55 protein-coding genes and 2 tRNA genes (1 of these 57 running past the window's edge) are annotated in these 57,671 nt (G+C 50.5%); 32 read left to right on the top strand and 25 right to left on the bottom strand.

The window, feature by feature from the left end; translation table 11 throughout:
• A protein-coding gene (locus tag M0R33_RS07610; protein WP_292567406.1) for a TraR/DksA C4-type zinc finger protein crosses the window boundary here: on the bottom strand, positions 1-118 show its beginning. 248 nt of this gene lie to the left of the window's left edge; the window shows 118 of its 366 coding nt (coding positions 1-118); it begins with the start codon at positions 116-118; its stop codon lies off the left edge, out of view.
• Between the two features lie 1,179 nt (positions 119-1,297).
• Between M0R33_RS07610 and M0R33_RS07605 the strand changes: the two genes are divergently transcribed.
• From M0R33_RS07605 to M0R33_RS07550, 12 genes are all read left to right on the top strand, one after another.
• Positions 1,298-1,996, top strand: a complete 699-nt coding sequence (locus M0R33_RS07605) for an MBL fold metallo-hydrolase (protein ID WP_292567403.1) — start codon at positions 1,298-1,300, stop codon at positions 1,994-1,996.
• Positions 1,997-2,005: 9 nt separating this feature from the next.
• Complete coding sequence (locus tag M0R33_RS07600; RefSeq protein ID WP_292567401.1) at positions 2,006-2,935, top strand: sulfite exporter TauE/SafE family protein; 930 nt, start codon at positions 2,006-2,008, stop codon at positions 2,933-2,935.
• Between the two features lie 4 nt (positions 2,936-2,939).
• A complete protein-coding gene (locus tag M0R33_RS07595; RefSeq protein ID WP_292567398.1) occupies positions 2,940-3,362 on the top strand; it encodes a phosphate-starvation-inducible PsiE family protein in 423 nt (140 codons plus the stop codon).
• A gap of 72 nt (positions 3,363-3,434) precedes the next feature.
• The gene (locus M0R33_RS07590) at positions 3,435-5,159 is read left to right on the top strand and encodes a multicopper oxidase domain-containing protein (protein WP_292567396.1); all 1,725 of its coding nucleotides are present in this window, start codon (positions 3,435-3,437) and stop codon (positions 5,157-5,159) included.
• Positions 5,160-5,191: 32 nt separating this feature from the next.
• Positions 5,192-6,217, top strand: coding sequence for a sulfite exporter TauE/SafE family protein (locus M0R33_RS07585; protein WP_292567393.1), 1,026 nt, complete (start codon positions 5,192-5,194; stop codon positions 6,215-6,217).
• A gap of 68 nt (positions 6,218-6,285) precedes the next feature.
• Positions 6,286-6,534, top strand: a complete 249-nt coding sequence (gene cydP, locus M0R33_RS07580) for a cytochrome oxidase putative small subunit CydP (RefSeq protein ID WP_292567390.1) — start codon at positions 6,286-6,288, stop codon at positions 6,532-6,534.
• Entirely contained in the window at positions 6,524-8,086 is a 1,563-nt protein-coding gene (locus tag M0R33_RS07575) for a cytochrome ubiquinol oxidase subunit I (protein WP_292567388.1), read from the top strand. The genes cydP and M0R33_RS07575 overlap by 11 nt, the downstream gene beginning before the upstream one ends.
• Before the next feature lie 15 nt (positions 8,087-8,101).
• Entirely contained in the window at positions 8,102-8,647 is a 546-nt protein-coding gene (locus M0R33_RS07570) for an aspartate carbamoyltransferase (RefSeq protein WP_292567385.1), read from the top strand.
• Positions 8,648-8,650: 3 nt separating this feature from the next.
• Positions 8,651-9,790, top strand: coding sequence for a cytochrome d ubiquinol oxidase subunit II (gene cydB, locus M0R33_RS07565; protein ID WP_292567383.1), 1,140 nt, complete (start codon positions 8,651-8,653; stop codon positions 9,788-9,790).
• 10 nt (positions 9,791-9,800) lie between these two features.
• Positions 9,801-9,944 carry a cytochrome bd-I oxidase subunit CydX gene (gene cydX / locus M0R33_RS07560; RefSeq protein WP_292567380.1) on the top strand — a complete coding sequence of 48 codons (144 nt, stop codon included), beginning with the start codon at positions 9,801-9,803 and terminating at the stop codon, positions 9,942-9,944.
• Between the two features lie 648 nt (positions 9,945-10,592).
• Positions 10,593-11,720 carry a fatty acid desaturase gene (locus tag M0R33_RS07555; RefSeq protein ID WP_292567377.1) on the top strand — a complete coding sequence of 376 codons (1,128 nt, stop codon included), beginning with the start codon at positions 10,593-10,595 and terminating at the stop codon, positions 11,718-11,720.
• A 154-nt stretch (positions 11,721-11,874) separates the two neighbouring features.
• Positions 11,875-12,369 carry a hypothetical protein gene (locus M0R33_RS07550; RefSeq protein ID WP_292567374.1) on the top strand — a complete coding sequence of 165 codons (495 nt, stop codon included), beginning with the start codon at positions 11,875-11,877 and terminating at the stop codon, positions 12,367-12,369.
• A 505-nt stretch (positions 12,370-12,874) separates the two neighbouring features.
• On the opposite strand, the gene M0R33_RS07545 is transcribed toward M0R33_RS07550, so the two are convergent.
• Positions 12,875-13,843, bottom strand: coding sequence for an endonuclease/exonuclease/phosphatase family protein (locus tag M0R33_RS07545; RefSeq protein ID WP_292567371.1), 969 nt, complete (start codon positions 13,841-13,843; stop codon positions 12,875-12,877).
• 189 nt (positions 13,844-14,032) lie between these two features.
• Entirely contained in the window at positions 14,033-14,269 is a 237-nt protein-coding gene (locus tag M0R33_RS07540) for a hypothetical protein (RefSeq protein ID WP_292567368.1), read from the bottom strand.
• 326 nt (positions 14,270-14,595) lie between these two features.
• Between M0R33_RS07540 and M0R33_RS07535 the strand changes: the two genes are divergently transcribed.
• Positions 14,596-14,808: a DUF6447 family protein gene (locus M0R33_RS07535; RefSeq protein ID WP_292567365.1), complete on the top strand. Its 213-nt coding sequence runs from the start codon at positions 14,596-14,598 to the stop codon at positions 14,806-14,808.
• 86 nt (positions 14,809-14,894) lie between these two features.
• Here M0R33_RS07535 and rpsI read toward each other — a convergent pair whose 3' ends face one another.
• The 8 genes from rpsI to def all read right to left on the bottom strand — a co-directional run bounded on the left by rpsI (position 14,895) and on the right by def (position 22,574).
• Entirely contained in the window at positions 14,895-15,284 is a 390-nt protein-coding gene (rpsI, locus tag M0R33_RS07530; protein WP_292567362.1) for a 30S ribosomal protein S9, read from the bottom strand.
• Positions 15,285-15,299: 15 nt separating this feature from the next.
• Positions 15,300-15,728 carry a 50S ribosomal protein L13 gene (gene rplM, locus M0R33_RS07525; protein WP_013820102.1) on the bottom strand — a complete coding sequence of 143 codons (429 nt, stop codon included), beginning with the start codon at positions 15,726-15,728 and terminating at the stop codon, positions 15,300-15,302.
• A 78-nt stretch (positions 15,729-15,806) separates the two neighbouring features.
• The gene (locus M0R33_RS07520) at positions 15,807-17,168 is read right to left on the bottom strand and encodes a sigma-54 dependent transcriptional regulator (RefSeq protein WP_292567359.1); all 1,362 of its coding nucleotides are present in this window, start codon (positions 17,166-17,168) and stop codon (positions 15,807-15,809) included.
• Entirely contained in the window at positions 17,165-19,321 is a 2,157-nt protein-coding gene (locus tag M0R33_RS07515; protein ID WP_292567356.1) for an ATP-binding protein, read from the bottom strand. Before M0R33_RS07515 ends, M0R33_RS07520 begins: the two co-directional genes overlap by 4 nt.
• Positions 19,303-19,866 carry a DUF4390 domain-containing protein gene (locus M0R33_RS07510; protein ID WP_292567354.1) on the bottom strand — a complete coding sequence of 188 codons (564 nt, stop codon included), beginning with the start codon at positions 19,864-19,866 and terminating at the stop codon, positions 19,303-19,305. Before M0R33_RS07510 ends, M0R33_RS07515 begins: the two co-directional genes overlap by 19 nt.
• Positions 19,841-21,136, bottom strand: a complete 1,296-nt coding sequence (rsmB, locus tag M0R33_RS07505; protein WP_292567351.1) for a 16S rRNA (cytosine(967)-C(5))-methyltransferase RsmB — start codon at positions 21,134-21,136, stop codon at positions 19,841-19,843. The genes M0R33_RS07510 and rsmB overlap by 26 nt, the downstream gene beginning before the upstream one ends.
• Positions 21,133-22,059: a methionyl-tRNA formyltransferase gene (fmt, locus tag M0R33_RS07500; protein WP_292567349.1), complete on the bottom strand. Its 927-nt coding sequence runs from the start codon at positions 22,057-22,059 to the stop codon at positions 21,133-21,135. Before fmt ends, rsmB begins: the two co-directional genes overlap by 4 nt.
• An 8-nt stretch (positions 22,060-22,067) precedes the next feature.
• On the bottom strand, positions 22,068-22,574 hold the full coding sequence (gene def, locus M0R33_RS07495; protein WP_292567346.1) for a peptide deformylase: 507 nt from the start codon (positions 22,572-22,574) through the stop codon (positions 22,068-22,070).
• A 396-nt stretch (positions 22,575-22,970) separates the two neighbouring features.
• On the opposite strand from def, the gene M0R33_RS07490 reads away from it, so the two are divergent.
• From M0R33_RS07490 to M0R33_RS07480, 3 genes are all read left to right on the top strand, one after another.
• On the top strand, positions 22,971-24,518 hold the full coding sequence (locus M0R33_RS07490; RefSeq protein WP_292567344.1) for an alkaline phosphatase PhoX: 1,548 nt from the start codon (positions 22,971-22,973) through the stop codon (positions 24,516-24,518).
• Between the two features lie 481 nt (positions 24,519-24,999).
• The gene (locus M0R33_RS07485) at positions 25,000-26,088 is read left to right on the top strand and encodes a hypothetical protein (RefSeq protein ID WP_292567342.1); all 1,089 of its coding nucleotides are present in this window, start codon (positions 25,000-25,002) and stop codon (positions 26,086-26,088) included.
• A gap of 141 nt (positions 26,089-26,229) precedes the next feature.
• Positions 26,230-27,072, top strand: a complete 843-nt coding sequence (locus M0R33_RS07480) for an endonuclease/exonuclease/phosphatase family protein (RefSeq protein WP_292567340.1) — start codon at positions 26,230-26,232, stop codon at positions 27,070-27,072.
• Between the two features lie 24 nt (positions 27,073-27,096).
• Here M0R33_RS07480 and M0R33_RS07475 read toward each other — a convergent pair whose 3' ends face one another.
• The 4 genes from M0R33_RS07475 to M0R33_RS07460 all read right to left on the bottom strand — a co-directional run bounded on the left by M0R33_RS07475 (position 27,097) and on the right by M0R33_RS07460 (position 29,017).
• Positions 27,097-27,771 carry a TVP38/TMEM64 family protein gene (locus tag M0R33_RS07475; protein WP_292567338.1) on the bottom strand — a complete coding sequence of 225 codons (675 nt, stop codon included), beginning with the start codon at positions 27,769-27,771 and terminating at the stop codon, positions 27,097-27,099.
• A 452-nt stretch (positions 27,772-28,223) separates the two neighbouring features.
• Positions 28,224-28,297, bottom strand: a tRNA-Cys gene (locus M0R33_RS07470).
• A gap of 47 nt (positions 28,298-28,344) precedes the next feature.
• Positions 28,345-28,420: transfer RNA gene (locus tag M0R33_RS07465), tRNA-Gly, on the bottom strand.
• 60 nt (positions 28,421-28,480) lie between these two features.
• Positions 28,481-29,017 carry a hypothetical protein gene (locus tag M0R33_RS07460; protein WP_292567335.1) on the bottom strand — a complete coding sequence of 179 codons (537 nt, stop codon included), beginning with the start codon at positions 29,015-29,017 and terminating at the stop codon, positions 28,481-28,483.
• Positions 29,018-29,224: 207 nt separating this feature from the next.
• Here M0R33_RS07460 and M0R33_RS07455 point away from each other — a divergent pair, with 207 nt between their 5' ends.
• The 13 genes from M0R33_RS07455 (at position 29,225) to M0R33_RS07395 (ending at position 43,584) form a co-directional block, all read left to right on the top strand.
• Positions 29,225-30,568 (top strand): TolC family protein, encoded by a 1,344-nt coding sequence (locus tag M0R33_RS07455; protein ID WP_292567294.1) that lies wholly within the window; start codon positions 29,225-29,227, stop codon positions 30,566-30,568.
• Positions 30,569-30,588: 20 nt separating this feature from the next.
• Complete coding sequence (locus tag M0R33_RS07450) at positions 30,589-31,686, top strand: efflux RND transporter periplasmic adaptor subunit (protein ID WP_292567291.1); 1,098 nt, start codon at positions 30,589-30,591, stop codon at positions 31,684-31,686.
• Positions 31,683-34,949, top strand: coding sequence for an efflux RND transporter permease subunit (locus M0R33_RS07445; RefSeq protein ID WP_292567290.1), 3,267 nt, complete (start codon positions 31,683-31,685; stop codon positions 34,947-34,949). Before M0R33_RS07450 ends, M0R33_RS07445 begins: the two co-directional genes overlap by 4 nt.
• Positions 34,950-34,956: 7 nt before the next feature.
• The gene (locus tag M0R33_RS07440) at positions 34,957-35,895 is read left to right on the top strand and encodes a hypothetical protein (protein WP_292567288.1); all 939 of its coding nucleotides are present in this window, start codon (positions 34,957-34,959) and stop codon (positions 35,893-35,895) included.
• Positions 35,896-36,067: 172 nt separating this feature from the next.
• Entirely contained in the window at positions 36,068-36,301 is a 234-nt protein-coding gene (acpP, locus tag M0R33_RS07435; protein ID WP_013820083.1) for an acyl carrier protein, read from the top strand.
• 85 nt (positions 36,302-36,386) lie between these two features.
• Positions 36,387-37,631, top strand: coding sequence for a beta-ketoacyl-ACP synthase II (gene fabF, locus M0R33_RS07430; RefSeq protein WP_292567257.1), 1,245 nt, complete (start codon positions 36,387-36,389; stop codon positions 37,629-37,631).
• 26 nt (positions 37,632-37,657) lie between these two features.
• Complete coding sequence (gene pabC, locus M0R33_RS07425) at positions 37,658-38,485, top strand: aminodeoxychorismate lyase (RefSeq protein WP_292567254.1); 828 nt, start codon at positions 37,658-37,660, stop codon at positions 38,483-38,485.
• Complete coding sequence (mltG, locus tag M0R33_RS07420; RefSeq protein ID WP_292567251.1) at positions 38,482-39,471, top strand: endolytic transglycosylase MltG; 990 nt, start codon at positions 38,482-38,484, stop codon at positions 39,469-39,471. The genes pabC and mltG overlap by 4 nt, the downstream gene beginning before the upstream one ends.
• Positions 39,468-40,091 (top strand): dTMP kinase, encoded by a 624-nt coding sequence (tmk, locus tag M0R33_RS07415; RefSeq protein ID WP_292567248.1) that lies wholly within the window; start codon positions 39,468-39,470, stop codon positions 40,089-40,091. Before mltG ends, tmk begins: the two co-directional genes overlap by 4 nt.
• Complete coding sequence (locus M0R33_RS07410; RefSeq protein WP_292567246.1) at positions 40,091-41,083, top strand: DNA polymerase III subunit delta'; 993 nt, start codon at positions 40,091-40,093, stop codon at positions 41,081-41,083. Before tmk ends, M0R33_RS07410 begins: the two co-directional genes overlap by 1 nt.
• A 4-nt stretch (positions 41,084-41,087) precedes the next feature.
• Entirely contained in the window at positions 41,088-41,438 is a 351-nt protein-coding gene (locus tag M0R33_RS07405; protein WP_013820077.1) for a PilZ domain-containing protein, read from the top strand.
• A 50-nt stretch (positions 41,439-41,488) separates the two neighbouring features.
• The gene (locus M0R33_RS07400) at positions 41,489-42,262 is read left to right on the top strand and encodes a TatD family hydrolase (protein WP_292567239.1); all 774 of its coding nucleotides are present in this window, start codon (positions 41,489-41,491) and stop codon (positions 42,260-42,262) included.
• Between the two features lie 185 nt (positions 42,263-42,447).
• Positions 42,448-43,584 (top strand): methyltransferase, encoded by a 1,137-nt coding sequence (locus tag M0R33_RS07395; RefSeq protein ID WP_292567237.1) that lies wholly within the window; start codon positions 42,448-42,450, stop codon positions 43,582-43,584.
• Here the strand turns inward: M0R33_RS07395 and gloB are convergent, their stop codons facing one another.
• The 8 genes from gloB to M0R33_RS07355 all read right to left on the bottom strand — a co-directional run bounded on the left by gloB (position 43,585) and on the right by M0R33_RS07355 (position 53,526).
• Complete coding sequence (gloB, locus tag M0R33_RS07390; RefSeq protein ID WP_292567234.1) at positions 43,585-44,355, bottom strand: hydroxyacylglutathione hydrolase; 771 nt, start codon at positions 44,353-44,355, stop codon at positions 43,585-43,587. It lies immediately after the preceding gene.
• A 6-nt stretch (positions 44,356-44,361) separates the two neighbouring features.
• The gene (gene dxs, locus M0R33_RS07385) at positions 44,362-46,224 is read right to left on the bottom strand and encodes a 1-deoxy-D-xylulose-5-phosphate synthase (RefSeq protein WP_292567232.1); all 1,863 of its coding nucleotides are present in this window, start codon (positions 46,222-46,224) and stop codon (positions 44,362-44,364) included.
• Between the two features lie 2 nt (positions 46,225-46,226).
• The gene (locus M0R33_RS07380) at positions 46,227-47,858 is read right to left on the bottom strand and encodes a CopD family protein (protein WP_292567230.1); all 1,632 of its coding nucleotides are present in this window, start codon (positions 47,856-47,858) and stop codon (positions 46,227-46,229) included.
• A 5-nt stretch (positions 47,859-47,863) separates the two neighbouring features.
• Positions 47,864-48,223: a copper resistance CopC family protein gene (locus tag M0R33_RS07375; protein WP_292567227.1), complete on the bottom strand. Its 360-nt coding sequence runs from the start codon at positions 48,221-48,223 to the stop codon at positions 47,864-47,866.
• A gap of 12 nt (positions 48,224-48,235) precedes the next feature.
• Positions 48,236-49,621 carry an aspartate aminotransferase family protein gene (locus M0R33_RS07370; RefSeq protein ID WP_292567225.1) on the bottom strand — a complete coding sequence of 462 codons (1,386 nt, stop codon included), beginning with the start codon at positions 49,619-49,621 and terminating at the stop codon, positions 48,236-48,238.
• Between the two features lie 84 nt (positions 49,622-49,705).
• A complete protein-coding gene (locus M0R33_RS07365) occupies positions 49,706-50,467 on the bottom strand; it encodes a phosphorylase (RefSeq protein ID WP_292567222.1) in 762 nt (253 codons plus the stop codon).
• A complete protein-coding gene (gene shc / locus M0R33_RS07360; RefSeq protein WP_292567219.1) occupies positions 50,464-52,425 on the bottom strand; it encodes a squalene--hopene cyclase in 1,962 nt (653 codons plus the stop codon). The genes M0R33_RS07365 and shc overlap by 4 nt, the downstream gene beginning before the upstream one ends.
• A 9-nt stretch (positions 52,426-52,434) precedes the next feature.
• Entirely contained in the window at positions 52,435-53,526 is a 1,092-nt protein-coding gene (locus M0R33_RS07355; RefSeq protein WP_292567217.1) for a phytoene/squalene synthase family protein, read from the bottom strand.
• Between the two features lie 454 nt (positions 53,527-53,980).
• Here M0R33_RS07355 and hpnH point away from each other — a divergent pair, with 454 nt between their 5' ends.
• Genes hpnH through M0R33_RS07340 form a run of 3 tightly spaced genes read left to right on the top strand, consistent with a single transcriptional unit; the run spans position 53,981 to position 56,761 of the window.
• On the top strand, positions 53,981-55,081 hold the full coding sequence (hpnH, locus tag M0R33_RS07350) for an adenosyl-hopene transferase HpnH (RefSeq protein ID WP_292567214.1): 1,101 nt from the start codon (positions 53,981-53,983) through the stop codon (positions 55,079-55,081).
• Positions 55,082-55,131: 50 nt separating this feature from the next.
• Positions 55,132-55,737 carry an ABC transporter substrate-binding protein gene (locus M0R33_RS07345; protein WP_292567211.1) on the top strand — a complete coding sequence of 202 codons (606 nt, stop codon included), beginning with the start codon at positions 55,132-55,134 and terminating at the stop codon, positions 55,735-55,737.
• Between the two features lie 22 nt (positions 55,738-55,759).
• On the top strand, positions 55,760-56,761 hold the full coding sequence (locus tag M0R33_RS07340) for a VacJ family lipoprotein (protein WP_292567208.1): 1,002 nt from the start codon (positions 55,760-55,762) through the stop codon (positions 56,759-56,761).
• 89 nt (positions 56,762-56,850) lie between these two features.
• Here the strand turns inward: M0R33_RS07340 and M0R33_RS07335 are convergent, their stop codons facing one another.
• On the bottom strand, positions 56,851-57,366 hold the full coding sequence (locus tag M0R33_RS07335; protein ID WP_292567205.1) for an adenine phosphoribosyltransferase: 516 nt from the start codon (positions 57,364-57,366) through the stop codon (positions 56,851-56,853).
• Positions 57,367-57,444: 78 nt separating this feature from the next.
• Positions 57,445-57,671: transketolase C-terminal domain-containing protein (locus M0R33_RS07330; protein ID WP_292567203.1), on the bottom strand; the 227-nt coding region annotated here is incomplete at its 5' end.

Raw genomic sequence — 57,671 nt, 5'->3', positions numbered from 1 at the left:
GATCGAGTTGCACGGTACCGGAATTTGTCTGGTCGGCTAGTTCCAACGCGGTTATTGCTTCATCCAATTGCTGCTGCATCAGTGCGCGATAATGCTCTATTTGATCGGGTAATAACATGATGTCCTCGATATACCGGTAACACACGGTGAGCGTGGCAAATGCGTATCGAGACGTGGTTGTGGCAGGATGGTTAAGGATGGCGGAGATATCCCGCATTCGAAACAAGCACCCAACAACCACAATCGGGCAGGGGCAAATCACCGGCGTGTTATCTAAAAATAAAAACCGTTACTTGATCTGAATGCGCTATTACACTGGCCTGAACGCTGTTTTCGATTGGAGGAGAGTTGATTCTATCCCAGAACGCTGAAGGTTCGAGGTTTTTTTTGCATTGCCGGTTAACATGCCTGCAATACCGGCAGGCTTCCCAATACTATGATTAGCCGGGATATTTCAGCAAAAATATGACCCGGCATCAGCCGATGCCGTCTGTTCGGATGGCGGTTTTATTCTGTTACAACAGTGGATCGAAGATTGGATTTATCAAAGCCATCGCCCAAGCCTTACACGATCCTCGCGATCCGGATCGGATATCCATACCATACGGGATTTAGCGGCGCAACGCTGCTATGGGCGGTGTTTGCGGCCTTGAAGGCTGCAACGGTCATGATCGCTTGCGGCACGATCCATTGCTGTAACCAGCGGTGGGCAGTCGCCGGCAGCCCGACATTCTGGCGTTGAACCAAATACCGGTTGATTAATTCATCGTTTCCGGTCCGCCAAGGTCAGCCGGCTTCCATTCGTTTGATTTTCCGATCATACAGAGGCACTAACGACGAGTTGAATTTGAACCCGCCGCCGGATCGATCCCAAACGTTGGGGATTCCGACCGCCACGTTAACTACGCCTGAAGCTTATTGCAGCAGCGGGCGCCATCTTTCTTCAAGTCCGGCCGTACGTCAGATTTGCTAATAACGCAGGCTACTTTCAGGTGCCTGCAAACGGAGTCAATTCTACGTCGGCGGCAATACGCTCGGGGCCGGGCTTAGCTGGATTGTAACCTGGCCGATATTTTCAACGCGGCCGGCAGTTGTCAAGAGCTGCTTGTTTCACTGATGTCTTATATTTGTTGCATCTGTTTCAATGTTTCATGATTAAGACGGTGATCATTCGGCAATGGTCGATCAAGGTCTAATATAAACAATAACTTATAAAAAATGCTGAGCAAAAATGTTGGCACGCGAATTGATATAAGGTTATTAATAGTTTCTAATTCAACCTTAGCGGGGTATAACCATGATCTTCAGACAGCTTTTTGAAACCGAGACCTCTACCTACAGTTATTTGCTGGGTTGCCAACGTACCCGTCGGGCACTATTGATTGATCCGGTGGTGTCGGAAATCGATCAGTATCTCAACTTGCTGCAAAACCTTAATTTAAAACTGATTTACACGCTGGAAACTCACGTGCATGCCGATCATGTTACAGCGGCGGGCCAATTGCGGGAGCAAATTGGCAGTAAAAGCGTGGTACATCGGGATGCCGGAGCCATGTGCGCCGATTTGTTGGTAACCGATGGCGTGACGTTGCAGGTGGGTGATCTGGATTTGGAAGTGCGGCATACACCCGGCCATACCGGCGGTTGCGTCAGTTATGTGATGGCCGACAGGGTGTTTACCGGAGATGCATTATTAATCAACGGCAGTGGCCGTACCGATTTTCAACAAGGCGATGCCGGTCTGCTTTATGACAGTATCACCCGTAAGTTATTCAGCTTGCCAGCCGATACTCTGGTGTATCCGGGGCATGATTACCAAGGCAATACGGTTTCGACTATCAAGCAGGAAATAGCAAAAAACAGCCGCTTGGGCGGTGGCCGGACTCGGGAAGAATTCATCGCCATCATGCAGGACTTGAAACTGGCTTATCCTAAATTTATCGATAAAGCCTTGCCGGCCAACCAGTCCTGCGGGCTGGTCGTGGAACAGGATTAGGGAGCTATCATGTTGCTTACCTTGTCGCTGTCTCTGGTCATCGGTTTATTGCTGGGACTGTTGGGCGGCGGCGGTTCTATTCTAACGGTGCCTATGCTGGTGTATTTGTTGAACGTGGAACCGAAAACCGCTATTGTGACCTCGTTTGTTGTGGTGGGTATTTCCAGTTTGATGGCATTGATCCCGCATGCTCGCCGCCGGTCGGTATGTTGGAAAAGCGGGCTGTTTTTCGGTTTGTCCGGCATGCTGGGAGCTTTCGCCGGCGGACGCTTGGCCGCGCATTTTTCCTCGGACTTGCTGATGACCTTATTCGGGTTGATCAGTCTGTCAACCGGGCTATTGATGCTGCGAAGGACTAAGGGTCAAGCCGATTCCGATTCAAATATGGAGTCCGCTTCGGTTTGTCCGTTAAAAGTACCGTATTTGCGGGTACTTTTTGACGGTTTTTTCGTGGGCGGCCTGACGGGGATGGTGGGTGTGGGCGGCGGTTTTTTGATCGTGCCCGCCTTGACTTTGCTGGTGGGTTTGCCTATGCAGGGTGCCGTCGGTACTTCGTTATTGATTATTGTGATGAATGCCTTGGCGGGATTTGCCGGTTTTAGCCAACATGCGGAGCTGGATATGCCCTTGACCATGCTTGTTATGACCGGTGCCTTAGTCGGTAGCGGTCTGGGTGCCGTGCTTTCCGGTCACATCAAGCCGGCTTGGCTACGTCGTGGTTTCGGGGTGATGGTGGTTGGTGTCGGTATTTATGTGTTGTCGCAATCGTTAACGGATGAATTGCTAAGTAGTAGCCAAGCCTGGTTTAGCAATGCGCACGGACTGGTCTGGCTGTTATTCGGTTTGCCGGTCATTTTGAGTTTGCTCCGCATCGGCACTTGGGTACATAAAGCCGATCGCGTTATGCTTGGCAAACAAAAACCAGCGGACGGACATTAACAATATGAAGCCTGAACGTTTTAATGAGTTACATTCCGGTTTGAAAGTCTGGTCGGACCAGTTGGGTAATCTGCTGATTGAAGCGTTTCATTATCTGGCGTTATTCGTAATCGGCGCAAGTATTGTCTGGTCGGCGGTCTTCGCTTATGCCGGTATGGTGGCGCAGGGTCACGCTACCATCGGTGATATTCTGCTGCTGTTCATTTATCTTGAGCTGGGGGCGATGGTCGGAATTTATTTCAAAACCAACGTCATGCCCGTACGATGCCTGATCTATGTCGCGATTACCGCGTTGGCCAGACTGGTGATTGCCGATGTGTCGGCCCATCACGAAGCCGGCATGGGCATGTTATGGGTGTCCGCGGCGATCTTATTGCTGGCGATATCCACGCGAGTGATTCTGAAACCACCGTCGGACAACGGTTGAGTCTAACAACGACAAGGAGGTCCGCAAAATATAACTATTATAATAATGATCGATTCAGATCGAGGAGCTGTTATGAAGCAGGCAAATAATCCTTCCCGCCGTCGTTTTTTTACACAAACCGGTGTCGGACTATTGGCTTGGGCCGGGGTGCCCAGCTGGTTACAGGCCATGGAAGGCATGAGCGATATGCCGAAATTACCGGCGCGTAAAGCCTCGCCCAATTTTCATTCGGATGTAGAAATCGATCTGGTCTGTAAGCCATCATCTATTGGCATTTTGCCCGGCAACGTAACCCGGGTGCAACAATATTTCGCCACGCTGGTAAAAGGTCCGGCCAATACCCTGACGCAACTGCCCGGTTCATATCTGGGGCCGATATTGCGTTTTCAAAAAGGCCAGAAAATCCGCATCAATTTACATAACCAGCTGGATGAGCTCACTATTACCCACTGGCATGGCTTGCATGTGCCGGCCGAGGTGGATGGGCATCCCGTATACTCGATAGGCAAAGGCGAAACTTTTGTTTACGAGTTCGAAATGTTGAATCGCGCCAGTATGAATATTTACCATCCGCATCCGCACAATACTACCGCCAAACAGGTGTATCACGGTCTGGCCGGGGCGATTATCGTCAATGACGACGAGGAAAAACGCCTGGGGCTACCGGATGGCGAATTCGAAATCCCGCTGGTGATTCAGGATCGTTTGTTCGATAACAATAATCAGTTGATTTATGCCCGCCACATGCGCGACAGGATGATGGGGTTTTACGGCGACCGGATTTTAGTCAACGGTTTGCCCAACTTTCATCTTGATGTTGCCAGTCGGGCTTACCGTTTTAGAGTGCTCAACGCATCCACGGCACGCATTTACAAGCTGGCGTGGGACGATAACACACCCATTACCGTAATCGGTACCGATGGCGGTTTGTTGGAAAAACCCGTCAAAAAATCCTATGTCATGCTGGCCCCCGGCGAGCGCTTGGATGTCTGGGCCGATTTCAGCGGGCGGAAAGTCGGCTCGCGGCTGGTGTTGCGTAGCCGTGAGTTTTCCGGCGTATTGCCGGGTATGATGGGCGGCGGACGAGGTATGCATGGTTCGAGTTTGCCAGTAGGCAGCGACTATCCGATCTTCAGTATCAAGGTGACTAAACAGGTGAGCGACAGTCCGGCCTTGCCGCAAAAATTGTCTATTATTAAACGCTATACCTTGGCTGATACCGCCAATCCGCATAAGCCGGTGCCGATCGGTATTTCCGAAGGCCCCATGAGAATGGTTCTGAACGGCCGGCCTTATGCCTATAACGACCTACAGCCCAATGAGCGGATTCCATTCGATACCGTGCAGTTGATGGAAATTTTCCACGCCCACGGCGGCGGTCATGGTGGTACTGCAAAATCCGCCGGGCGGCACGATGGGGGCGAACAAAGCGGTCACAAGATGGGCGGCATGGGCATGCGCGGTATGAATCATGAAGGCGGCGGGAAAGGCATGGGCATGGGAATGCGGCATGGCGGCGGTATGGGCATGATGATGTCCATGGCGCATCCGATACATCTGCACGGCCAATATTTCCAGATCCTCAGGCGCAGTCTGGACGGTCCCGAGAGCAAGGGCTATGCCTCGGTTAAAGACGGTTTTATCGAAGGCGGCTGGAAAGATACGGTATTAGTGATGCCGGGCGAACGGGTCAAAATCATCAAGCCTTTCCAAGACTTCAAAGGTTTGTTCATGTTTCATTGCCATAATCTCGAACATGAAGATATGGGCATGATGCGTGACTTTTCCGTGGAATAAACGTTATAACCGGCTGCCAGGAGGGTAAGAGCATGGCGACTAAACATAAGCATTTTAAAGTCGATGGCATGCAATGTACGGGTTGCGAAGACATCATTATCGAAGCCGTTGCAGAGCTACCCGGCGTAGAGCGGGTCTCGGCCAGTTACATTCAGCAGATTGTGGATGTGGTTTACGATGACTCCCTTGTGGGGTGGGCGGCAATTCAACAGGCTATTATTAACAAGGGCTATATTGTTAACCCGCCCAAGGCGCGAAGACTCGGCATACTGCGTACCATATTGGCTTTTTTAATTTTGCTGATCATCGTCGGCGGTGTGGTATTTTGGGGCAAAAGCCAAATGCCGACCGTGATGCAAATGATAGAGCCACAGGCCGGTTATGCTGTTTTATTTGGCATCGGTTTTTTGACCGGGTTTCATTGTATCGGGATGTGCGGCAGTTTCGTGGTGGGTTATACCGATACCAGTCGATCTAAATTCAGACAAGTACTGGCGCATTTGAGTTATGGCGTGGGTAAGGCCATATCCTATACCTCGTTGGGCGCCGGCTTTGGCCTGCTGGGAGCAAGCATTGCCATTACGCCGCAAATACGTGGATTTGCCGCGTTGGCAGCCAGTGTGTTTTTAGTGCTGTATGGTTTGAAGATGCTGAATGTGTTTGACTTTTTACGCCGATTTACCTTGCGTTTGCCCAGTTCGCTGAATCGCCAGATCAATGCCGGGATACGGAAACAACGTAACGCACTGACCACCGGCCTGTGGAGCGGCCTGTTGCTGGGATGTGGCCCGTTGCAAGCCATGTATATCATGGCGGCCGGTAGTGGCGATCCCTTGCAAGGCGGCATGATTTTATTGATGTTCAGTCTGGGTACCTTGCTGCCGCTTTGGGGCTTTGGATTATTCGCAACATTATTGTCAGCCAAGACCATGCACCAGTTGGCTCGGGTATCCGGCATTCTGGTGATTGTGATGGGAGTGATGATGGCGCAGCGTGGCTGGCAGATGTTGAAAACCGGGCATCTCATGAAGATGCCGCAGTCCACGATGATGCATTAATCAGCTTACCTGAATGACTTCATTCCGGAGGGGCTGTTTTGTCTTGTACATTACAAAACGGTAATTTTATGATTAACTCAAATTCATTCAAGCCACACTTACCCAGGCCCAGTCTGCTGCGCTGGGAAATAGCCGCGGCATTGCTGATTAAAATCGTATTGCTGATCGGTTTATGGTTTTTAATTTTTCGTTGGCAGGACAGGCCTGTCGACAAGCCGGATATGGCCGAACACTTTGCCTTATCGTCGGCAAACGCGGTTGCGCCAGTCGATTTCTCGTCTCAATCTTTAAAAAAGGAGCCTTCCCATGTTCGGTGATGACATTGTCATGCTGTCCAGGATGCAGTTCGGGCTGACCGCACTGTATCATTTTTTATTCGTGCCTTTAACCTTGGGCATGACCTTCATCCTCGGCATTATGGAGTCGGTGTATGTGATGACCGGTAAAGAGGTGTACAAGGACATGACCAAGTTTTGGGGCAAGTTGTTCGGTATCAACTTCGCCATGGGGGTAACCACCGGGTTGACGTTAGAGTTCCAGTTCGGCACTAACTGGGCCTATTATTCGCATTATGTCGGTGATATCTTCGGGCCGCTGTTGGCTGCGGAAGGCTGGATGGCGTTTTTTCTGGAATCAACCTTTGTGGGCTTGTTTTTCTTCGGCTGGGATAAGTTAAGTAAGACCCAGCATCTGGTAGTGACTTGGCTGCTGGCCGTGGGCACCAGTTTGTCGGCATTGTGGATTCTGATCGCCAACGGCTGGATGCAATATCCGGTAGGGGCCGAGTTTAATTACGAAACCCTGCGCATGGAAATGACCAGCTTCGCCGATGTGTTTTTTAATCCGGTGGCACAGGTTAAATTCGTGCATACCGTGGCGGCGGGGTATGTGACGGGCTCCATGTTTGTGTTGGGTATCAGCTCCTGGTATTTGCTTAACAAGCGGGATATCGGTTTTGCCAGACGCTCGTTCTCCATCGCTTCGGCATTCGGCTTGGCTTCGATTTTGTCGGTAATCGTGCTGGGCGACGAAAGCGGCTATACCGAAGGCGAAACCCAAAAAGTCAAACTGGCCGCCATCGAAGCCGAATGGGAAACCGAGCCTGCGCCGGCCGGTTTTACCCTGTTCGGCTTACCGGATCAGGAAAACCAAGAAACCCGCTACGCCATTAAGATTCCTTATGTGTTGGGGTTAATTGCCACTCGTTCCATCAGTGAGGAAGTCAAGGGTTTGAAAGACTTGCGCGCGGAAAGCAAGCAACGCATCAAAAACGGCATGCTGGCCTATGCGGACTTGCAAAAGTTGCGTACAGGCGATACTAGTGACAGTGTCAAACAAAACTTTGCCGTCCGTAAAGCCGATTTGGGTTATGGCTTATTGCTGAAAAAATATACCGAGAATGTGGTGGATGCCGATGCCGCCATGATCGAAAAAGCCGCGGACGATACGCTGCCCAAGGTCGCGCCGCTGTTTTGGACGTTTAGAATCATGGTGGCCTGCGGTTTTACCATGCTGTTTATTTTTGTCATGAGTTTTTACTACTGCGCGACTCGAGTAGCCGATCAAAAACGCTGGCTGATGCGGATGGCGGTATGGTGCATTCCCTTGCCCTGGATTGCCGCGGAAACCGGTTGGTTTGTGGCTGAAGTCGGCCGGCAGCCCTGGACGATTTCCGGCATATTGCCGACTCACTTAAGCGTGTCTAGTCTCAGTGCCGACCAGCTCTGGTTTAGCATCGGCGGTTTTGTGCTGTTTTACACCGTATTGTTGATTATCGAGATGTATTTGATGATCAAGTATGTGCGCATCGGGCCTAGCAGTCTGCATACCGGGCGCTATTGTTTCGAACAAACCGCGGCCGCCCACTAAGGCAGGGGGATAAACATGAAAAAATTCAATTTTATACTGGGCATGTTGATGGCTGCGACCGCGGTGCAGGCCCAGCCGCCGGTCAGTTCGGAAAGGCTGGATACCGTTGCCGACCGTGGCCGGCATGTGATGCCGTTTAATTTGGAAAAAACCCTGCATGTGTTCGACAAAACCATGCATGGCGGTATTCAGCAAGTGATAGCCTACAATACTGGCGATGCGGAACAAATCGCCTTGATCCGCCGGCATTTGCTGCAAATCAGTCAAGGCTTCCGTCAAGGCGATTTTTCCCGCCAGCGGCAGATTCACGGCGACGATATGCCCGGCCTTGCCGAGCTGGCGGCTGGTTATGCCAAGGTGCGTTCCGATTACCGGGAATTGCCGAATGGCGCGGAAATCGAATATTCCGCCGAAGACTCAAGTCTGGTGGATGCAATTCATCGGTATTTCAATGCGCAGCTCAGCGATCATGCCCGGCACGCAGTCGGTGAAAAGCCCGAGCAATGCAAGCATAAAATGCACCGCCACGGCACAATGCAACCATCTTTACCAAAGGAGTAAGCTATGTTCGATTATGAAACGATACGTGTAATTTGGTGGGTGTTTATCGGTGTGGTCGGCATCGCCTTTGCTCTGACGGAAGGCTTTGATTTCGGTGTCAGTACTTTATTACCGTTTATCGGTAAAACCGATGTGGAAAGGCGGGTGATTATCAATACCGTCGGCGCTACCTGGGAAGGTAATCAAGTTTGGTTGGTGCTGCTGGGTGGGGCGATATTTGCCATTTGGCCCGCTGTCTATGCCACTTTGTTTTCCGGCTTGTATGTCGCCATGCTACTGGTGTTGTTTGCATTGTTCTTTCGTCCAGCCGGTTTCGATTATCGCAGCAAATTGGATAATCCCGGCTGGCGCAATGCCTGGGATTGGGCTTTGTTTTTAGGCGGAACCTTGCCGCCGGTTTTGATAGGGGTGTTGGTGGGTAACCTGATTTTAGGCCTGCCGTTTCACCTGGATCAGGATTTGCGGACCTTCTATGACGGTTCGTTCTGGGCTTTATTGAGCCCGTTTGCGCTGCTGTGCGGTGTGACCGGTTTGTTACTGACCACGTTTCACGGGGCGTTGTTTTTGAAATGGCGCAGCGAAGACGTGATTCATGACCGGGCCGTACTGGCGGTGGAATTTCTGGGGCCGGTGCTGGTTGCGGCGTTGAGTGCGGTGATGTTGTGGGTATTTGTCGGTATCGATCGTCCCGAGATCACCCAAATGGCCGGCACCGAGGCGCCTTCCAATCCCATGCATAAAACCGTCATCGGCGATGGTGCTGGCTGGATAGCGCATTTTATGCAGTACCCCTGGATGTGGTTGGCACCGATGGCCGGTTTGGGCGGTTTTGCCATGGCTTGGTGGATGGGCAAGGGCGAATCCAGAATGGGCGCGTTTCTATTCAGCTGCGTGGGCGTTACAGGCACCGCCTTGAGCGTGGGTTTTGCTTTATTCCCCTTCTTGCTGATTTCCTCAACCGATCCGAATTCCAGTTTGACCTTATGGGATGCCAGTTCCAGTTATTCCACCATGGTATTGGCATTTTGGATTACGGTGATTTTTCTACCCATCGTATTGCTTTACACCCGCTTCGTTTACCGAATTATTTGGGGTAGCGTCACGGAAGCGGCAGTCTTAAAAGACAGTCATACACTTTATTAAGGAGAAAACTATGTGGTATTTCGCTTGGATTTTGGGCGTAGGCTTTGCCGCCGCGTTCGGCATCATCAACGCCATGTGGCTGGAATCGGTCTGCGACATCGATACTCACGGTATCGATCAGTCTTGCGATACGATGCGTAAGCCGAATTCCTGAAATTGAATATCTGCAAGGGAGGCCGTTTCGGCCTCTCTACATAACAGAGGGTTTTCGTTAGCCTGACCGTGACGTTTTAATCGGGTTGGCTTATCAATATCCGGTCTGCAAAATGAGTGGATTAATTGTTCGACGTGTAATAAGGCATCCCGGAAAGCCCCGGCACAGACCTCTAGGCATTGATTAAGAATAAATAGCTAACATACAAGATGGGTAATACCCGCAAGAAATCGGTAAAACAGATATTTATTTCGTGCAAATTTTCATTCAAAATGAGCCAAAATCCCAGGTTTATCCAAGCGATGCGCCAAGCATCGCTATCTGCACCATCCAAATGTCATTCGGCGTTGATCGACCGAAAATATCTCGGAATAGTATCGGTCAGTAAATCAGTCAGGTTGACCGGCTTGAAAAGTGTTACAATCCTTCCAAGTTGCTAAGCCTCGTTTCTACTGGCCGTCGTTCCGTGAATTACTAGGGCGGCGGTTCGAGCCCGTCCGGGGTAGCCAATAAATCAAGGGTTTACGATAAATCGTAGGCCTTTTTTTTTGTCCACAGAATACTCGGTATAGGTGTAATCACCGGGTTGTTGGTGCTGGGTAGCGGCGAAAATAACTACACCTATCCTTGCACATTGAGGCCACCCTTTTGAGTTTACACAGTTACCAAACGGTCGATCGCGCGCAATTAGCCGAAGACATCGATCAACTCCATCAACAAGCCTTAGCCGATATCGGACCTGATGATTTCAAACATCTAAAAAGCATGGAGCGCTGGGGGAAGCTATGCTCCCTGATCGGTTATGGCACCGCCTGGCTGTTTCCTAACCCTATTTCCGCTTTGCTGATCAGCCAAGGTAGTTTCACCCGCTGGACCCAAGTCGCCCATCCGATTGTGCACAAAAGCTACGACAAAAATACAGCGGTTGGTGCCAATTACACCAGTAAAACCTTTGGTCGGGGCTGGCGGCGCTTTGTCGACTGGCCGGACTGGATGACGCTGCCGGGTTGGCATCATGAGCATGATTTATTACATCATTACAACCTGGGCGAAACAACCGATCCTAACAATGCCCAATACAACATGGAATGGCTTCGTCAATCCAAGCTGCCTATAGGGTTGCGCTATGCCATCGTGGCGTTCTTCTCGGGCATCTGGAAAATCAGTTATTACACGCCACGCACTCATAAAGAACTGCTGCTCAAAAACGCACGTCAACAAGGTCGGCCAGCGCCGGTGATGACCCGTGTCGGGGCCTGGAGTTGGTTTACGCCACAAGGCCGGTCATTGTGGCTGCAGAGCGTGTTACCTTATATCGGCTATCGATTTGTGTTGATTCCCTTACTGTTCTTGCCGTTGGGCAGTTTCGCCGCAACCAGCGTATTGCTCAACTCCATCCTGGCGGAAATTTTCACCAACATGCACAGCTTTCTGGTGATGATGCCTAATCACGCCGGTGATGACGTGATGGCTTTTGAGACTAAATCCGATAGTAAAGGCGAGTTTTACTTGCGGCAGATACTGGGGTCGGTCAATTACCCGACCGGCTCTAACTTTAACGACTTTTTCTATGGCTGGTTGAACTACCAAATCGAACACCATCTATGGCCCGAGATGCCGTTAAGCCAATATCAAAAGCTACAACCGCGAGTCAAAGCGCTGTGCGAAAAACACAATATACCTTATTGTCAGGACTCCATTTTCAAACGACTATTGAAAGCAGTGGATATCATGGTGGGCAAAACCTCCATGCTGAAGCCCGCGGTTGCGCAGTGAATGGATCAACAAGCCGGGACAAATAAATCAAGGGCTCGCACAAAGTAGAGCTTTTTGAATGAATGGGCGGTTATAATTTATTCTCGAAGCAAATAAGGACGGGGTGTTCGTGCTGTTAGGCAGCGCGGATATTCGCCACTAAAGGAGTGGTTTCATGGCCAAGAATCTTAGTATTTTAATAGCTGGCCTGTCGATTGGCGGATGTACGTCGATAACAGTTGCTCCGCTTGACGCCAGCTATAACGTAAAACATATCTGTATCAGAGAGAACCCCAAGGTTGTTATCAACGAGCTTGTGCCGGTAATTACGGATGGCCTGGCTCGTCATCACATCGAGAGCGAGTTCATAGCGTCAAACTTGGATAAACAAAAGCTACAAGCGGAAGACGGCAAGCCTGATCGGCATTACATGGCAATGACCCCGCTACCGGACTTTTGCGAATTCAGCCTGACGTACACAGCTAGGCAGTCGTGGGACTTTACAACGTATTTATCGACCGCCGACATTGAAATTTCCAATAAAACCGGCGTGATCGGTTCGGCCAATTACCGCCTGATCAATAAGGGCGGATTATCTTTTATGAAATGGCAAGATGTTGATACCAAGCTTGATCCGGTTATGGATCAGTTGCTGCGGTTTTACAAATAGCGATAATGCCCTGATGGTTCGGGCTTGACAGACTACCCGCTATTTTCCTGCTGGCTGCCGCGACGTTACTAACAAGGATGCTGGTTTAATGGTATCAGCGTCCTCTCCACTTTCGATTAAACGTTCTGCCGTATACCGAAAGCTGTACTCGATACAAATTAATGTGGAGCACGCCTTCGCTGTCTCGGGTGAGTCCGAAAGATGGTTTGCGTAGATCTTCAATAAAGACGTAATAGTGGTTGAAGTGTAGCTCTGCAGTGTGTGAAAACATAAGTTATGACCTCACTAACATCATTGGAAACACTTTAACTATAGAGCATAAATTAATGTTATTTAAGGTTTACTGTTGTCTTTTTTAAAGAGGATATGTGAAATTAGGATTCCAGCCCGCTTCGTTGCGCGTGGCCATGTCATAAACCAGATTTTATCGCTATTGGTTAGTCGACGATTTGTCGGTAATTGACCGATCAAGTTGCCGCTTGTATTGCCCAGCGTGTTAATGGGGCTAAAAATTCAGCTCAATCCACGCCGGGTCGTGGTCGCTGCCGTCGCCGCCGTGTTTGGTGCGCCGATCGATATGGGCAGCAACAAACCTGCCTATAAGCGCCCGACTTAGCCATATTTGATCTATGAGTTGGTAGGTTGGCGGTTCCGGGCCGGCTGGATTTCTCCGGTATGTCCAAGCTGGGGTTTGCGGGCCTGGGCCTTCTTTTTCCGCTTTGGCGGGCCGCGTTTCCGTTGGATTGTGCAGGGCATTGAATAAATCCTGTCCTTCGACTCTCGGCAGCGATTGTAAAAATTCGGAATCCGGCGGATCGTTCATGTCGCCGGTTAAAATGAAGGAGCTATTCGGCCTTTCAGTCTCCGCTATCAATCTGGAAATGGTCTCTGCCTGCAGACGGCGGCGGTGATTGGCTTGGATTTCCCCGCTTTCCTGATTTTGGCCGAAAGGTACGTAATGGCTCTTTAAGTGCGTGTTGTAAAACGTGAAAAGCTTTTTGCTTCGATTGGCGTTGAGGATTTCGATACGTAATAAATCCCGGCTGAACACGCGGCGTTCAGGTTCTGCGGGATGTACGGCAGCCTGAAAGGACGTAATAGCGCCGAAAGGTAGTTTTGAGAGTACGCCAATATCGATCATCCGGCTGTCATTCCCTTCAATCAGCGCCACATGAGGATACAGACCGTTCAAAAAATCGTGGTTAAACGATTTGAGAATTTCAATATGCTCGACCTCTTGAACCGCTAAAACGTCGACATTCATTGCCTGGATGCGCTTTGCAATGGCTTGGGTTTCGGCAATCTCTTTGCCTTTCACCATATGGCCCATGAATGTGCGTACCTGAACGTTACGCTCATCGTCGAATTCAAGGGAAAAGCCACCACTCGATTGAGGAATATTGCTGATCGCAGCCTGAAAGTTAAAGCGTGAGAAGAGATTATTCAGATTGAAGGTGCCAACGGAAACAAGCATGGTCGAATCCTCTATTGCTTTTTGTCTCTAAGTATACATCCTTGGCAAATAAAGCTGATGACGTGCGCATAATTTAGTAGCCCTGCTAAAACGGGTTGAGCTCGTCCAGGCCTCGGAACAGATGCCCTTCGATCGTTAAATAAGCTCACGATTCCAAAGTGAAGGGTCATCAAGGGTTGGGTTAATTAACTATGCGGCGTGCCGAGAAGGGTTATGCTGCGGACAAGGAATAAGCTTTGCGCCGGGCTCGCGAATGCAATCGTAACTTCTGTTTTGATAGCACAAAACGCACCGATTTAAACGGCGCAGATAGCGTTGATAAGCGGCGTTCAGTAGGTGTTCGAGTCTGGGAGAGGGCTCGATGTGCCTGGCTTGGATGTCGGCATAAAGTTGGCGGGCTTGATTGATTAAGATGTCGTTGTCCATTTGGGCCTCCCGAAATGCAACTTGGTTTGCATTTAGAATATTAGCATAAATTAAATAACAATATCGCGCGAGATCTTGTTTCGCTCATCAAGACTTTGGCGGATTACAGTGAAGCAAAGGACGGAGTTTTTTAGGGCTGGTCCAAAATCCGGATATTTTGTTTGATGTCTGGCTTCGATTGTCGAAAGTCTGCGAGTCGACTCGGCTGAGTGCCGTAAAAAAACTGTCATCTTATTGGGGTATCCTGATGCCGATTAAACCTCTGTGGTTCGGTTTTCCGCTACTTAGCAGGTTTTTTAGACAGCAACAATTTAGGAAAAAACACCATGACCGAAAATGTTCCCAATATCCCGACACTGACCATAGGCGATAAAACGCACCCTATCGATAGTCTCAGTGATAACGCTAAAGCTCAAATCACTAATTTGCAGATCGTGGATGCCGAAATTCAACGTCTGCAACAGCGACTCGGTATTGCTCAAGTAGCCCGGGCCAGTTTTGTTGCCACGTTACAGGAAGAAGTTGCTAAATTGGGCTAGGGCAGTTCCCGTTTCTAACGATTCGGCCAAAAATGCCGGACAAAAAAAGCCGCTTGATAGCGGCTTTTTGGTCCAACCTGAAACGATTAACGTTTTGAGTATTGTGGACGTTTTCTGGCTTTGTGTAAGCCGACTTTTTTGCGTTCAACTTCGCGAGCGTCGCGGGTCACATAACCGGCCTTTCTCAAGGAAGGTCTTAAGCCTTCGTCGAAACACATCAGGGCACGGGTCAAGCCATGGCGGATAGCGCCGGCTTGACCGGATGGGCCGCCACCGCTAACGATGATATTGACATCGAAATCGCCGGATTTTTCCAGCAGTTCCAGAGGTTGTCTGGCAATCATTTCGTCGGTTTTGCGACCGAAATATTGATCAACAGGGAGTTTGTTGATGGTGAATTTTCCTGAGCCGATGGTGGCGTAAACGCGAGCTACTGCGCTTTTGCGACGACCTGTTCCGTAATATTGAGCTGCCATAAACTATCTACCTGCTTAAAAGTCTAGTACTTTAGGTTGTTGAGACTGATGATTGTGCTCAGAACCTGCGTAAATTTTTAATTTTTTGAACATGGCGCGGCCTAATGGATTTTTAGGCAGCATACCTTGTACGGCGGTGCTGATGATGCGATCAGGGAAAGTTTGTCTCAGCTTGCCCAAAGAGGTCGATTTCATGTTGCCGACATAACCGGTATGGCGGTAGTACATTTTGTCTGTTTCTTTGTTGCCGGTGACGCCCACTTTCTCGGCGTTAATGACGATGATGTAATCGCCAGTATCAACGTGTGGTGTGAATTCGGGTTTATGTTTGCCGCGAAGACGTCGTGCAATTTCAGTAGCAAGGCGACCTAGTGTCTTTCCTTCTGCATCAATCACGTACCAATCGCGCTTAACTTCTGCGGGCTTTGCACTAAATGTTTTCATCTTTGCTTCTTAATTCTGTTAAGGCTATGTATAAAGAACGGGGATTTTACTTAAAGCAGACCTTAACTTCAAGTTGTTTTAGAGTTTAATTTTCAGCGAATGCAGTTTCCGGTACAAATGAGTACGCTCCATGCCTATGGCGGAGGCCAGTTTGGCGACGCTGCCGCCGTTTTTTTCGAAATGATATTCCAGGTAGGATTTTTCGAAATGGTCTCGGGCTTCCTTTAACGGCAGGTTAAAAAATTCCGGTACATTGTTCCCTAACTTGGGTTGCTCCGCAATGGACCCCAACGCGGTCTTGACTTCATCGAGTTCGATATCGTCTCCGGCGCCCAATATCATCAGGCGTTGCACTAAATTGCGCAATTCCCGCACATTGCCGGGCCAGCTGTAGTTGCGCAAATAATTTTGCGCCGCCATCGAGAAACGCCGGAACGGCAATTTTTCGTGCACCACGAAATGATCGATATAAAAATTCAGCAAACTGGGTACGTCTTCGCTGTGGTCGCGCAAGGGATGGACGTCCAGCGTGACTTCATTTAACAAATAGTATAAATCCTGACGGAAGCGGCCATGATTGACTTCTTCGTCCAGCGCCATGCGGGTGGAGGCGACTACACGCACATCGACGCGTACGGCCTGACTGCCGCCGACGCGCAGAAAAGAGCTGGATTCCAACGCGCTGAGCAGGCGGGCCTGGGTTTCCGGGTCCATGCCGCCGATTTCGCCTAAAAACAGCGTACCGCGGTGGGCTTGTTCTAATAAGCCGCGATATACTCGGCCATTGTCTTCCCGACCGAAAAATTCCACGGCGGCATTTTCAGGTGAAATACTGCCGACCGAGACGTCAATAAACGAGCCGTCGCGACGCGGGCTGTTGTTATGTAGATAACGGGCGAACATTTCCTTGCCCACGCCGGCTTCGCCGACAAACAGCACCCGGGTGTCGTGCAAAGCCAAACGTTTGACCTTATCCTTGGTACGTTCGATCACGGCGCTTTTGCCGACCGGGTCGACGCCTATCATTAATTGTTGTTTCAGCCCGGCGTTTTCGCGTTGCAACGAGCTGGTTTCCAGCGCCCGCTCGACAATCAGCAGCAGTTTGGCCAAGGACAGCGGTTTTTCCAGAAAGTCGTAAGCGCCCAGTCGGGTGGCCTCTACCGCTGATTCTACGGAGCCGTGGCCGGACATCATGATGACAGGGCATAGCTGCTCATCTTCGGCGACCCATTCTCTCAGCAGCGTGATGCCATCCAAATCCGGCATCCAGATGTCCAGCAGGATCAGATTCGGCTGGCGTTGGATCTTGAGTGATTTGGCTTCGGCGGCATTTTCGGCCATCGCCACTTCGTAACCTTCATCCTCAAGAATTTCCGAAACCAATTGACGAATGTCTTGTTCGTCGTCGACGACTAAAATGAAAGGCGCTTGTTTACTCATTTACTGTTTCCAAATTCAAAGACCGGTAGCTGGATTACAAAGCCAGCCCCGCCATTATATGACGTATCCACCCAAATAACCCCGCCATGTTCTTCGATGATTTTTTTGACAATCGCCAGCCCTAGGCCGGTGCCCTTAGCTTTGCTGGTGACATAGGGCTCAAAAATGGTTTCGATTTGATCGGCATGTAGCCCGCTGCCGTTGTCGTATATGCCCAGCTCCGCATATTCGGCATTGTTGCGTACCGCTTTATTGATTTTGATTTCGATGCGGCAGTTGCCGGCGGTGGCCTCCTGGGCATTTTTAATCAGGTTGTGCAGGACTTGGCGAATACTGACCGGATCGGCCTCGATTATGACGCTACGGGAAGAAAACGAGGTGCTGAATAGTATTCCGGAGGGCACATATAACGCCAAAATTTCCTGAATCAAATCGATCAGATTGATTTTTTCGACTTGCTTTTTGGAGGGGCGGGCGTATTCGGAAAAGTCGTCCACCATCCGCTTCATGGCTTCCACTTGCTGGACAATGGTGCGGGTGCCGCGTTGCAGAAAGTCCTGCGACGTTTCGGGTAGTTCCTTGGATAATTTGTGCTGCAGGCGCTCAGCGGAAAGCTGGATCGGCGTGAGTGGGTTTTTGATTTCATGGGCCAGTCGGCGCGCCACTTCGCCCCAGGCGGCATTTTTCTGCGCTTGAATCAAATCCGTAACATCGTCGAACACCACCACTGCTCCCATGCGGCTGCCGTCCTGCAAAAATAAAGGTGTGCCGCGGCAGAGCAGTTCCTGGCGGCCGTTCGGGCCGAGGAAGACGATGCGTTGCTCCCAGATGTCGTCAGCTTTTTCCAATAATTGTTGAATCGCTTCCAGTACGTCGGCGAGTTCGGCGTGTTTGCTGGCCAGATTCGATAAGGACTGGCTGACGAAATGGCTGACAGGGATGTGCAAAATCCGGTAAGCCGCCTGGTTGGCGGTGCGGATATGGAAGTCGGCGTCGAAACTGATCACGCCCGCGGTCAGGTTGGCGAGTATGGTTTCCAGATAGGCGCGCTGATTTTCCACTTCCAGGCCGGCGGCCCGGGTTTCATCGCGGGAACGGGCGATACGTTTGGTCATTTGGTTGAAGGATTCCACCAGAAAGCCCAGGTCGTCCTGACTCATGACCGGCAGCTGCTGTTTGTAATCGCCGTCCGCAACGGCCTGGGTGCCTTTCACCAGCTCCTTGACCGGTGCAACGATATTGCGGATGCTGATAAACGCCACCCAGATGGCGGCCAACAAACTCAACAGCAAAACCAGCAACAGGATCAACGAAAAACTGGTTTTCAGGGAATTGCGCAGAAAGGTCATTTCCTGATAGCGGATGAAGGCGAATTCGATGGAGTCGGCTAAATCGGTCACCCGTACCGGAATAGGGTACAGCACTTGCAAAAACCGCTTCTGGTCGCGGTCTATCGGCAAAATGACACGCACCATCATTTCGTCGTTGTCGCCAGGGTCGAAGGCAAAATATTCCTTGTTTTGCCGCAGCTGTAGCCACATTTGCTCGTCGGGTAGATGCGGCAGAATATCGCTGGGATTGGTGCTGCTGGACGCCAGAATCCGGCCCTGGCTGGAAAAGGCGGCAATTTCCATGGCGCCGGAATCGGCCCACAACGCACCGATTTCCAAGGCAATCAGCGTGTCGGACTTGTTTTCCAGTTGAGCGGCGATATGCCGGGTTTGTTTGATATGCCAGTTCATGCGTTGCGCCAGCGCGGACTGGCTGAGCTCCAGCGCGTCGTCCATGGCGCGATCGATTTCCACGTTAAACCAGCTGTCGATGCCTTGATGTAAAAATTGCACCGAGAAATAAAACACAATCGCCGCCGGTGCCAAAGCCAGCAGTACAAACAAGGACACCATACGGGTGGTCAGCCGCGAACCGGCTTCTTTTTTCTTCAGCTCGCGCACCAGCGAGTAAGCGTTGACCGCCACCAAGATCAGTAAGGTAATGGAACCCAGGGTGTTGATAACCAGCAGCCAGGAATGCATTTCGCTCAACTCCGACGATTCCTGGGTGGAGCTGCTCATCAACTGCAGCGAAAGCAGGATGAAGCCGAACAGGATCAGGATGGAGGCGCTAGCCGGCAGTTTTATTTTTGAATAGGCCATAGTGTCCAGTCACTGGAGAGAAACCATTGGGTGTCCAGGTAAGCAAAAGGTCGTAGTGGAACCGGCAGCGCCTCGCGGTCGAACCGGCATTTAATTGCCAGATAATAGCGTTGGCCGGGTTGGATCAGGTCGACGGCGAGCTGTGTGTCGTCATGCAGGCCGGACATAAAGTTCAGCGCTGCATTGAGCGTTAAAAACATTTCGCCGTCGTCTTCGGGTGTCACTACTTCATATTGGTTCAACAAGGCGTGAAATTGAATCTTATAAGGCCGTTCCCGCTGATACAAGGTGCTGTCCCAGATACGCCCGACTTCGCGGATATTTAAGTCGACTATCCAGGTCAGCGGCACGCCTTTATGCAGGGCTTCCTTGGCGGTCGGACTGAGCCGGTAATCGATGCGGGCCTGAATTTGCAGGTCGGCGCCGGCTTGGATCAAGTCCGCTTGGCGGATGATTGCGGCATAAGGATCCGCCGCGCTGAAAAATGGCCAGAGGCTCAGGCACAGGATCAGGCCGAGGCTAAACGGCTTTGCCAAGCTTGGCATAATAAAAGCCGTCCATTTGCGAGTCGCCGGTGAGAATTTGCCGGCCATGAGGACGGGACATACCCCAAGCGGCGTGGATAGTCAGTTCTGTTGCAGCGGGGTGGCGATTTAAAAAATCGGCGATTTGCAGTTCGTTTTCTTGTTTCAATACCGAACAGGTGGCGTACAGCAGTATGCCGCCCGGCGCCAACAGATCCCAGGCGGCGGCGAGGATTTTGGCTTGTAAATCCCGCAGGGCGGCAATGTCGGATTCCCGGCGTAACAGTTTAATGTCCGGGTGGCGGCGAATAACGCCAAACCCGGAGCAGGGCGCATCCAATAATATCCGTTCGAACAGGCGGCCCGCAGCCCAGCTTTGCGGGTTGGCGGCGTCGGCTGCCAGGGTGTCGGCTCGCAACTGCAGACGGTGCAAATTATCGGTGACGCGTTGCAGGCGGTTGGCGTCTATATCTATGGCCAGCAGGGATTGCAAGGCGGGTTGCCGTTCTAAAATAGCGGCGGTTTTTCCGCCTGGCGCCGCGCAAATATCCAGTACCCGGTCGGCCGGTTTGGCATCCAACAAGCCGGCGGCCAATTGCGCGGCCACGTCTTGAACCGAAACGCGCCCTTCGCTAAAACCGGGCAATTGATCGACATTCAGCGGCTCGTCCAGAATTAACGCGCTGGGACAATGGGCAACCGTTTGCGCGCTTATGCCTTGCAGATTAAGCTGCCGCAGATAGTCTTCGCGGCTGTTTTGACATAGATTGACCCGCAAGGCCATGGGCGGTGGCAGGTCGTTGGCGGATAATATTTGTCGGTAGTGCTCCGGCCAATTGGTTTTCAATTGTTTGATTAGCCAATGGGGATGGTTGAGTTCGGCCTGTTGGTCGGTCGCGCATTTCGTGTTAAGTGTTTCGGCATCGCGCAAATAGCGTCGCAGAACGGCGTTGACCAGGCCTTTGGACCAGGGTTTGTGCTTGGTGGCGGCCACGGTTTCGGAAACGGCGGCATGCGGCTTGACCCGCATATGTTGCAACTGATAGAGACCCACCAGCAGCAAAGCCTTGATATCGCCGTCCTTGGCTTTTAAAGACTTTTCCAGTAATTGCCCGAGCAGGCAATCCAGGGCAAAGTAATGCCGTATCACCCCGTAACAGATAGCTTGTACAAAGGCCCGATCCTGGTGGTCCTTCAGTTTGGGCAGCTGGCTATCCAGCGCAGCGGTCAGAGAATGGCCATCGCTAATCACCCGCGCTAAAATTTGAGCCGCGCAGCCGCGTAAATTCATAATCCCAACCGCACGCCGTCGGCGGCATGCGCATTCAGAAAATCCTGGCCGGCAATGCGTTTGCCGCCGGGTAGCTGTACTTCCAGCAGGCGCAGCACGCCATCGCCGGTTGCCACATCCAGATGGTGCTCGGCGCAATCGATGCCGCCGGCGGGCAAGGTGCTGGTTTTATCCGTTAAAGCGCAAAGCCAGACCCGCAGCACTTCGCCTTTAAACAAGGTTTGCGCCACCGGCCAGGCATTTAAGCCGCGAATTTTGCGGTCCAGCTGAATAGCGGAATTCGTCCAGTCCAGCACCGCTTCGTGTTTCTCCAGTTTATGCGCATAGGTAACCAGGGCCTCATCCTGCGCTTCGGCCATAACCGTGCCTTGTTGATATTGGTCAAGCACTTTAACCAGAGCTTCCGCACCCAATGTTGCCAGCCGGTCATGTAGGCTACTGGATGTGTCGGTGACGCTGATCGGGCATTCCACTTTCAGCAGCATGTCGCCGGCATCGAGTTTTTTCACCACTTTCATGATGGTGATACCGGTTTTGTGGTCGCCGGCCATCAGGGCTCTATGAATCGGCGCGGCACCGCGCCAACGCGGTAACAGAGAGCCGTGTACGTTGATGCAACCCAAGCGAGGCGTATCAATTACCGCTTGCGGTAAAATCAAACCGTAAGCGATTACCACCATTAAGTCAGCATTCAGCGAGGCTAATTGGGCCAGAGCTTCCGGTTGTTTGAAATTTTCCGGTTGAAAAACCGGAATCAGATGGGTTTGCGCCAATTGCTTGACCGGGCCGGCCGTCAGTTTGCGGCCGCGACCGGCGGGCCGGTCGGGCTGGGTGTAAACCCCGCAAATTTCATGGTTTGAATTTAATAGGGCTTGCAGGGTGGGTACCGCAAAATCCGGCGTGCCGGCAAAAATGATTCTCATGCGGCTCCTTATTGGCCTTGCTGTTTGTGAATTTTTTCCAACTTGGCTTTAATGCGGTTACGCTTGAAAGCCGATAAATAATCCACGAATAGTTTACCCAATAGATGATCCATTTCATGCTGGATGCAGACTGCCAGCAGTTCGCGGGCTTCCAGCTGGAAGTTTTCGCCCTCGCGGTTTAAGGCTTGCACCTTGATGTGTTCGGCGCGGCTGACTTTTTCAAAAAAGCCGGGGACGGACAAACAGCCTTCCTCGGACTCTTCCTCGCCGTCTTTTTCGATGATTTTCGGATTGATCAGGCAGATGGGTTCGTCCTTTTCTTCGCTGATGTCCATGACAATAATCCGCTTGTGCACGTTGACCTGAGTGGCGGCCAAGCCTACACCCTTGGCGGCATACATGGTTTCCAGCATGTCGTCGACCAGGGTTTTGATGTTGTCGTCGACTTGGTTGACTTCCTCGGCCACGGTACGCAACCGCTTATCGGGAAATTCCAGAATCGTTAAAATGCTCACCTATCACTCCGCTATCTAAACTTAGGGGTGGGATTTTAGCTGGTTTTGGTTTATTTCGGAACCGCAGGCCGGAATCAGTGCTGTTAAATCCAGATGCATGTCCAATTCAAATCCGCATCTTGGATATATCGATAAGGTCTAAAGTTACACTTCGGTGATACGGTTCACGGATTTCGGTATGGCTTATCGGCAAAGGTGACTGATTCGTGAACTTTTTGGAAGCCGATGTCTCTTAGAGCAGTGCCGATAAGCACATTCATTTTTCTTCCTCTTGATCCGGCTTTTTGCCGGATTTTTTTTGGCTTTTTTCAGCTAAAGCTATCTATTTTTCTTAATCAAAATGTCACACTGGCTGGTTAGGATTGCGGCTCCACTTCAATAATCTGGAATGTCGAAATGTATAAAAAGAACTTAATCTTGACCGGTGTGTTGTTGGCGTGCGCGCAAACGGCTGCCGCGGGTACGGATGTATTTTTTATGCCGCTGACACAGTCAGCGGCTGTTGCTCAGGTACCGAATCATGTCAACGAATTGAACTCGCCCTGGCAGGTGCCAGCCGGTGTCAGTTACCAAAATCTGACCAGCTTGCACGAAATCGAAGCCGATCCATCGCAATCAACAGTTCGGGTGCCTGGGCTTGGCGACGGTGCCTCCATGACCGACATGAGTGCGTTTGATCCAACCGGCCGTTACATCTTTTTGCCGCATGAGGTTCAATACGGCGCGGGTTTAACCCGTTACGACCGCAAAACCGATAGAGCCACTAATCTGTTCAAAGGCGATATGGGCGGTGCGAACGGCGATTGGGCTAACGATTTCGGCGCGCTAGATCCCGCCACCTGGACCCCGAAAAATACCCTTTTGTTGGGCGAAGAATGGTCCGGCCAGGGTCGCTTGTTTGAAGTATCCAACCCGATGGCGGATGTCGAAAACGGCCAAGCCGTGATTGTGACCGAATTGGAAAGCGTGCCTAATGTGTCTCACGAAGGTCTGCGTTTTAACCATGCCGGCACCGCTTTGTATTTTGTCGATGAAGACCGCTCGGGCTCTATCTACAAATTCGTGCCTAAAATCAAAGGCGATTACAGTAAGGGTCAATCCTTTGTCCTGAAAGTTGAAAACTACAGCGGTAGTGCATCTGGCCAGGCCGGCGCCTATCCTAACCATAACCCAGCCGAGCGCACCGGTATGGCGTCATGGGTGGCGATCACCGATGCGAATGGCGTCGCTCTGACTACCGTTGATCCGTTCAATAACTTTAATCGCGGTGGCCGCCTGGCAGCCGATGAATTGGGCGGCACACCCTATCGCCGCCCGGAAGACGTTGAAGTCGGCTATTTGAAAAACGGCCACGAAGTACTGTACTTTACCGCCACGGAAGAGCTGGCCGCTTATTCGGTCGAGGAACTGGGTCACGGTAAAGCCATGGTGCGTTTATTCGCCGATGAAAGCACTATGAAAAACGTTGGCCATGCGGCGACCACCGGCCATATCGATTCTCCGGATAACCTGGCTCAAGACGCGCTGGGCAATATTTATATGGTTGAAGATTGGCCGAACGGCGACAATGTCGGCGGCGACATCTGGTTCCTGCGCGACACCGATGGTGACGGCGTTGCCGAATCCGTGGATCATTTCCTGAGCTTGCAGGTTAAAGGCGCCGAGAATACCGGTATGATTTTCAATCCCGCCAACCCAACCGAGTTCATCATTAACGTTCAGCATCCTGAAAGTACTTTGGATGCAACCGAAGGCATGGGCGACGCTACCTGGTTGCTGGATATCACCAATGTTATCGCGCCACCTTGCGCGGCGGAAAACAACGATGATCATGATCACGGCCGCGGCCATGACCGCCACGATGGCAAACACAATAAAGTAAAAACCTGCACCAATAGCGATGACACCAACTTTATCCATAAGTTGGTCAAAGCCGCTAAATAAGCAGCGCAATAAGAACTGCTTGCAAGTCGGTTGTTATACCTATTGCTCATCAAATTTCGGCAGCTCAATACCCTCTTCTGCTGGAGAGGGTTAGCGAGAGGAGAGTTTTATACGGACATTTGAAGTGCGCCGAGTATAACCTTGGAGTGATGCCGGGCTTGCAGATAAACCAGTCAAACTGAAGCGTGATTAAGGGGTTGTCGTAAAAAGCAAGCCCTTTTTTATGTCTAGGGTCATCGTAGTGCAAATTCCGGTTTATTGACGGCCTCTATTTCGCTCTCCCGGAGTAGCTTGCCAAGCCCCTCTCCTCGCCAGTCAGGGGTGGGGCGAGCGGGAAATGAGGCAGCGAAATTTGAAGTGTGAAAGGTAGCGGCGTAAATAGGCGCATGTAATGGGTTCGTCATATTCAAATTGTATTGTGGCCGGGTACATATTTCTTACATGTACCTCGTTAGCCAACCAATACTTTTAGAGATTTAACATGAAAAACTTTGCTCACATGACCCTGCTGGCGGTTTCAATCGCCGCGCTTTCTCCTTTCGCCGCCACGGCTGATTCCAAGCATGGCAAACATCATGACGAAACAGGTCGCGGAGAACATCACCATAAAAGCAAGCCATTAAAAGTGGCGCTGTGGGGTGACGAGTTTTATAGCGACGATGCGACCGTAAAATCGATTCAGATTGAGCAAACCATTGATTCAATGAATAAGCATAAACTCGATTTCACCTTGTTTGCCGGTGATACCAAAAACGGTAGCTCCTTGTGCACAGATCAAGCGATTGGTCAGGATGTTATCGATATTTTCGACAGCTTGAATGCCCCAACCCTTTATTCGCTGGGCGATAACGAATGGACGGATTGTCACCGCACCAACAACGGCGGTTACGATCCTATCGAGCGTCTAGGCTACCTGCGCAGCACGTTCTTTAGCGAAAACCTTTCCCAAGGTAAGCATCCCATGGCGGTCGAGCGTCAAGGCGAACTGGGCCAAGCGTATTCCGAAAACAGCCGCTTTACTAAAAGCGATGTCGAATTCGTAGCGCTGCATGTGCCCGGCAGTAACAATAATTTGGTTGCTACCGCTAAACAGTGCACCAATAAATCGAATCGCACCCAAGCGGATTGCGCCGCGGCCACGGCGGAATTTCAAGCCCGCAACCAGAAAAATGTCGAATGGCTGCAGGCGTCATTTGCCAAAGCCAGAGAAAACGGTAATGCCGCTATCGTGGTTTTGATTCAAGCGGACATTTACTTCCCATTTGAACTAAGCGACGGCGGCTACCAAGACGACTTTTTGCCGCAGCTGGATGGCAACAACGGTTATACCGATTTCTTCAACACCTTGGTCAACGAAACCCAGAGTTTCGACGGCCAGGTGCTGTTGGTGCATGGCGATTCTCACTACTACAAAATCGATAAAGCCATGTTTAACGAAGACGGCACCTTGACCAGCAACTTCAACCGGGTACAAGTATTCGGCAGCCTTGAAAACAGCTGGATTGAAATGACTGTCGATCCCTCAAGCGAAAATGTGTTTTCCTTTTCGCCGGTGGTGTTGAGCCACTAAATGGCTTTGTCGGCGCGGCATTAACGCGTCTAATGTGTTGAACGGCAAGGGGCGATAGGCGGATGTTTGTCGCCCCTTGCTTGGCATTTGTTTAACCCAATAAAGCTTGGGTAACGGCGTGATTACAGCGAAGCCGCATATATGGAACTGTCCCTACTGACATTAAATCTGCATACCTACCAACAACACCCCCGCCATTGCTGTTTCGAAACCATGCATCATCACGAGCGGGAGGTGCATATCATCGCCGAGGCCATTGCCCACTTGAATATCGACGTAATCTGTTTTCAGGAGGTGGGCGAGTATATGCATGATCCGATAACCCATCCCTATGGCGAGTCGCCTTCCAATATGGCGTTTAGAATTTGCAACAAATTGCGCCATTGGGGCCGCTGGTATCACATTCATCAAGACTGGAGCCACATCGGCTTTTACCGTTGGCGGGAAGGTACCGCCATCCTGAGTCGCTACCCCATGCAGCATAATTATTCTGCCTATGTATCGAATGACCGGCGTAAAGACCATTACATGTCGCGGAATGTCACCGTATCCTGCATCGACGTGCCCTGGTTCGGCTTGCTGCATATTGCCAATGTGCATTTGAGTTGGGCGCACCATGGTTTTTTCGAAGAATATGCCCGGCTCAAACAACTCATCGAGTCGCGTCGGTATTTCGGCGTCAGAGCAGATTTAATGGTGGGCGATTTTAACGCCCCCGCCGGCGAGCAAGCCTATCATCATATCGTCGGCAACGGCGAATATGTGGATCAACTTTACGAATGCCATCCGCAGCGGTTTTACCAGCCCAGCTACCATGGCCGGATCGACGGCTGGGAATACGGGCCGCCGAAACGTATCGACCATATTTTCAAGCGTAACGGCCAGCCGCTCAGAATTCGCGCCATTGATAGCATTTTTAATGAAGATTTCTACCCCATCGTCTCCGATCATTTCGGTTATCTGGCCCGGTTCGAGCTGTTTTGAACCGCCTGGAAGCCGGGGTATGACTTACTGTTTGGCATGGCGGTATTTTTTGACTAATAGCGGCGATAAAGACATTAGGGCAATCAGTAAAATGGAGGTAATAAGTCCGGGACTAAACAATTCGTCGATTGAGTTAATGTGTTCCAGCTTATTGCCGCCATTGGCGTAGACGAACGAGGCCGGCATCACCCCCAGTGCGCTACTCAGCAGATATTTTTTAAAGGAAACTCTGGAAATACCGGCCAGGATATTGATTAAAAAATAAGGCACCACCATCACCAGCCTCAGCGACAGGAAATAATAAAAGCCGTTTTCCTCAATATTGGATTCAATTGTTTTGATGCGTTCATAATACATCCGTTCAAACAAGTCTTTGAACGCATAGCGGCTAATGCCGAAGCCCACCACGCAAGCCAGGATGGTGGCGGCAATATTGTAAATAGCGCCCATATAAAAGCCGAAGAAAAATCCGCTTAACATCTTGATGGCGGCGGCAAAGGGAATCGGCGAATTAACAAAAATAATGCAGGACAGGAAGAACAGCATCACCGATAAAAGGTAGTTTTCCGTAATGAAGTCGGCGATGAACGATTTATTGTCTTTGAATGCTTCTAGGGTCAATTGATCCGAAAAAAATACGGTGGCAGCTAAAAATACCAACAGTATTAATGCCAGGTTTTTTTGTTTGGTAGCGAGCATGTCTATTTTTATTCTTATTCGTTGAGGTTACAGCGAAAACGCCGCCCAACCGGGTTCGCGGGCCTTTAATCGCATACCGGACGCTGCTTAAACTAATACCACCGGAATATGACTTTAACGTGACAGCGGCCAATCAATTCGGCCGGCACCGGGCGCTTGCATGAACGGTGCGGTTCATGGCTGCATGCCGGCGTACCCGATGTCGCCGTCCAATTTACGAAGGGCCTGTTTTTATTAGATCACTACAGTAAAAGGGGGTGTTTTATTGTCGACATTTGGCGCGTGGGCGCTTGTGGGTTTTGCACGGCGATGTAGGACTGGTTACTGCAGGCGGTTCCGCTCGCCCGTAGAGTTCAAGAAATCCTCTTGAACTTGGTCGAACAATAAAAAACCCGCTAAGCCTTATGACTTGCGGGTTTTTGAATTTTACTGGACTGCGTTAAATCGACTAATGGAGGCTGCGACCGGAATCGAACCGGTGTATACGGCTTTGCAGGCCGCTGCATAACCACTTTGCTACGCAGCCTTTGTCTGAAATAAAAAAGCCGCGAACTACGCGGCTTTTTTTGAATTTGGAGCGGGAAACGAGACTCGAACTCGCGACCCCAACCTTGGCAAGGTTGTGCTCTACCAACTGAGCTATTCCCGCTTTGCTTTCGATTCGTGCATTATAATTAAAATAATTTTTGCGTCAATATTTTTTTAAAAATTATTGTAAATCGATTGCTAATGCCCAGCCGCGTTTACCTTCGCATTCGCCCGTGGTCATTTCCACTTCTACAAACACATCTTTTTTGCCATAAGCGTCTTGGGACTGAATGGCTTTAACCGGCGTGTTTTGTGGCATATGCCTGCAAGCACCTTCGCGGTCCGCTTCTTCGGTATCGTCATATGCAGCCATGGAGCCTGGTACTGAAACTAGACGAATGGTTGCGCCAGGATCGTAGGCGTTGGCGCTTTTTAATACATAACTTTGACCAGGAACAATAGCTTTGGATTGATGCATGGGCAATTTAGGATCAGAACCGCCAGACATGATCATAATCAAGAAGATTAAAACGATTGCACCAATGCCGCCAAAGAAAACTTTAGGATTTGATTCTTTCAGTTCAAGTAAAGTAGCTACCAAATTACCGGCAGTCTTTTGAGCTGTTTCAAGAGTCTCGTTGTTTTGGGTCGCGGGTTGCTCGGGTTGTTCCGGTTGGTTTTGATTTTCTGATTCGTTATTGTTGTCATCAATGCTCATACAATTTGTCCTCTCGGTAGTTATTATTATGCTAAGAGCCATAAAGTTACCATGCTGATAGAACATTTCAAGCATTCATTTTGTGTTTTTCTTTCGCGTGCTTTTTGTGAGAGGGGCTAAAGTTGAATAATACTTGGGAAATTGCTGCGAACAGCAGCCTGAGTTAAAATATTAGAGAAGTCTTAAATACTAACCGTGGGTGCGCTTATGCGATTACTTTTTAAACGCCTTGCCGTCGTGCTGGTGTCGATGACCGTTGTGTCCGCTCAAGCAGTTGCCGATGCCGATTCGGGTGCCTTTACTTTGCAGAAAGCGATTGATTTTGCATTGGAAAACAATCCCGAAATCAGCATCATGCAGGCACGTATTGATCAAGCCGATGCGCAGCTGGGTGAGGCTCTTGCTAGTTTTTATCCGCAGGTTAAGGCCAGCTTGTCGTATCAGCACAGCGACAATCCGGCTCAAGCCTTTGCCATGATTATTGCCCAACGGCGGTTAAATTTTAATAGCGGAGACTTCAATCATCCCGGCGGTATCGATAATTACCGGCCTCAGGTAACGGCGACTTATTCGCTGTTTAGGGGCGGACAGGACTATTATTTGAGTCAAGCCGCCGAATTAGGAGTGGAGACCTCTGAATTGGAAAAGACCGCTACCCGTCATCATTTGATCAATAATGTAACCGCTGCATTCTACGGATATCTGGCCGCTGAAGACGCGCATGACTTAAGCCTGCGATCCATCGAGGCAGTACAAAGCGAATTGGACCAAAGCCGGGTTAGGTTCGATGCCGGTACTTTATTAAAGTCGGATGTGTTGTCTTTGGAAGTGCAGCTGGCGGAAGCGAAAGATACGCAAATTCAGGCGGCTAATGCGATTGAAATTGCCAAGGCCATGCTGAAAACACTGTTGGGGTTATCCGCGGATCACGACTTTACGATTAGTGAAAACCTGAGCCAGCCTTTGCCGGCCGAGCCCGCCGAGTTTGAGCTGTTATTAAATCAGGCTTTAGGTCAGCATCCGGAATTGAAAGCCGCTGAAAAACGCGTGGCAATCGCCGAACAACAACTGAATGCCGCGCAGGCCGCACATCTGCCCCGGGCGGATGCATTCGTCACCTACGGCTCGGATAGCAAGGATCTGGCCTATAGCAGCAACCGGGATAATGTGAGCGCCGGCGTGATGGTAGAAGTGGATGTATTTTCCGGTTTCGCTACCCAGGAAAAAGTCAAAAAAGCCGAACACGAACTGAGGGCTGCGCGCGAGGCCGCCCGGCAGATGCGTTTGAGAGTGGAAAACCAGGTTAAAACCGCTCAGCTGCGGCTGCGGGAGGCATTAAATAGGGAGCAAGTCACCTCGGTTTCGGTAAAAGCCGCCGAAGAGGCTTTGCGCTTGGTCAAGGAGCAGCGCGAAGCCGGGGTGGTTACCGTAACGCGCTATATCGAAGCGGAAGTGGCGCGCGATAGAGCCAAGACCCGTGATATTTCCGCCCGTTACGACGCTTTGCGCGCGGAAGCCGAATTAAATCAAGCCACCGGCTTTTGGAATTAAGCAGACACAGGATAACCGTTATGTCAGAACACAACGCCGTATTTACCGAGAATAAATGGCTGATACCGTCCGCTGCCATCGCTGCGCTATTGTTGGTGATTTTATATGCCTTGGGGATTTTGGGTGGGCCGGAAAAAGTAGAACCTGGAACCACGACAGGGGCAGGGCAACCGTTGCCGGCCGGGGCGCAAGTGTACAAAGTCGGGCACCAATTGACCTCGAATACCCAGTCCTGGCAGGGGACGGTGCGCTCCAGAACGGTGGCAAAAATAGCGCCTAAATTAAACGCGCGTATTTTGGAGATAGGTGTTAATCCCGGCGATACAGTTAAAAAAGGTGCGGTGATCGCCCGGTTGGACGATCGGGACTTGCGTGCCGCCTATAACGCCGCCATGGCGGCGCATGCAGCTTCGGCGGCGCAAGCCGGTCAGGCGGGCGCGGAGGAAAAGCGCTACATCGATCTGTATCAAAAGCAGGCGGCCACCCGGCAAAATTACGATGCCGTGCTGGCTCAGGCTAAAGCGGCTCGCGCCATGGCAAGTCAGGCTGCTAGCGCGGCCCAGCAGGCCAGGATCATGTTGGGTGAGAACGTTTTGTATGCGCCTTTTGACGGCGTGATCAGCGAGCGTTTGAAAGAGCCCGGCGATATGGCCATGCCCAGCGATGCAGTGGTTTTGATGCACAAACCCGAGGATTTGCGCCTGGAGGCGGCCATTGCCAGCCATTGTTTGCAGCAAGTCAAACTAGGCATGCCGGTAACGGTAAGGCTGGATGCCATTCACCAGTCGGTTGAAGCCAGGGTGGATGAGATTGCCCCGGAAATCGAGCCGCTGACGCATACCCAGATGATTAAAGTTAAATTGCCTATGCTGGCCGGATTGCAGCACGGCCAGTACGGCTGGTTGGAATTGAGTTGCCAGGCCGAGCATCAAGCCCTGCTGATCCCCGAGACTGCGGTGTTGCATTACGGTCAATTGCAGGCGGTCAAGGTAGTCGACGGCCAACAGTTGCATGCCCGGCATATCCGCACCGGTAAACAGTTCGGCGACCGGGTCGAAGTGTTGTCCGGTTTGCGTGAAGGCGAATCCATTTTAACTGACAGTGGGTTGACGGAATGAATCAGCTGCCTGAAACCAAAAAAGACAGTTTAACGGTCAGCATCGTACGATTATTTACCACCTCCCATCTGTCGCTGTTGTTTTTGCTGATTTCCGTGTTGGCCGGTGCGGCGGCATTAGTATTGACGCCGCGCGAGGAGGATCCGCAAATCATTGTGCCGGTCATGGATGTTTTTGTGCAATACCCGGGGGCGACCAGCGAGGAAGTGGAAAAACGCGTCACCACGCCCTTGGAGGTGCTGCTGAAACAGATTCAAGGTGTGGAATATGTGTATTCGGCCTCGCGTCCAGGCGAGGCAGTCGTTACGGTGCGCTATGTGGTGGGGGAAAGCATAGAAGACAGTTTGATCAAGACCCGCGACAAGCTGGAGGCCAATTTGGATGTGATCCCGGCCGGTGTAAGCAATTGGGTGGTCAAGCCGGTCGAAATCGACGATGTGCCGATTTTGTTGTTGAGCTTGTCGGCCCCCAAGGATGGCGCGGATATCATGGCTATACGTCGGATAGCCGAGGAACTGATCGAGCGTTTGCGGGCGGTGAGCGATGTCGGCAATAGTTGGGTGATAGGCGCGGCACCCAGGCGGATATCCGTATATCCCGATCCGGCCAAGCTGCAGGCCAGTCAAGTCAGTATGATTGAGGTGCAACAGGCGTTGGCGCAAAGCAATGTCAATTTACAAACCGGCAGCCTGAATCGAAACAACCGGGAAATTATCCTGGAAGCCGGTCCCCATTATCAAACCCTGGAGCAGGTTGGGGCGACCGTGTTAAAAAATGTCACGGGCCGCTTGGTTTATCTACGCGATGTGGCCGAGATCATCGACGGGCCGCAAGACACCGATTATTACACTCGCATCGGCTTCGGTCCGGGTGTGGAGCAGATGAAAACCGTGGGAGACGTGCATGCCGGATTGCCGGCCGTCGGCGAAGAGCGCTCCATGGCGACCCTGGCGATTGCCAAGCGCCGGGGCAGCAATGCGGTCAGCGTGGCAGAGCAGGTGCTGGAATTGACCGAACAATTGCACGGCACTTTGATTCCGGATGATGTATTGGTGACCGTGACCCGCAACTACGGTGAAACGGCGGATCATAAAGTCAACGAACTGGTAATGCATTTATCCATTGCCATATTGACCATCATCATATTATTGGCGTTTACCTTGGGTTTTAAAGAGTCGTTGATCGTTTCCTTGGCGGTGCCGATGACCTTTGCCATCACTTTGCTGTGTGATTTGATATTCGGGTACACCATCAACCGGGTGACGCTATTTGCGTTGATTTTATCGCTGGGTTTATTGGTCGACGATCCGATTGTGGATGTGGAAAACATTCATCGACACTACAAGATGCGTAAAGAGCCGCCGCTGCAAGCTTTGTTGACTGCGGTGGACGAAATCCGGCCGCCGACCATTCTGGCAACCTTTGCGGTAATCATGTCTTTTGTGCCGATGTTTTTCATCACCGGCATGATGGGGCCTTACATGGCGCCGATGGCCTTCAATGTGCCGATTGCGATGCTGATGTCGCTGTTGATTGCCTTTACCGTGACACCATGGGCCAGTTATCGCTTATTAAGAGGCGAATATGGCAAGGACCATGGGCCGGAGTTCGATTTAAAGCAAACGCGCGGCTTCAAAATCTATCAAAGTATTCTGGCGCCGTTACTGGCTAATAAAACCAAGGCCTTGTGGTTTTTATTGCTGGTGTTTGTTGCCTTCGTATTGTCGACCCTGATGGCGGTGACGCGGGTAGTGCCTTTGAAACTGTTGCCGTTCGATAACAAAAATGAGCTGCAATTGGTAATCGACATGCCGCGCGGTTCGTCATTGGAAGCAACCGATGAAGTGGCAGCGGCTCTCGGGCGTTATCTGTCAACGGTCAATGAAGTCAGCAGTTACCAGTCTTATGTGGGGCTGGCTTCGCCGATGGATTTTAACGGCATGGTGCGGCATTACTATTTGCGTCATGGCGCTTATGTCGGTGACGTGCGGGTGGTGTTGGTGGAAAAGACGCAGCGCGAACAGCAATCGCATGCTATCGCGCTGAGAATTCGCCCGGATATCGAGAATATCGGCCAGCAATACGGCGCCAATATCAAGATCGTTGAAATGCCGCCGGGACCGCCGGTATTGGCTAGTGTGGTTGCTGAAGTTTATGGTCCGCCGGAAGCCAGTTACGGCGATATCATCAAAGTATCCAATCAGGTACGCGCACACCTGGAGAAAATCGATGGCGTCGTCGATGTCGATGATTATGTCGAAGCGGCGCAGACCCGCTTGCATTTTATCCTTGACCAGGATAAGGCCGCTTTGCTGGGAATCAGTAATCAGCAAGTGGCCGGTAGCCTGAAACTGGCGGTGGAAGGCAGTACGGCGGGCAGCTTGCATGTTGCCAGCGAGCGGCAGCCGCTGATAATACAACTGCAATTATCGCGAGCGGTGCGTTCGTCCGAAGCGGATTTATTGGCCTTGTCGGTCAAATCCGCGCATGGCGACTTGGTGCGTTTAAGCGAACTCGGTCATTTCCAGCACGAGCTCGGCGATCAGAGCATTTATCACAAGAACCTGCAGCGAGTCTCCTATGTGCTGGCTGAAATGGTCGGTCGCAGTCCGGTCGAAGCTGTATGGGATCTGGGCGATAAGCTGGAACAGCAGCCATTACCGGCGGGCTACCGTGCGGAAATGGCCGGGGAAGGGGAGTGGAAAATTACCGTCGACGTGTTCCGCGACCTGGGCCTGGCCTTTGCGGCGGCGATGGTGATGATCTATATCCTGCTGGTCGGGCAGACCGGTTCCTTGGGTGTGCCGCTGATCATGATGATCGCGATCCCGTTGACTGTGATCGGCATCATGCCCGGTTTCTGGTTTATCAATCTGTTTGCCTCCGATGTGGGGCAATACGCCAATCCGGTGTATTTCACCGCCACGGCGATGATAGGCATGATTGCCTTGGCCGGCATCGTGGTGCGCAACTCGATCATTCTGATCGACTTCATCGAGAACATTTACCGAGGCAATCCGGATATCAGTCTAGCCGATGCGATTATTGAAGCCGGTGCCACCCGCTTAAATCCAATTTTTTTAACAGCAGCGTCGGCGGTGTTGGGTTCGATAATGATCGTGCTGGATCCAATTTTCTCCGGTCTGGCCTGGAGCTTTATTTTCGGCATCATCGCCTCGACTTTGTTTTCGCTGGTGGTGATTCCACTAGTATATTTTTTGATCAATCGGGATATGCCGAAGGTTATCGAGACCGAACAGTAAAAAATCCATGACCAAAGAGACCCCCTTTACTTTTGACCAAATCCACATCGAGGTGGCGCGTGCCGCCTCGGACGACTTTAATTTGTTTCACGATAAGCACAAGTGGCTGCAAGTGACCCACAATCCGTTCAAAGGACCGATTGTGCTGGGGTTTCAGATGAATACTCTGATTGAACATCAGATGAAGCTATATCGGGAAGCACATCATGAAGACAAGATCATCGCCGATAATCAGCTGCGTTTCAGTAACTATCAGATAACGTTTGTGAATGCCTTGCGGCCCCGGCAGGAATTATCGTTGGATATCAAAAAAACCTTGATTGCCACGATTCCCGAGCTCACGCTGACCAATCGAATTGCGATTAAGTCGCAAGGTAAAACCATCTTGCTGGGGTATAAAAAAGAAACCAAGGCGCCGCTGTTTTTGGCGGATACCGATTTAAGCGGCTTGCCGGATTTGAATGCCGTGCCGGATAAATCCATGGTGCCGGGCAGCGATTTCTTTCTGAAGCGCAAGTGGCTAACCAATGGTAATGTAAAGAATTTTTTGTCGGGTTCCCTGGCGGAACAGTCGGATTATTTCGATGAGCTGGAACATGTAGCGCATTATCCGGAAGTATTTCCCTGTAGTTTGACTTCGGGGGCTTTGCTGGAGAAGGCGCAATTGGAAAATCATGATTTCAAGCGTAACCCGATGGTATATACCTCGCACGATTTTTCAGTGGATCGGGTGCACCTGGAACAGGTTAAAAATAACGACAAATTACATATTCTGGTCAAGCAATTGCCCGAATCAAAACAAAACACACTCAATCAAACCAGCATCATGTTGCGCACCTATGAATGTTATGGCTTGCTGGAAAATAAGGCGATTTTGTTCAGAATTAAGCTGAATTTAGTGCCTTTGGAGGAAATCATCAAAAATTTGAGTTCTAAAACGCATTAGCAATCAAATGCTTGGAATTGTGGTTGCTAATGTTGTGAATTTTTTTGAACATCAAGTATAATCCACCAAGTCGTTTGGCATTGCCTGTGACGGGATTTCAAATTAACAATACAACACTAAAGATAAGGTGGATGCTGTAACTCTGGCGTTCGCATTGTTCGAGGAAAAAAATATGAGTAATATCGAAGAACGAGTTAAAAAGATTGTCGCAGAGCAATTAGGCGTGAAAGAAGAAATCGCAAACGATGCGTCTTTTGTTGATGATCTTGGTGCGGATTCTTTAGACACAGTTGAACTCGTCATGGCTCTGGAAGAAGAATTCGAGTGCGAAATTCCAGACGAAGAAGCTGAAAAAATCACCACCGTACAATTGGCAATTGATTACATCAACGCCAATCTGCAATAAGTTGTTCAAGGAAGCTGGTGCTTTACGCGCCTGCTTCCTATCTCCATTCCCCTCTGATTACCTCTAACTAAAACGGTAGTTTACTGTGAGCACACGTCGAGTTGTTATAACGGGCTTAGGCGCTGTTACGCCTTTAGCGAATAATGTTGCCGATACCTGGGATGGCATCATCAACGGCAAAAGCGGTATTAGTTCTATTGATTCCTTTGATATTTCCAGTTTTGCAACCACGTTCGGCGGCGTGATTAGAAATTTCAATATCGGTGACTACATTTCCGAGAAAGATGCCAAACGTATGGATGGTTTTGTCCATTACGGTATCGCGGCGGGTTGTCAGGCCTTTGAAGATGCCGGGATTGAAGTGACGGAAGAGAATGCCGATCGTATCGGTGTGGCTGTCGGCGCCGGTATCGGCGGCATCACCGGTATCGAAGAATGCTACGCCACCTATAAGGCTGGCGGGCCACGTAAAATTTCGCCGTTTTTCGTGCCCGGTAACATCATTAACATGATTTCCGGCAATCTCTCGATTAAATACGGTTTGAAAGGACCGAATTTTTCCATCGTGACCGCCTGTTCGACCGGTACCCACAACATCGGTGATGCGGCGCGCTTGATTAAATACGGCGATGTCGATGTGATGATTGCGGGTGGCGCCGAGCGTTGCACCACATCGCCAACTGCCATGGGCGGCTTTGCCTCGGCAAAAGCGCTGTCGCGCAGAAACGATGAACCGCAAAAAGCCAGCCGACCTTGGGACAGAGACCGGGATGGATTCGTATTAAGTGACGGCGCTGGTGTGATCGTACTTGAAGAGTTGGAGCATGCCAAGGCCCGGGGGGCGAAAATTTATGCCGAATTGGTGGGTTACGGCATGAGCGGCGACGCCTACCACATCACCTCGCCTTCCATGGGTGGCGAAGGTGCGGCCCGTTGTATGAATAATGCCTTGCGCGACGCCAAGCTGAATCCCGCCGACGTCGATTACATCAATGCGCATGGCACATCCACGCCGGCAGGTGATGTCGGCGAAACCCACGCCATGAAAACGGCGCTGGGCGAACATGCCTATAAAGTAGCGGTCAGTTCCACTAAATCGATGATCGGGCACTTGCTGGGTGCGGCGGGCGGGATTGAAGCGGTACTGACGTCGTTGGCGATTCAAAACCAAATCGCACCGCCAACTATTAATTTGGAAAACCCCGATCCCGAGTGCGATCTGGATTATGTACCCAATATTGCCCGGGAAATGAAGATAGAGATTGCTATGTCCAATTCCTTCGGTTTTGGCGGTACCAATGGCACCTTGGTGTTCAAGCGATATCGGTAATTTCTGATTCAAAACAGTGTCTGCCCATGTTTTTATTAAATGGCGAAAGCAGGCACTGTGTCGATGTATCTGATCGAGGCTTTCAATATGGCGATGGTCTATTCGAGACTATCGCCGTATATAAGGGCAGACCGCTATTTCTGCAACGGCATTTAGACCGGTTGTTGAAAGGTTGCCGACGCTTACGTATTCCACCACCCGATTTATCCTTGCTTGAATCGGAAGCCCGGCAACTATCGGCCGCAGCGGACCAGGCGGTTTTAAAGCTGATGGTAACCCGTGGCAGCGGCGGCAGAGGCTATCGCCAACCCGATCAGATCGTGCCTACGCGGCTATTAAGCCTGCATCCAAGTCCCAAATATCCAGAGCGCTATCAAACCGACGGTATCGTTGCACGGTTTTGCGAGTGGCGTTTGGCGATCAATCCCGGCTTGGCCGGTATCAAGCATATGAACCGGCTGGAGCAAATTCTTGCCAGAGCGGAATGGCAGGATGAAACTGTTCAGGAAGGCTTAATGTTTGATAACGATGATCGTATCGTCGAAGGCACCATGAGCAATCTGTTCTTTGTCAAAGAGGGCGTGCTGCATACACCTCTGCTCATCGATTGCGGTATTGAAGGGATTTTGCGTCAAATTGTGATAGAGTTCGCAATCCGTAATAGCCTAGGGTTATCGGAAAATCACTTTAATAAGCAAAACGTTTTAGAGGCCGACGAAGTGTTTGTGACCAATTCGGTCATTGGTATCTGGCCGGTAAAACAGCTCGAAAATCAGTGCTTTGGCGTGGGCAGGATTACCCGCGATATTCAGCAATGGTATGCGGCGGCACGCGAACAGGAAACAAACTTATGATCAGAAGCATAGTCGCGTTTACTAGCTTGATGGTGTTGGGACTACTATTAATTTGGGGTGGAATGCATTATCACATCCTGTTGAAAAAAACGGTGGTAACCAACGCCACGACCCTGGAGATTAAAAAAGGCGATACGCTGGATAGCGTGATTAAACAGTTAAAAGCCCAGCACATTGCGATTCATTCGTTTTGGTTCAAGATGTTTGCCTATCGGACTCATCTGGACAGAATGTTGAAAGTGGGGGAGTACGTGTTGAATAAAGGCGCAACCGCAGCCGATATTTTAACGTTGCTGACGGAAGGCAAAACCCGGCGTTATTCAATTACTTTTCCTGAGGGCTGGAGTTTTAAACGGGTTTTTCAAGCGATCAAAGACAATCCGAATTTGGCGCATACCCTGTCGGATGATGAATTAACCAATCTGATGACCAAAGTAGGTTCGGATAAATCACATCCTGAAGGGTTGTTCTTTCCCGACACCTATTATTTTGAAAAAAACAGTTCGGATGTCGAATTGTTGAAACGCGCCCACGATAAAATGAAGCGTTTGATTGCCGCTGAATGGCAGAAACGCGATCAGGACGTACCGTTGGAAAATCCTTACGAAGCGTTGATTTTGGCTTCCATCATCGAAAAGGAAACTGCAGCGGCCGAAGAGCGTAAAAAAATCGCCGGTGTATTTACCCGCCGTCTGAAAATGGGCATGTTGCTGCAAACCGATCCGACCGTTATTTATGGAATGGGCGACGATTACCAAGGCAATATTCGCCGTAGCGATTTGCGAGAACCGACACCGTATAACACTTATGTCAATAAAGGCCTGCCGCCCACACCGATAGCCATGCCCGGCAAGGCGGCGATACATGCGGCCTTACATCCGGCAGACGGCAACGCCTTATTTTTTGTGGCTCGCGGTAATGGCCGGCACGCTTTTTCCGCCACCTATGGCGCGCACGAAAAATATGTGCAACTCTATCAACGATGATTCGCGGCCGTTTTATTACCCTGGAAGGCGGGGAAGGGGTCGGTAAATCGACGAATCTGCAATTTATCCAACAATTGTTGGTGCAAAAACGGATCGATGTGCTGCTTACCCGTGAGCCGGGCGGCACCGAGTTAGCCGAAAAAATTCGGCAACTGTTGCTTGAAAAACACAGTGAGGCTATCACGCCGCAAGCCGAATTATTACTAGTGTTTGCAGCTCGGGCACAGCATGTGCAGCACGTTATTCTGCCTGCTCTGGCGCAAGGTAAATGGGTACTCAGCGACCGTTTTACCGATGCCACGTATGCTTATCAGGGGGGCGGGCGCAATATGGATAACCAGCTCATTGCCTGGCTGGAAACCGCCGTACAAGGTGAGCTGCGTCCAGACCTGACATTGTTGCTGGATGCGCCTGTAGAAACCGGTCTATTGCGTGCTCGGCATAGAGGTAAGCTGGATAGATTTGAAAGCGAACAACGCAGTTTTTTTGAGCGGGTACGGCAAGCCTATTTGGCGCGAGCTCGCCAGGCACCGCAGCGTTACACCATCATCAATGCCGGTTTACCGTTGGTCGAGGTGCAGAACCAGATCAGTCGCGCGATTGATGCATTGGTATCATGATGTCGCCAGCCATCTATCCCTGGCAACAGGCCGTCTGGCGGCATTTGTTGAGCTATATCGAATTGCAGCGTATTCCGCAAGCGTTATTGGTTACCGGGCTTTCCGGTATAGGTAAACGCCATTTGGCTGTTGCTTATGGGCGAGCTTTGATGTGTCAGGCGCCCTTAAATGATTATGCCGCCTGTGGATCATGTCAGAGTTGTAAATTATTCGAAGCTCAAACTCACCCCGATTTTTTGCTTGTAGAGCCGGATGAGCCGGGTAAAGCTATCGGTATCGATAAAATTCGTCAATTGATTGTCAAACTGGCGTTAAAGCCGCAATTCGATAGGTATCGGGTGGTGATCATCAGTCCCGCGGATGGGTTAAACAACGCGTCGGCGAATGCCTTTTTAAAGTGTCTGGAAGAGCCCACCGCACGCACCTGCTTGATATTGCTGACGGAAAAGCCGTCCCGTTTGCCCGCCACCATCCGCAGCCGTTGCCAAGTCGTTGCTTGTGACGCGCCGGAAAGAGACATAGCCGTGCATTGGCTAAAACAGCAAGGGGCCGGGGAAAATAGCGACGTGCTGCTAGGTTTGTCTCAAGGGGCGCCACTATTGGCCAGAGAATATGCCCGGCAAAATTTTATCACCGTCAGGCAGGATTATTTCGATGCCTGGCTGCAAGTCGCCGAAGGCAAAAAAAATCTGCTGGCATTGGCGGAGCAATGGCAAAAACCCGCGGCCTTGGAACTGAATGTACTGTTGACTTGGATGCTGGGTTGGGTGGCGGACCTGATTAAATTTGCTGCGCAAATTGAATCGGACCAGTTACGCAATTCGGATCTGAAAAAACCCTTGCAAGCCCTTGCCAAGCGACTAGAATTAAAGCGTCTTTACCCCTTTTACGATAGCCTGCTGATTGCCCGTTCGCAATTGAGTACGCCAATCAATAAACAATTGCTGCTTGAGCAAATTTTAATCAGCTGGTCGCAACTCAATAACCGATAACCTTATGGCAGAAACAGCTCCTCGGCAAGGTATCTTGTCCCTATCCATTAAAGACAAAAATGCGCTGTATGCGGCCTATATGCCGTTTATCAAAAATGGCGGGTTGTTTATTCCTACCAAAAGGGAATACGAAATGGGTGAAGAGGTATTTATGTTGCTGAATTTAATGGAAGAAACCGAACGGTTGCCAATTGCCGGCAAAATTATCTGGAAAACGCCATTAGGCGCGGAGGGCTACCGGGCTCCGGGTATCGGCGTGCAGTTCAGCGACCAGGACGGTGGCATGGCGCGCAATAAAATCGAAACCTATTTGGCGGGTGCGTTGGAAAACGACCGCTCCACCCATACCATGTAATCATTCGTCGGGCCAACTATCAGGCCCTACTGTTATTCATACTTAACTTCATGTTTATCGACTCCCACTGCCATCTGGATCGGATTGATCTGAAACCCTATCACAACGATTTTCATGCCTTTGTTCAGGACGCGCATGCCAAGCAGATTGAGCATATGCTGTGCATTGGCATAGACCTGGAATCATATCCCGCCATGGCGGCGCTGGTTGAGCCTTACCCGGATATTTCGCTGTCGGTCGGGGTGCATCCCAACGTTACCGATGGCAGAGATCCTTCCGTGGATGAGTTGATGCAGCTGGCCCGGCATGAGAAAGTCATTGCAATCGGTGAAACCGGGCTGGATTATTTTCGTAGCGAAGGCGATTTGGAATGGCAGCATCAGCGTTTCCGAAATCATATCAGTGTCGCCAAAACCTTAAATAAACCGCTAATTATTCATACCCGCGAAGCAGGGCACGATTCGTTGGATGTGCTGAGAGCCGAAGGCGCGGATCAGGTTGGCGGGATTATTCATTGTTTTACCGAAGACTGGGCCTATGCGGAAAAGGCGCTGGATCTGAATTTTTTTATATCATTTTCCGGGATCGTGACCTTTAAAAACGCCCAGGCCATTAAGGAAGTGGCGCAAAAAGTACCAGCGGACCGCTTCTTAATCGAAACCGATTCACCTTATCTTGCCCCGGTGCCGTATCGCGGTAAACCTAATTATCCAACCTATGTGCGTCATGTTGCGGAACATATTGCCGAATTACGCAATACCAGCATTGAGGAGATTGCAGAGTTGTCTCGGAACAATTTTTATCGTTTGTTTGCCTTGCAATGAACGGTTTTTTTTTCGGGCAAAAAAAACGGTCAGACCGAGAAGAGAACTGACCGTCTAAGAGGGAAGTAACTCTTATCCCCAAAGGGACGCATACAAGAGTCGCTTGTAGTCTAGCCGGGCTTTACGCATCTGAAAATGTGGCATAAAGCCGCGTGGCAAATTGTCGCTGTCGTCTTGAATCATCCATGCAAACTGAATTTGAATGCCCTCAAGGTAAGCTGCAGCTGAGGCGGCTGCCGTATCAAAAAAACGATGTATTACAGGCTTGGGACGCGGCGGATAGCTATTTGCTTAATTATCTGGCTAACGAGGATGTGCCGGTCGGCGGATCACGGATTGCGATTTTAAACGACGGTTTTGGCGCGCTGACCCTGGCGCTGCATCACTACCGGCCGACGGCGATTTCCGATTCTTTTCTGTCTCAACAAGCGACCGTTAATAACGCCCGCCTAAACGAGCTGGATACCGCGCATATCAATTTTTTGGATAGCCTGAGTTTGCCCGAAAAGCCTATCGATTATCTACTGATCAAAGCGCCCAAGACTTTGGCATTGCTGGAATACCAATTACATAGCTTGCGTCCCTTACTCAAGGACACCAGCAAGATTATTGTTGCCGGCATGGTCAAGGCTTTAACCGCCAATGTCTGGAAAACTCTGGAACGCCTGATCGGGCCGACGCGTACTTCGCTAGCGATAAAAAAAGCCCGGCTTATTTTTGCCAGTCTCGATGCTCAATTGCAAATGCCGCCCAATCCTTATCCGGTGCGCTACCGGTTGGAAAATACCGATTTACTGATCGCCAACCACGCCAATGTGTTTTCCCGCGATAGTCTGGATATAGGTACTCGGCTTTTATTACAACACCTGCCGGACGGTCCGGCGCAGCGGGACATTGTCGATTTGGGCTGCGGCAATGGGGTGGTGGGATTGATGATCGCCAAACAGTTGCCTAATGCACGGATTCAGTTTGTCGACGAGTCGTTTATGGCTATTGCTTCGGCAAAAGACAATTTTATGCGGGCCTTCGCCGGACAGCGGCAGGCTGAATTTATCGTCGGGGATGGTTTAAACGGTTTTCCGGAAAACAGTGCCGATTGCATCGTCTGTAACCCGCCGTTCCATCAACAACACGTCATCGGCGATCATATCGCCTGGCAAATGTTTAAACAGGCCCATCGGGTATTGCGTAAGGGCGGGGAATTACGGGTGATCGGTAACCGGCACTTGAATTATCACCAGCACTTGAAAAAACTGTTCGGCAATTGGGAGTCGGTAGCCAGTAATACCAAGTTCAGTATCAATAAAGCAGTCAAACGCTGATTAGCGGAAGTTGTCTTTTAAAGTTCTGACTTTGGCAAACACCTTAGCCGGGCTATCGCTATCATTTGCCGCAACCGCTTTACGCAAACTGGCGCTGTGTTCGCGCAGAAACGGATTGGTGGCTAACTCCTGTGCCATGGTCGAGGGTAGGGTAGGCTGGCTTTGTGCGCGCAATGTGGTTACTTCAGCCACTCGCTGTTGTAAGTCCAGGTTATTTGCTTCTAAACTCAAGGCAAAGCGAGCGTTAGCCTGGGTGTATTCGTGGGCACAGTAGATGCGAGTTGAGCCAGGCAGTGCTTTCAGCTTTTGCAACGACTGCCACATTTGTTCTGCGCTGCCTTCGAACAAACGCCCACAGCCCATTGAAAACAAGGTGTCGCCGCAAAATAACGCCTGGCTTTCGGCGCAGTAATAGACGATATGACCTGATGTGTGACCGGGTGTGGCGATAATCTGCAACGTCTGGGTGCCAAATGCAAATGTGTCGCCATCATCTAAAGGTATATCGATACCCGGAATCCGGGACTGATCAATCGCGGCGCCTATCACTTTGCAGCCGGTCGCTTGTTTGAGCTGCAAATTGCCGCCGATATGATCGGGGTGGTGGTGAGTATTGAAAATGTAATCCAGTTGCCAGTCATGATACCGCAAAGCCATCAATACTGGCTCTGAAACAGCAGGATCGACGACTGCCGTTTTGCCGCTGACCGGCTCATGTACCAAGTAGATGTAATTATCGGTTAAAACCGGTAGCAGCAGGATGTTCAGCATCATGTTTTAAGCGCAAAACGCTTCAATTTTAGTCAAAATACCCTTGGCATCCAGTCCGCACAAACGCAGCAGTTCCTCGCGGCTACCCTGTTCGATAAAGCGGTCGGGCAGGCCGATATTCAGTACCGGCATCAGAATGCGCCGCGCCTGCAGAAATTCGTTGATGGCGCTGCCGGCCCCGCCGGCGATGACGTTTTCTTCCACCGTGACGAAGTTGTCGTGGCTTTTGGCCAATTCGAGTACCAAGGCCTGGTCAAACGGCTTCACAAAGCGCATATTCACCACCGTGGCCCCCAGCTTTTTACCGACTTCCACCGCAGGCGTCACCATGCTGCCCCAGGCTAAAATAGCGATACGCCCGCCTTGGTGACGAATTTCAGCCTTGCCGATTTCCAACGCCGACAGTTCGGCATCGACGCTGGCGCCCGGACCTTTGCCGCGCGGATAACGTACCGAGGCCGGGCCTTGATAATGAAAGCCGGTGGTCAACATCCGCCGACATTCATTCTCATCGGCCGGCGCCATCACCAGCATATTCGGAATGCAGCGCATATAGCTGAAATCGTAACTGCCGGCATGGGTAGGCCCGTCCGGACCCACCAGACCGGCTCTATCCAGCGCAAACAACACATCCAGATTCTGCAAGGCCACATCGTGGATCAACTGATCGTAGGCGCGTTGCAAAAAGGTCGAATAAATCGCCACTACCGGCTTGGCATTCTGACAGGCTTGGCCGGCCGCCAAGGTCACTGCGTGCTGCTCGGCAATCGCCACATCGAAATAACGTTTCGGAAACTGCTGGGAAAACTTCACCAAGCCCGAGCCTTCGCGCATGGCCGGAGTAATTCCCAACAGCCGCTCATCTTGCGCCGCCATATCGCACAACCAATTACCGAATACCTCGGTATAAGTCGGATGCGGCGACGGTGTGGATTTGGGTAGGGAGTCCTTAGACGGATCGAAAGCCGGCACCCCATGGTAAGCCAACGGATCCTTCTCGGCAGGCGCATAGCCTTTGCCCTTCTTGGTCACCACATGCAAAAACACCGGGCCGGGAATATCCTTCAGATTCTCCAGAGTCGATACCAGCATATCCACATCATGGCCATCGATAGGGCCGAAATAATTAAAGCCCAACTCCTCGAACAATGTGCCCGGCACGATCATGCCTTTTACATGTTCCTCGGTCTTACGGGCCAATTCCCAGACGCTGGGCATATTGGACAAGGCCTTCTTACTTTCCTCGCGCATCGACGAATACAGCTTGCTGGATAACACCTTGGTCAGATAATTATTCATCGCCCCCACCGGTGGTGAAATCGACATATCGTTATCGTTCAAAATCACCAGCAAATTGGCATTCACATCGCCGGCATGGTTCATGGCCTCAAAGGCCATGCCGCCGGTAATTGAACCGTCGCCGATGATGGCTACCATCTTCTTATCTTCCCCGCGCAACTGCGAAGCAATCGCCATGCCCAGCGCTGCGCTGATCGAAGTACTGGAATGGCCGACGCCAAAGGCATCGTACTCGCTCTCCTCGCGGGACGGAAAGGCCGACACCCCGCCCAGGGTCCGAATGGTCGGCATACGCTCCTTACGGCCGGTCAGAATCTTATGCGGATAGGCCTGATGTCCCACATCCCACACCAACTGATCTTCCGGGGTATTGAACACATAATGCAAGGCCACGGTCAGTTCCACCGTACCCAGTCCGGCCGAAAAATGTCCGCCGGAAATACTCACGGTATGCGTCAAATACTCCCGTACCTCATCCGCCAACGGCTTCAGCTGCTCTTTGGACAGGGCGCGGACGTCCGCCGGGTTGTGGATGTCTTGCAGTATTGAATATTCGGTTGTCTGTTTCATAATCAGTACAAGGGTTCACGATAAAATATCAGAATGAGGCCTATCTGAAACAAGGCGAACACTGAGATAAAACCGGCAATATTTTTGCCGGGCGAGTCAAGCTTGAGTTCCAGCCAGCGTCCGCAAGCCAGGATCAATGAAAATACGCCCATCAGGGTATGCCCCACCTGAATTAGAAACGCGGTTTTAGCTTCAAAGCCAACGTGTGAATGTGCTAGCAGCATCATGCCGCCGAATGCCGCCAGTATGGGGAATACATAAGGTAGTATGCCCTGGTCATTATTGATGCGGGCACGGACTTCCATTAAACCCAGCATGAACACCAGTAAGGTGGCAATACGGTGTTGCAGTACTTCGCCATTATTGAAGGTGCTGTCCCAGAAGCCGATAGGGCCCAGCGGCCAGCTTTCGGCGTCGCTACGGAAAAACAGAAAAATCCCAAGTGCCATAAAGCCAACCGGCCAGAAGCGTGCCCAGCGATGAAAGCGGTTGGAATACGACAGCATGGCAAAAAAGCTCATGGTGGTCAGAAAGATGCCGGAGATATTGTGGTTGTAATCTGACCAGGCAGTCGCGGCTTCGGAGGGTACTTGTCCGACGATGGCCACCCGGCCGGCTTCCCCGGCCAGCAGTGCTTCATGCGTAGGCGATTCCCAGCGCGGAATGCGCGGGTGGAACATGTTCAGCACTTCTTCCCAGGTTGCGGTCAGATGCGGGATATCCACGGCCGGTGGCTGCGAAGCCAGACTGGCGGCGGTGAATAGTATGGTCAGCAGAATCAGGGTTTCAGCTTCGATGTAGTAGGGTACGCGAGCTGTTAAGGCATATAAGCTGCGACTGGAAAAATATTCTTCCACGGCCTGCCGATTCAGCCAGGCAAAGCCCAGTGCCAACCCCATCATCATGATTTTTACCATCAATAAATTGCCGTAGCCGGCGCCGATAAAACCCTGGAAAGTGCGAATGTAATACCAGGCCAGCGGGGTACCGGTTACCACTAAGCCGGCAACGGCAGCCATGCCGATGATAGCGAAGCGCTTCAACAGCAAGGGCCAAACCTCAATCGCGACAGCATTTTGTTTTTTTAAACGCCATAATGCCAGCAATTGAAAAACTCCCCCCACCCAGGCGGCGGCGGCAATTTGGTGGCTGACAGTGAGTGTCATCAATATGCCGCGATCTTCCAGTCTGCTTGCGCCATGCACTAACCAGGCTGCCGAGATTACCAGCGGCAAAATAGTTAATGAGGCTTGAATCCAGTGTTTTTCGGAGCGGTAGTTTTGTTTTAAGGCATATTTGATAAACAAAAATAAGGCAAATGCAGAAAGCGCGCGCGCCATGCCGGCCTGAAACTGCACGGTATTAAAAAAAGCCGGAAACGGGGATTTACCCAACGTCACTGCCATCAGCCAGATTTTTAGGCCGATTTTGGAGAGTTGGGTAATGACCAAGGCTTTACTGCCGAAATGAATCAGATTGACGGTTTTTTCTAATAAGATGGTGTTGTAATGGGTCTTGTCATCCCAAGGCTTTAACACGAACAAGCCCCATAACAAACCGCCGATGGCGATCGAATAAAAGGTCAGATCGACGCCGCCGATCAGGGAATCCAGATAATCTGCAATGCCTTCCATAAAGTTTATTTAGGCTCTTTAACAAAAAAACGTAATAAGTCTTCGCTCAAATGCCCATCGGCCGCAAAGATTTTCAATTTAATGGCGTATTCGCCGGGTGCCAGTGCAGGCAGGTCCAGCATGACCTGGCCCGGTTTGTCGCCAGGTGTGGCGGTAATGGTTTGCATTTTGTCTCCGGCACTGACCAGGAAAACTTCCGACAGATCCAGTTCCACTTTGGAATTGAACGACAACTCGACTTGGCTGGCTTGGTTGACCGGCACCGGTTTCAGTTGCAGCGAGTTATGAGTGACTACTGCGTGGGCAAACAGGCTAGGGCTGGCGATCAATGCCAATACTAACAAGCTGGATTTCAAATAACGCATCAGAGTTTCTCCTTATTTTTTGTTTTTTAACGCATGGCTGGCCAGGTTTTTACCCAAGGACCAGATAGAGCCTGTAACGTTATGCGTATCGGCTATGGTTTTATCGAATGAATCAACAATCCAGTCACGGTCTTTTTGAGTCAAAGTCAATGGTGGTAGTAACTTGACCACGTTCATGCCGTGACCGGCTACTTGGCTGAGAATACGATGTTCCTTGAATAAAGGAATGGTGATCATTTGACAGAACAGGCCCTTGTTGGCGGCTTCCAGCATGGCCCAGGCGGCTTTCAGGCCCAGGCTTTTAGGCGATTGGAACTCGATAGCGATCATTGAGCCTTTGCCGCGAGCTTCTTTCAGAAACTCGTATTTGCCGCTCATGGCGTTGATGCTGTTGATGATGTCTTCGCCGACTTTAGCGCTGTTTTCCACTAGTTTCTGTTCGTGAATCACATGCAGGCTGGCCAAGCCGGCTGCCATGGCCATGTTGTTTTTTGAAAATGTGGAACCGTGCACCACCGCGCGGTCCATGCGGTTGAATACCGTATCCATGATTTTTGTAGTCATTGCCACGCCGCCGACCGGCACAAAGCCGCCGGACAGCGCCTTAGCCATCAGAATCATGTCGGGTTTGATGTTCCAGTGGTCGATAGCCCAGAATTTGCCGGTACGACCGATGCCGGTCTGAATTTCATCGGCCACGAACAAGGTGCCGTATTTTTTACATAAGCGTTCGACTTCCGGCAGATAATTATCGGACGGCAGGTTGACGCCTTTGCCTTGAATCGGTTCGACGATAAAGGCGGCAACGTCTTTAGTGCTTAAGGCCTTTTCCAGCGCGTCCAGATCGTTAAACGGCACGGACGAACAATGCGGCAGTAACGGGCCGAAGCCCTCGCGGAAAATTTCTTCGCCGTTTAACGACAAAGACCCCATGGTCAGACCGTGATAGCCATGCTCGCAGTAAACGATGCGCGGACGTTTGGTGGTGTAGCGGGCAAACTTGATGGCCGCTTCCACTGCTTCGGTGCCGGAGTTGCAGAAAAACATTTTTTCCAGGTTATCCGGGGTGGTTTTGAGGATTTCCTTGGCCAGCAAGCCGCTGAGTAAAGAAACGTCCATTTGCACTAGATTCGGCAATTCCAGGGTCAGGGTTTCTTGTAGGGCGCTGATAACGGTCGGGTGGTTACGGCCGATGGCAAATACGCCAAAGCCGCTCAGTAAATCCAGATATTCGTGGTTATTATCGTCGTAAAGATATTGGCCAATCGCTTTTTTGTAATTTCTGTCGTAACCGATGGTGCGCAGCACCCGCACCATTTGGTTATTAAGATAATGTTCGTGTAAATCGAACTTTTCTTCAAAATGCTGGTTAAAAAGCTCGGCAATGCTAAAAGACATGTAATACCTCGTGAATGTAGACCGGCGCGGTTAAGGGCGCGCGGCAGAAAATAAGTATAAAAAAGAGCAGTTATGCATACAGGCTCAGTTCGACGGTTCGGGGCGGAAGCGTGTTTGGCTGTTTAGTCCCCGTGCGACGAGTTTTAAGGTTCTTTGGGCGGCATGAAAATGCCAGCCCAGTTGCATTAATGCTTTCAGTTCATAGGGATGCCAAAACAGATAACGCAGCAGCTTCGGCAACTCAACCCGGCCTTGATTATTTAAAGCCTGAATGACGGCATTGGGTAAGGTTTGGCTAACTGGGTCCGCGATACCGCGGACGGCCATAAAAGGCAGATTTGCACGTAAGGCAACGTCCGCGATGGCGGCGCTTTCCATATCCAAACCCATGGCGTCGTATTGTTGATGGATACGTTGTTTCTCCCGGCTGCAGCTGATCAATCGATCGCAGCTATACAACTTGCCGGTATGGACGCGGATTGTGTCTGGCAGTGTTTGATAAAGCGATGCCGACAGTTGGTTGTCCGTGTCGAATTGTTGCTGCCCGTTGTCAATTTTGGATGCCAGCAATAGGTCGCCTGGCTTTATATCGGGAGCTAAACCGGCCGCGCATCCCCAGCTAATTAGAGACTGAACGCCTTTGTCCGCCAATAATTGCGCGGCTGCGGCGGCGTTTCGGAAACCCGCGCCGGCATAAATTACCCAGTGTACGCCAACCTGGCAATAATCACCCTGCTTGAGCCTAATCGAGCACAGGGTGGCAAGTTCTTCCGGCAATGCAACGACAATGCCGACGCAGGCGCCGGCATTGCAAACAGCTGATGAGGCAGTTAAGGCTTGACTCACAATTTCGCCAATTCGTTGCGATATCTGGCCAAGGCCCACAGCGGGAAGAATTTATCGTAGCCGTGATATTTCAGATAAAACACCCGAGGAAAGCCCGGTGCGGTAAAGCAAGGGTCGTTCCAGACGCCATCGGCTTGTTGTGTGCGCAGTAGAAAGTCGATGCCCGCCTTGACTTCCGGGCTGCGGGTTTCACCCGCCGCAATCAGACCCAAAATCGCCCAAGCGGTTTGGAACGCAGTGCTATAGTGGTAACGGCCGCGGAATTTTTTGTCGTCGTGATAGCTGAAATTGTCTTCGCCCCAACCGCCATCTTCACGTTGCACGCTTTTTAGCCAGGCAACTGCCTTGGTGTACATCGGATCCGTTTTGGGCAGGCTGGTTTGTTCCAGACCCAACAGCGTCGACCAAGTGCCGTATATGTAGTTGGTGCCCCAGCGACCGAACCAGGAACCGTCGGCTTCCTGGTCGTTGCGGATGTAGTCGATGGTGCGTTGCAGGGTCGGCAGATACTCGGGATGATCTTTTGATACTCGGGCCATCAGCATGGCGCAACGCGCGCTGACATCCACGGTGGGCGGATCCAGTAAAGCGCCATGGTCGGCAAACGGAATCTCGTTGAGATAGTAATAGGTGTTATCAACATCGAATGCACCATAGCCGCCGTTTTTCGATTGCATGCCGACAATCCAGCGGGTTGCGCGGTGGATGGATTCATCCAGACCGTCGTAACCGGATTCGGCCATCGAAAACGCCACAATTGCTGTATCGTCTACGTCGGGGTAGTGCGGGTTAGCAAATTGAAATGCCCAGCCGCCGCCAGCCAGGCTAGGACGTCTGACTTGCCAATCACCTGGTTCGTCCGATAATTGTACGCTTTTCAACCAGTCGTAAGCTTTGCTCAGATGGGCGCTATTGCCGTGTTTATCGGCTTCCAGTATTGCCATGCTGGCCAATGCGGTATCCCAAACCGGCGATAAACAAGGTTGGCAATAAGCCTCGTTGTCTTTGATCACCAATAACTTGTCGACGGACTGGCGGGCAATCAAAACGTTAGGGTGGTCTTTCGGAAAGCCGAGTAACAGCATGGATTCGTAGGCATTGACCATGGATGGAAAAATACCGCCCAAGCCGTCTTCGCCATTGAGACGTTCGGTGAACCAGTCTACGGCTTTTTGAATCGCTCTTTTCGTTATGCGTTTCGGGATCAAAGGGCGAGTGACTCGACCCAGCATATCCAAACCTAAAAATATTTTGTTTAGTAAAGTCCGTTCCGGGAAATAGTGCCTCTCCTCGTCCGGATGTACGACAAACAATTCCAGAATACCGACATTGTGCGGATTTTTGGCTTTGGCTTTTAAGGTGCACATAATAAACAGCGGCACCATCGTTGTTCGCGACCAGTATGAAACTTTATTCAGGTGAAATGGAAACCAGGATGGCAGCAGCATGATTTCAACCGGAATATAAGGAACGCCACGCCAAGGTAATTGTTCGAAAATGGCCAGGGAAATCCGGGTGAAGACATTGGCGCGCGCGGCGCCGCCTTGACTCAGAATCCATTCGCGCAGGCGTTTCATGTGCGGCTCGTGTATGGCGTCTCCCGCCATTTTTAAGGCATAATATACCTTAACGCTGCAACTGATGTCGCCTGGGCCGCCCGGATATAAGGGGTAGCTGCCGTCTTCGGATTGACGTCTCCGCAGATAAACCGCGATTTTGCTTTGCAGGGCTTCGTCAATGTCGTCCAGGTAGTGCATCATCATGATGTATTCGGACGGTATGGTGCAGTCGGCCTCAAGCTCAAAAACCCAGTAGCCGGCGGGATTTTGCAGGCTGAGTAGTTTGCTTTGCGCTCGCTCGATAGCCGAATTCAGGCCGCTGTTGGATTGCCGGTTTGAGGTGGCATTGTTGTTTTGCATGTCAGGGCTGCTGGTATCTATAGGGGATTCGGTAAACATGGTGATTCCTTATTGTCCAGTGTGCGATTTGGGTAAATACTGCCAGCCCGGAGTTTTTAAATCTCGGCTGGTGAGATTGAAAATCAGCGTCAATAACTGATTGCTGCGCGCGGTCAATTTGCAGACAGCGATGGTGGTTTTGACGTTGCTACGGCTGATTTTGACCTGGTCGGACTCATTGAAGCTCAAATTGTGCTTGATTTTTTTCAAGGTCAAAATCGCCATGCCTAGCGCCCATAAACAGAAGTTACGAATACCTGTTTCGTGACTAGGCAGAAGTTGGGTGTAGCGCAATGCATTCTGTAAGTGGCTGTGGGCAATGCCGATCAGGTGCTCCAGGCCTTGGCGGAAGCGATCGTCGTCGGTTGCCGGCGTGAGCTCGGCCAGGTTAAAGCCGGTTTCTGTAAAGATATCTTGCGGCAGCCAGCACACGCCCCGCTTGGCGTCATCCCAGATATCCTTCAGGATATTGGTCATCTGCAGGCCTTGTCCGAAGGACACGGACAGCTTTAATAACTCGTCATGATGGGCGTTAATTTGTGGCGAATAATGGCAAAACAGTTTAGCCAGCATTTCACCCACGCAACCCGCAACGTAATAGCAGTAGTCATCCATGTCTTTCATGGTTTTCAGTCCTGCGTGTAAGTCCAGGGCCTGATAAATCGGCATGCCGTTTGCCATGGTTTCAACGCAACCGGCCAATGCTTCTATTTGCGCGGAGTCCAGGGTGTGGGTAATGGCGATCACGCGCGGAATTAAATGAATCAGGCAATGTTCGGCCGGAATGGTTTGCTCGGATAGCAACGGAGCCAGCTCGGCAGCAAATACCTCGGTCTCCTGGCCGGTTTTAACGATTTTAATGAATGCGGAACAGAAACGTTTTTTCTGTTCCGCTGTCAAAGATACTTCGTCTTCAATGGTGTCGACTATGCGGCACAGCAGGTAGGCGTTAGCGACGGCAGGGTACAGCTTTCCCGGTAGTTGCGGGATGGTGAGCGCAAAAGTGCGTGAAACGCCTTCAAGCAATACAGCCTGCAGTTCGTCATCGGCTAATTTTGCAAGTGCTTGCAAGTTTTCAGTGAGTGGTTGAGGTCCGTTCATGTGCTTTTGATAGCCAACTAAGTAGTTAAGTGAATGATAGACTGTTTGTTGGTGTTTTGCAAAGTGATGTTGTTTTACTGCAAATATCACTTTTCAGGCGGCCGCTTATCGGTTTTTATTGCTGACAATTTAAGTTGGGTGTGCTGGTCTTGTTGTTGTTTATTAAGAATATTTCTGTTATTAAGAGTGGGGAAATGGCTAGGGTTGGGTGTAGTATTTGACACACAGTATCCGATGTACTAAATAAGGAATTGTTGTTTTTTATTATTAAAACTGGAGTGGTTTCTAAAAAAGTAGTATTCTAGCAACAGTTCGGTCTTCATTAACATGTGGCGTCTCGATTGCCGTATGGGGCGTTGTGGGCTGAAGTGTTTGAATTTTGGGGCTTTTTCTGTTGTTGTTTTTTTGTAACAATAGTATTGGTCGGGTAATTTAGAGTTTTGGAGAGTAAGTCGTGAGTGTTCCTTTACGTCAGCAGTTGGCCGTAGGTAGTTATCTGATCAAGCAAAAACTGAAAGGTGTGAAGAAGTATCCTTTGGTTTTGATGCTTGAGCCGTTATTCAGATGTAATTTGGCTTGCGCGGGTTGCGGCAAGATCGATTATCCCGATGACATTCTCGATAAGCGTTTGTCTGTGAAGGAATGCTTGGACGCCGTGGATGAATGCGGCGCGCCCATGGTATCGATTCCTGGTGGCGAGCCGCTGATTCATAAAGAAATGCCGCAGATAGTCGAAGGTATTGTTGCTCGCAAAAAATTTGTATATCTCTGTACCAATGCGTTGTTGTTGCGGAAGCGCATCAACGATTATACGCCGTCCCCTTATCTGACTTTTTCGGTACATCTTGATGGTTCGAAAGACCGTCACGATGCGTCTGTATGTCAAGAGGGTGTGTTTGATATTGCCGTCGAAGCCATCAAGCTGGCTTTAAGTAAAGGCTTCAGAGTAACCGTGAATTGCACGCTATTTCAGGGTGAAACCCCTGATGAGGTGGCGGATTTTCTGGATTATGCCATGGAGTTAGGGGTTGAAGGCGTCACCATTGCCCCTGGCTTTAGCTATGAGCGCGCGCCCAAGCAGGATGTATTTATCAAAGGTGCGGATGTTAAAAATCTGTTCCGCGGTATTTTCAAAATTGGCAAAAACCGCAAATGGAAATTAAATCATTCGTCGCTATATCTGGATTTTCTGGCTGGAAACCAAAACTATAATTGTACTCCTTGGGGTAACCCCACCCGCAACGTGTTCGGTTGGCAGAAGCCCTGCTACTTGTTGGCGGATGAAGGGAATGCCGATTCTTTCCAAGAATTGCTGGATACCACGCCTTGGGACAAATACGGCACGGTGAAAAATCCTAAATGCGCTAATTGCATGGCGCATTGCGGTTATGAAGCGACTGCCGTCGAAGATACGTTGGCCAATCCTTTGAAAGCTTTGTGGGCTAGTATACGTGGGCCTAAAACATCGGGTGATATGGTGGTTGAGCCTGTCCCTCAGTTTTCAGAAGGTATTAAGACCACTATTGCTGATATTCCAGTAAAAATAGAATCCTGAGTGTTCATCCCGAGCAGCCTTTGTTCCTTTACGCGATATAGATAATGACTATGTTAAGAAAAATTTATTTCAGCTTTGGTTTTTTGATGGTTTTTTGTCTTTCGTCACTGGCCATGGCGGAGGAATTGACGGCACGTCAAGTTGTGGAATCGTTCCAGGATCAGCTTATAGATGTCATGAAGCAGGGTAAGGAATTAGGATTCAAAGGCCGCTATGACAAGTTGGATGCCGCCGTCAAAAAGAGCCATGATTTGCCTAAAATTGCCCGGATTGTGGTGGGAAAGCAATGGGAAGAATTGACACCCGAACAGCAGGCCAAGCTGGAAGAGGTGTTCAGCGAACTCAGTGTTTCAGCCTACGCGCATAATTTCAAAGAGTTTTCCGGTGAATCGTTTAGCTTTGTTTCGGAAGAAGAAACCGGACGTGGTGGTGTGGTGGTGCATACCAACCTGAAAATTCCGGGCGAAAAAGACGTCAGGTTCGATTACATGATGAAGAAAAAAGACGATAGTTGGCAGATTATTAATATAATAGCGGATGGAGTCAGCGATTTGGCCTTAAAGCGTTCCGATTACACCAGTGTTTTAAATCGTGAAGGCTTTGATAAGCTGATTGCCAAAATTAACGAAAAAATCGAAAGTTACGCTAAACAATAAGTCTGTCAGGAATTTTAATTTAATGTATACCCTTAGTTATCAAGCTAAAAGCCAAGCATCTTTCTATTGGGCGCTGTTCTTTTCGGGGGCGCTTTCGATAACCGGGTGTGCCAGTACGGAGTCCGCGGCAGTCAATTCGCAAGCTTCGGCTCCGATTGTTTCGCCCACCGATCCGTACGAAGGTTTTAATCGTTCCATGTATGGCTTCAACATGGGATTAGATAGGTATTTGTTAAAGCCGGTTGCCGATAGCTATAAATTCATTACCCCGGACTTTATGCAAACAGGCGTAACCAATTTCTTTAATAACTTGAAAGGCATTAATGTCGTATTGAATGACTTATTGCAGGGCAAGTTCGAACAGAGTGCGTCGGATTTAGGTCGATTTACCACCAACTCCACCATCGGTTTGCTGGGTTTATTCGATGTGGCAACGCCTTTGGGTCTGTCGCAGAACGTGGAAGATTTTGGTCAGACGCTAGCGGTTTGGGGTGTGGATCAAGGCCCTTATTTGGTGCTGCCTGTTTTAGGTCCGACTACCGCGCGCGACGGCGGCGGGATCATCTTTGATAAAGCAGCCAACCCCGGCACCTATGTGCCTGGTACTGGCATTGTTGAGGGTATCAACGAGCGGGCTAATGCGGAAGGGGCGCTGAACTTTATTAATGAAGCCGCCTTGGATCCCTATGTGTTTACCCGGGAATCCTTTTTGCAATACCGCAATAACCTGATTAACGACGGTAAAACCGATATCGATAGTTTTGATCTGGATATCGATGAAGCAATGGACAATGATGGGCAGGTAGCCGGGGCATCAAAAAAAAAAGTAAAAACAGACTCTGATTCCCTGGAGGTCAAGGGTAAACTGACCCTGGAAAATCCGGAAGCATTAAACGCTGAAAATGCTACCGTCGAAGCCTTCGATAGTATGTCAAAGTCGTTCGATGATGCCTTAATGGAGTTTGAACAAGCTTCGGAAAAAATGGACAGAATGAGCAAAAAAAGGCGCTATAGACGGCGCTAAATTTTGCTTAAAAAAAAGGCGCATTTCGCGTCTTTTTTTTGGAGTAATGAACAGAAATTCGGGCAGAGTTTAAAACCTTTCAGCACTGCTTAGTAATGGATTAAAGCGTGTACTTGGTAGTCCTTTAAAAGTTCTCTGCCGGCCAAAAAGTCCAATTCAACTACAAAAGCGCATGCAACTATGCTCGCGCCTAATTTTTCAATCAGCTCGCAACTGGCCTTGGCTGTACCGCCTGTAGCTAGCAAATCGTCGATCAATAGGACTTTATCGTTTCGATCGACGGCATCGATATGCACCTGCAGCTCCGCCGAGCCATATTCTAATTCGTAACTGACACTTTGCACGTCGTAAGGTAATTTGCCGGGCTTTCGCAGCGGTATAAAGGGGACGCCCAGCTCCCAAGCCACCAAGGCACCAAAAATAAATCCTCTGGCCTCCATGCCCGCAACAGCGGTAATGTCGCGACCCAGAAAGGGGTGCAGCAATTGGTGCACAGTCAGTCGTAAAGCGGCAGGGTCTTTGACTAATGGGGTAATGTCTTTAAAAACGATGCCTGGCTTTGGGAAGTCGGGAATGTCGCGGATTTTATTTTTTAATCGTTCCATTATTGCTCCGGTTTTAATTAAGGCGGATGGTCTGCGAAGAACATACCCGGCTAGCAGGCGTGTATTCCGTTCAATCGCCTAAGCGCAAAACGCTTCAATTTTAGTCAAAATACCCTTGGCATCCAGTCCGCACAAACTCAGCAGTTCCTCGCGGCTACCCTGTTCGATAAAGCGGTCCGGCAGGCCGATATTCAGTACCGGCATCAGAATGCGCCGCGCCTGCAGAAATTCGTTGATGGCGCTGCCGGCCCCGCCGGCGATGACGTTTTCTTCCACCGTGACGAAGTTGTCGTGGCTTTTGGCCA

The sequence above is a fragment of the Methylomonas sp. genome (genome assembly GCF_023228165.1).
Classification (GTDB): Bacteria; Pseudomonadota; Gammaproteobacteria; order Methylococcales; family Methylomonadaceae; genus Methylomonas.
Note: the sequence above shows the minus strand (reverse complement) of the source record. Positions and strands in the feature narration are given on the sequence as shown.

Coding starts and splice junctions, on each gene's coding strand:
- M0R33_RS07460 (WP_292567335.1), bottom strand. CDS start 29,017: ATGAGCATTGATGACAACAATAACGAATCAGAAAATCAAAACCAACCG.
- M0R33_RS07355 (WP_292567217.1), bottom strand. CDS start 53,526: ATGAACGGACCTCAACCACTCACTGAAAACTTGCAAGCACTTGCAAAA.
- M0R33_RS07490 (WP_292567344.1), top strand. CDS start 22,971: ATGTATAAAAAGAACTTAATCTTGACCGGTGTGTTGTTGGCGTGCGCG.
- M0R33_RS07485 (WP_292567342.1), top strand. CDS start 25,000: ATGAAAAACTTTGCTCACATGACCCTGCTGGCGGTTTCAATCGCCGCG.
- M0R33_RS07410 (WP_292567246.1), top strand. CDS start 40,091: ATGTCGCCAGCCATCTATCCCTGGCAACAGGCCGTCTGGCGGCATTTG.
- M0R33_RS07395 (WP_292567237.1), top strand. CDS start 42,448: ATGCAAACTGAATTTGAATGCCCTCAAGGTAAGCTGCAGCTGAGGCGG.
- M0R33_RS07550 (WP_292567374.1), top strand. CDS start 11,875: ATGGCCAAGAATCTTAGTATTTTAATAGCTGGCCTGTCGATTGGCGGA.
- pabC (WP_292567254.1), top strand. CDS start 37,658: ATGTTTTTATTAAATGGCGAAAGCAGGCACTGTGTCGATGTATCTGAT.
- M0R33_RS07605 (WP_292567403.1), top strand. CDS start 1,298: ATGATCTTCAGACAGCTTTTTGAAACCGAGACCTCTACCTACAGTTAT.
- rplM (WP_013820102.1), bottom strand. CDS start 15,728: ATGAAAACATTTAGTGCAAAGCCCGCAGAAGTTAAGCGCGATTGGTAC.
- M0R33_RS07450 (WP_292567291.1), top strand. CDS start 30,589: ATGTCAGAACACAACGCCGTATTTACCGAGAATAAATGGCTGATACCG.
- M0R33_RS07335 (WP_292567205.1), bottom strand. CDS start 57,366: ATGGAACGATTAAAAAATAAAATCCGCGACATTCCCGACTTCCCAAAG.
- M0R33_RS07340 (WP_292567208.1), top strand. CDS start 55,760: ATGTATACCCTTAGTTATCAAGCTAAAAGCCAAGCATCTTTCTATTGG.
- M0R33_RS07575 (WP_292567388.1), top strand. CDS start 6,524: ATGTTCGGTGATGACATTGTCATGCTGTCCAGGATGCAGTTCGGGCTG.
- M0R33_RS07510 (WP_292567354.1), bottom strand. CDS start 19,866: ATGCCAAGCTTGGCAAAGCCGTTTAGCCTCGGCCTGATCCTGTGCCTG.
- M0R33_RS07595 (WP_292567398.1), top strand. CDS start 2,940: ATGAAGCCTGAACGTTTTAATGAGTTACATTCCGGTTTGAAAGTCTGG.
- M0R33_RS07455 (WP_292567294.1), top strand. CDS start 29,225: ATGCGATTACTTTTTAAACGCCTTGCCGTCGTGCTGGTGTCGATGACC.
- shc (WP_292567219.1), bottom strand. CDS start 52,425: ATGTTTACCGAATCCCCTATAGATACCAGCAGCCCTGACATGCAAAAC.
- dxs (WP_292567232.1), bottom strand. CDS start 46,224: ATGAAACAGACAACCGAATATTCAATACTGCAAGACATCCACAACCCG.
- M0R33_RS07590 (WP_292567396.1), top strand. CDS start 3,435: ATGAAGCAGGCAAATAATCCTTCCCGCCGTCGTTTTTTTACACAAACC.
- M0R33_RS07475 (WP_292567338.1), bottom strand. CDS start 27,771: ATGCTCGCTACCAAACAAAAAAACCTGGCATTAATACTGTTGGTATTT.
- M0R33_RS07370 (WP_292567225.1), bottom strand. CDS start 49,621: ATGTCTTTTAGCATTGCCGAGCTTTTTAACCAGCATTTTGAAGAAAAG.
- cydP (WP_292567390.1), top strand. CDS start 6,286: ATGATTAACTCAAATTCATTCAAGCCACACTTACCCAGGCCCAGTCTG.
- M0R33_RS07375 (WP_292567227.1), bottom strand. CDS start 48,223: ATGCGTTATTTGAAATCCAGCTTGTTAGTATTGGCATTGATCGCCAGC.
- M0R33_RS07480 (WP_292567340.1), top strand. CDS start 26,230: ATGGAACTGTCCCTACTGACATTAAATCTGCATACCTACCAACAACAC.
- M0R33_RS07545 (WP_292567371.1), bottom strand. CDS start 13,843: ATGCTTGTTTCCGTTGGCACCTTCAATCTGAATAATCTCTTCTCACGC.
- fmt (WP_292567349.1), bottom strand. CDS start 22,059: ATGAGAATCATTTTTGCCGGCACGCCGGATTTTGCGGTACCCACCCTG.
- M0R33_RS07515 (WP_292567356.1), bottom strand. CDS start 19,321: ATGGCCTATTCAAAAATAAAACTGCCGGCTAGCGCCTCCATCCTGATC.
- mltG (WP_292567251.1), top strand. CDS start 38,482: ATGATCAGAAGCATAGTCGCGTTTACTAGCTTGATGGTGTTGGGACTA.
- M0R33_RS07380 (WP_292567230.1), bottom strand. CDS start 47,858: ATGGAAGGCATTGCAGATTATCTGGATTCCCTGATCGGCGGCGTCGAT.
- M0R33_RS07440 (WP_292567288.1), top strand. CDS start 34,957: ATGACCAAAGAGACCCCCTTTACTTTTGACCAAATCCACATCGAGGTG.
- M0R33_RS07520 (WP_292567359.1), bottom strand. CDS start 17,168: ATGAGTAAACAAGCGCCTTTCATTTTAGTCGTCGACGACGAACAAGAC.
- rpsI (WP_292567362.1), bottom strand. CDS start 15,284: ATGGCAGCTCAATATTACGGAACAGGTCGTCGCAAAAGCGCAGTAGCT.
- cydX (WP_292567380.1), top strand. CDS start 9,801: ATGTGGTATTTCGCTTGGATTTTGGGCGTAGGCTTTGCCGCCGCGTTC.
- M0R33_RS07345 (WP_292567211.1), top strand. CDS start 55,132: ATGTTAAGAAAAATTTATTTCAGCTTTGGTTTTTTGATGGTTTTTTGT.
- M0R33_RS07445 (WP_292567290.1), top strand. CDS start 31,683: ATGAATCAGCTGCCTGAAACCAAAAAAGACAGTTTAACGGTCAGCATC.
- cydB (WP_292567383.1), top strand. CDS start 8,651: ATGTTCGATTATGAAACGATACGTGTAATTTGGTGGGTGTTTATCGGT.
- M0R33_RS07405 (WP_013820077.1), top strand. CDS start 41,088: ATGGCAGAAACAGCTCCTCGGCAAGGTATCTTGTCCCTATCCATTAAA.
- tmk (WP_292567248.1), top strand. CDS start 39,468: ATGATTCGCGGCCGTTTTATTACCCTGGAAGGCGGGGAAGGGGTCGGT.
- M0R33_RS07600 (WP_292567401.1), top strand. CDS start 2,006: ATGTTGCTTACCTTGTCGCTGTCTCTGGTCATCGGTTTATTGCTGGGA.
- M0R33_RS07535 (WP_292567365.1), top strand. CDS start 14,596: ATGACCGAAAATGTTCCCAATATCCCGACACTGACCATAGGCGATAAA.
- M0R33_RS07585 (WP_292567393.1), top strand. CDS start 5,192: ATGGCGACTAAACATAAGCATTTTAAAGTCGATGGCATGCAATGTACG.
- M0R33_RS07570 (WP_292567385.1), top strand. CDS start 8,102: ATGAAAAAATTCAATTTTATACTGGGCATGTTGATGGCTGCGACCGCG.
- M0R33_RS07540 (WP_292567368.1), bottom strand. CDS start 14,269: ATGGACAACGACATCTTAATCAATCAAGCCCGCCAACTTTATGCCGAC.
- acpP (WP_013820083.1), top strand. CDS start 36,068: ATGAGTAATATCGAAGAACGAGTTAAAAAGATTGTCGCAGAGCAATTA.
- M0R33_RS07400 (WP_292567239.1), top strand. CDS start 41,489: ATGTTTATCGACTCCCACTGCCATCTGGATCGGATTGATCTGAAACCC.
- rsmB (WP_292567351.1), bottom strand. CDS start 21,136: ATGAATTTACGCGGCTGCGCGGCTCAAATTTTAGCGCGGGTGATTAGC.
- gloB (WP_292567234.1), bottom strand. CDS start 44,355: ATGCTGAACATCCTGCTGCTACCGGTTTTAACCGATAATTACATCTAC.